The 57,671-nt window shown below is 46.7% G+C and carries 53 protein-coding genes and 2 riboswitches (2 of these 55 running past the window's edge); of the genes, 45 read left to right on the top strand and 8 right to left on the bottom strand.

Annotation, left to right across the window (positions count from 1 at the left end):
- The 21 genes from dmpG to H9630_RS07355 all read left to right on the top strand — a co-directional run.
- A protein-coding gene (dmpG, locus tag H9630_RS07255; RefSeq protein ID WP_191714826.1) for a 4-hydroxy-2-oxovalerate aldolase crosses the window boundary here: on the top strand, window positions 1-346 show its 3' portion. It extends 668 nt beyond the left edge of the window; 346 of the gene's 1,014 nt are visible here — the last part of the coding sequence; the start codon falls outside the window, past its left edge; it ends in the stop codon at window positions 344-346.
- Between the two features lie 352 nt (window positions 347-698).
- On the top strand, window positions 699-1,706 hold the full coding sequence (locus tag H9630_RS07260; protein ID WP_191714827.1) for a TRAP transporter substrate-binding protein: 1,008 nt from the start codon (window positions 699-701) through the stop codon (window positions 1,704-1,706).
- 78 nt (window positions 1,707-1,784) lie between these two features.
- Window positions 1,785-2,270 carry a TRAP transporter small permease gene (locus H9630_RS07265; RefSeq protein ID WP_191714828.1) on the top strand — a complete coding sequence of 162 codons (486 nt, stop codon included), beginning with the start codon at window positions 1,785-1,787 and terminating at the stop codon, window positions 2,268-2,270.
- 4 nt (window positions 2,271-2,274) lie between these two features.
- Window positions 2,275-3,549 (top strand): TRAP transporter large permease, encoded by a 1,275-nt coding sequence (locus H9630_RS07270; RefSeq protein ID WP_191714829.1) that lies wholly within the window; start codon window positions 2,275-2,277, stop codon window positions 3,547-3,549.
- Between the two features lie 276 nt (window positions 3,550-3,825).
- Window positions 3,826-4,779 carry a VOC family protein gene (locus H9630_RS07275; RefSeq protein ID WP_191714830.1) on the top strand — a complete coding sequence of 318 codons (954 nt, stop codon included), beginning with the start codon at window positions 3,826-3,828 and terminating at the stop codon, window positions 4,777-4,779.
- A gap of 21 nt (window positions 4,780-4,800) precedes the next feature.
- The gene (locus tag H9630_RS07280) at window positions 4,801-5,598 is read left to right on the top strand and encodes an adenylyltransferase/cytidyltransferase family protein (RefSeq protein ID WP_191714831.1); all 798 of its coding nucleotides are present in this window, start codon (window positions 4,801-4,803) and stop codon (window positions 5,596-5,598) included.
- A gap of 25 nt (window positions 5,599-5,623) precedes the next feature.
- On the top strand, window positions 5,624-6,520 hold the full coding sequence (locus H9630_RS07285; protein WP_191714832.1) for an isocitrate lyase/PEP mutase family protein: 897 nt from the start codon (window positions 5,624-5,626) through the stop codon (window positions 6,518-6,520).
- Entirely contained in the window at window positions 6,517-7,938 is a 1,422-nt protein-coding gene (locus tag H9630_RS07290; protein WP_191714833.1) for an FAD-binding protein, read from the top strand. The genes H9630_RS07285 and H9630_RS07290 overlap by 4 nt, the downstream gene beginning before the upstream one ends.
- Window positions 7,939-7,956: 18 nt before the next feature.
- Window positions 7,957-8,691, top strand: coding sequence for an SDR family NAD(P)-dependent oxidoreductase (locus H9630_RS07295; RefSeq protein ID WP_191714834.1), 735 nt, complete (start codon window positions 7,957-7,959; stop codon window positions 8,689-8,691).
- Window positions 8,692-8,713: 22 nt separating this feature from the next.
- A complete protein-coding gene (locus H9630_RS07300) occupies window positions 8,714-9,163 on the top strand; it encodes a GlcG/HbpS family heme-binding protein (protein ID WP_191714835.1) in 450 nt (149 codons plus the stop codon).
- A gap of 5 nt (window positions 9,164-9,168) precedes the next feature.
- The gene (locus H9630_RS07305) at window positions 9,169-10,548 is read left to right on the top strand and encodes an FAD-dependent oxidoreductase (protein WP_191714836.1); all 1,380 of its coding nucleotides are present in this window, start codon (window positions 9,169-9,171) and stop codon (window positions 10,546-10,548) included.
- Window positions 10,549-10,613: 65 nt separating this feature from the next.
- On the top strand, window positions 10,614-11,471 hold the full coding sequence (locus tag H9630_RS07310) for an aspartate/glutamate racemase family protein (protein ID WP_318247989.1): 858 nt from the start codon (window positions 10,614-10,616) through the stop codon (window positions 11,469-11,471).
- A 178-nt stretch (window positions 11,472-11,649) separates the two neighbouring features.
- Window positions 11,650-13,482, top strand: coding sequence for a V4R domain-containing protein (locus H9630_RS07315; RefSeq protein WP_191714838.1), 1,833 nt, complete (start codon window positions 11,650-11,652; stop codon window positions 13,480-13,482).
- Window positions 13,483-13,738: 256 nt separating this feature from the next.
- The gene (locus H9630_RS07320) at window positions 13,739-14,941 is read left to right on the top strand and encodes an acyl-CoA dehydrogenase family protein (protein ID WP_191714839.1); all 1,203 of its coding nucleotides are present in this window, start codon (window positions 13,739-13,741) and stop codon (window positions 14,939-14,941) included.
- A 51-nt stretch (window positions 14,942-14,992) separates the two neighbouring features.
- Window positions 14,993-15,946: a VOC family protein gene (locus tag H9630_RS07325; protein ID WP_191714840.1), complete on the top strand. Its 954-nt coding sequence runs from the start codon at window positions 14,993-14,995 to the stop codon at window positions 15,944-15,946.
- Between the two features lie 18 nt (window positions 15,947-15,964).
- Window positions 15,965-16,816: an alpha/beta fold hydrolase gene (locus H9630_RS07330; protein ID WP_191714841.1), complete on the top strand. Its 852-nt coding sequence runs from the start codon at window positions 15,965-15,967 to the stop codon at window positions 16,814-16,816.
- Between the two features lie 18 nt (window positions 16,817-16,834).
- Window positions 16,835-18,340, top strand: a complete 1,506-nt coding sequence (tcuA, locus tag H9630_RS07335) for an FAD-dependent tricarballylate dehydrogenase TcuA (protein ID WP_318247990.1) — start codon at window positions 16,835-16,837, stop codon at window positions 18,338-18,340.
- A 455-nt stretch (window positions 18,341-18,795) separates the two neighbouring features.
- On the top strand, window positions 18,796-19,716 hold the full coding sequence (locus H9630_RS07340) for an SDR family NAD(P)-dependent oxidoreductase (protein ID WP_191714842.1): 921 nt from the start codon (window positions 18,796-18,798) through the stop codon (window positions 19,714-19,716).
- Between the two features lie 29 nt (window positions 19,717-19,745).
- Window positions 19,746-20,648 carry an SDR family NAD(P)-dependent oxidoreductase gene (locus H9630_RS07345; protein ID WP_191714843.1) on the top strand — a complete coding sequence of 301 codons (903 nt, stop codon included), beginning with the start codon at window positions 19,746-19,748 and terminating at the stop codon, window positions 20,646-20,648.
- A gap of 28 nt (window positions 20,649-20,676) precedes the next feature.
- On the top strand, window positions 20,677-21,576 hold the full coding sequence (locus tag H9630_RS07350) for an SDR family NAD(P)-dependent oxidoreductase (RefSeq protein ID WP_191714844.1): 900 nt from the start codon (window positions 20,677-20,679) through the stop codon (window positions 21,574-21,576).
- Between the two features lie 169 nt (window positions 21,577-21,745).
- Window positions 21,746-22,390: a Yip1 family protein gene (locus H9630_RS07355; protein WP_191714845.1), complete on the top strand. Its 645-nt coding sequence runs from the start codon at window positions 21,746-21,748 to the stop codon at window positions 22,388-22,390.
- Between the two features lie 58 nt (window positions 22,391-22,448).
- Here H9630_RS07355 and H9630_RS07360 read toward each other — a convergent pair whose 3' ends face one another.
- Both H9630_RS07360 and H9630_RS07365 read right to left on the bottom strand, forming a co-directional pair.
- Window positions 22,449-23,246 (bottom strand): YsnF/AvaK domain-containing protein, encoded by a 798-nt coding sequence (locus H9630_RS07360; RefSeq protein WP_191714846.1) that lies wholly within the window; start codon window positions 23,244-23,246, stop codon window positions 22,449-22,451.
- A 145-nt stretch (window positions 23,247-23,391) separates the two neighbouring features.
- Window positions 23,392-24,204 (bottom strand): YsnF/AvaK domain-containing protein, encoded by an 813-nt coding sequence (locus tag H9630_RS07365; protein ID WP_191714847.1) that lies wholly within the window; start codon window positions 24,202-24,204, stop codon window positions 23,392-23,394.
- Between the two features lie 445 nt (window positions 24,205-24,649).
- On the opposite strand from H9630_RS07365, the gene H9630_RS07370 reads away from it, so the two are divergent.
- The 3 genes from H9630_RS07370 to H9630_RS07380 all read left to right on the top strand — a co-directional run bounded on the left by H9630_RS07370 (window position 24,650) and on the right by H9630_RS07380 (window position 27,361).
- Window positions 24,650-25,450 carry an alpha/beta fold hydrolase gene (locus tag H9630_RS07370; RefSeq protein WP_191714848.1) on the top strand — a complete coding sequence of 267 codons (801 nt, stop codon included), beginning with the start codon at window positions 24,650-24,652 and terminating at the stop codon, window positions 25,448-25,450.
- Window positions 25,451-25,462: 12 nt separating this feature from the next.
- On the top strand, window positions 25,463-26,401 hold the full coding sequence (locus H9630_RS07375) for a GGDEF domain-containing protein (protein WP_191714849.1): 939 nt from the start codon (window positions 25,463-25,465) through the stop codon (window positions 26,399-26,401).
- Between the two features lie 120 nt (window positions 26,402-26,521).
- Complete coding sequence (locus H9630_RS07380; protein ID WP_191714850.1) at window positions 26,522-27,361, top strand: STAS domain-containing protein; 840 nt, start codon at window positions 26,522-26,524, stop codon at window positions 27,359-27,361.
- A gap of 45 nt (window positions 27,362-27,406) precedes the next feature.
- Here H9630_RS07380 and dapA read toward each other — a convergent pair whose 3' ends face one another.
- A complete protein-coding gene (dapA, locus tag H9630_RS07385; protein WP_191714851.1) occupies window positions 27,407-28,297 on the bottom strand; it encodes a 4-hydroxy-tetrahydrodipicolinate synthase in 891 nt (296 codons plus the stop codon).
- A gap of 127 nt (window positions 28,298-28,424) precedes the next feature.
- A riboswitch (Lysine riboswitch) is annotated at window positions 28,425-28,603 on the bottom strand.
- Between the two features lie 106 nt (window positions 28,604-28,709).
- Between dapA and H9630_RS07390 the strand changes: the two genes are divergently transcribed.
- From H9630_RS07390 to H9630_RS07420, 7 genes are all read left to right on the top strand, one after another.
- Entirely contained in the window at window positions 28,710-29,321 is a 612-nt protein-coding gene (locus H9630_RS07390) for an SAM-dependent methyltransferase (protein WP_191714852.1), read from the top strand.
- A 57-nt stretch (window positions 29,322-29,378) separates the two neighbouring features.
- Window positions 29,379-30,224 (top strand): KPN_02809 family neutral zinc metallopeptidase, encoded by an 846-nt coding sequence (ypfJ, locus tag H9630_RS07395; protein WP_191714853.1) that lies wholly within the window; start codon window positions 29,379-29,381, stop codon window positions 30,222-30,224.
- Between the two features lie 131 nt (window positions 30,225-30,355).
- Window positions 30,356-31,522, top strand: coding sequence for a TraB/GumN family protein (locus tag H9630_RS07400; RefSeq protein ID WP_191714854.1), 1,167 nt, complete (start codon window positions 30,356-30,358; stop codon window positions 31,520-31,522).
- Between the two features lie 92 nt (window positions 31,523-31,614).
- Entirely contained in the window at window positions 31,615-31,884 is a 270-nt protein-coding gene (locus H9630_RS07405; protein ID WP_225218426.1) for a hypothetical protein, read from the top strand.
- Between the two features lie 99 nt (window positions 31,885-31,983).
- Complete coding sequence (locus H9630_RS07410; protein ID WP_191714855.1) at window positions 31,984-35,031, top strand: efflux RND transporter permease subunit; 3,048 nt, start codon at window positions 31,984-31,986, stop codon at window positions 35,029-35,031.
- 98 nt (window positions 35,032-35,129) lie between these two features.
- Window positions 35,130-36,557 (top strand): DHA2 family efflux MFS transporter permease subunit, encoded by a 1,428-nt coding sequence (locus H9630_RS07415; protein WP_191714856.1) that lies wholly within the window; start codon window positions 35,130-35,132, stop codon window positions 36,555-36,557.
- A gap of 165 nt (window positions 36,558-36,722) precedes the next feature.
- The gene (locus tag H9630_RS07420) at window positions 36,723-37,934 is read left to right on the top strand and encodes a NupC/NupG family nucleoside CNT transporter (RefSeq protein WP_191714857.1); all 1,212 of its coding nucleotides are present in this window, start codon (window positions 36,723-36,725) and stop codon (window positions 37,932-37,934) included.
- A gap of 232 nt (window positions 37,935-38,166) precedes the next feature.
- Here the strand turns inward: H9630_RS07420 and H9630_RS07425 are convergent, their stop codons facing one another.
- Window positions 38,167-39,072, bottom strand: a complete 906-nt coding sequence (locus H9630_RS07425) for a nuclease-related domain-containing protein (protein WP_191715090.1) — start codon at window positions 39,070-39,072, stop codon at window positions 38,167-38,169.
- Between the two features lie 459 nt (window positions 39,073-39,531).
- On the opposite strand from H9630_RS07425, the gene H9630_RS07430 reads away from it, so the two are divergent.
- Together H9630_RS07430 and H9630_RS07435 are read left to right on the top strand one after the other, a co-directional pair.
- Entirely contained in the window at window positions 39,532-40,830 is a 1,299-nt protein-coding gene (locus tag H9630_RS07430) for an NCS2 family permease (RefSeq protein WP_191714858.1), read from the top strand.
- A gap of 95 nt (window positions 40,831-40,925) precedes the next feature.
- Window positions 40,926-41,111: a hypothetical protein gene (locus H9630_RS07435; RefSeq protein WP_142826756.1), complete on the top strand. Its 186-nt coding sequence runs from the start codon at window positions 40,926-40,928 to the stop codon at window positions 41,109-41,111.
- Window positions 41,112-41,173: 62 nt separating this feature from the next.
- Here the strand turns inward: H9630_RS07435 and H9630_RS07440 are convergent, their stop codons facing one another.
- Window positions 41,174-42,061 carry a MerR family transcriptional regulator gene (locus H9630_RS07440; protein ID WP_191714859.1) on the bottom strand — a complete coding sequence of 296 codons (888 nt, stop codon included), beginning with the start codon at window positions 42,059-42,061 and terminating at the stop codon, window positions 41,174-41,176.
- A 140-nt stretch (window positions 42,062-42,201) separates the two neighbouring features.
- Window positions 42,202-43,401 carry an MFS transporter gene (locus tag H9630_RS07445; RefSeq protein WP_191714860.1) on the bottom strand — a complete coding sequence of 400 codons (1,200 nt, stop codon included), beginning with the start codon at window positions 43,399-43,401 and terminating at the stop codon, window positions 42,202-42,204.
- Between the two features lie 341 nt (window positions 43,402-43,742).
- Here H9630_RS07445 and H9630_RS07450 point away from each other — a divergent pair, with 341 nt between their 5' ends.
- From H9630_RS07450 to H9630_RS07460, 3 genes are all read left to right on the top strand, one after another.
- The gene (locus tag H9630_RS07450; RefSeq protein ID WP_191714861.1) at window positions 43,743-45,245 is read left to right on the top strand and encodes an acetyl-CoA hydrolase/transferase family protein; all 1,503 of its coding nucleotides are present in this window, start codon (window positions 43,743-43,745) and stop codon (window positions 45,243-45,245) included.
- 98 nt (window positions 45,246-45,343) lie between these two features.
- Window positions 45,344-45,988 (top strand): LytTR family DNA-binding domain-containing protein, encoded by a 645-nt coding sequence (locus H9630_RS07455; protein WP_191714862.1) that lies wholly within the window; start codon window positions 45,344-45,346, stop codon window positions 45,986-45,988.
- A gap of 372 nt (window positions 45,989-46,360) precedes the next feature.
- Window positions 46,361-47,875, top strand: a complete 1,515-nt coding sequence (locus H9630_RS07460) for an acetyl-CoA hydrolase/transferase family protein (protein ID WP_191714863.1) — start codon at window positions 46,361-46,363, stop codon at window positions 47,873-47,875.
- A gap of 61 nt (window positions 47,876-47,936) precedes the next feature.
- Here the strand turns inward: H9630_RS07460 and H9630_RS07465 are convergent, their stop codons facing one another.
- Window positions 47,937-48,407, bottom strand: a complete 471-nt coding sequence (locus H9630_RS07465; RefSeq protein ID WP_191714864.1) for a VOC family protein — start codon at window positions 48,405-48,407, stop codon at window positions 47,937-47,939.
- 156 nt (window positions 48,408-48,563) lie between these two features.
- Between H9630_RS07465 and rlmN the strand changes: the two genes are divergently transcribed.
- The 8 genes from rlmN to H9630_RS07505 all read left to right on the top strand — a co-directional run bounded on the left by rlmN (window position 48,564) and on the right by H9630_RS07505 (window position 55,539).
- Window positions 48,564-49,637, top strand: coding sequence for a 23S rRNA (adenine(2503)-C(2))-methyltransferase RlmN (gene rlmN / locus H9630_RS07470; protein ID WP_191714865.1), 1,074 nt, complete (start codon window positions 48,564-48,566; stop codon window positions 49,635-49,637).
- A 184-nt stretch (window positions 49,638-49,821) separates the two neighbouring features.
- Window positions 49,822-50,946, top strand: a complete 1,125-nt coding sequence (locus H9630_RS07475) for an ABC transporter ATP-binding protein (protein ID WP_191714866.1) — start codon at window positions 49,822-49,824, stop codon at window positions 50,944-50,946.
- 21 nt (window positions 50,947-50,967) lie between these two features.
- Window positions 50,968-51,071, top strand: a riboswitch (TPP riboswitch).
- A 119-nt stretch (window positions 51,072-51,190) separates the two neighbouring features.
- On the top strand, window positions 51,191-51,874 hold the full coding sequence (gene tenA / locus H9630_RS07480) for a thiaminase II (RefSeq protein ID WP_191714867.1): 684 nt from the start codon (window positions 51,191-51,193) through the stop codon (window positions 51,872-51,874).
- A 1-nt stretch (window position 51,875) separates the two neighbouring features.
- Window positions 51,876-52,661: a hydroxyethylthiazole kinase gene (gene thiM, locus H9630_RS07485; RefSeq protein WP_191714868.1), complete on the top strand. Its 786-nt coding sequence runs from the start codon at window positions 51,876-51,878 to the stop codon at window positions 52,659-52,661.
- Window positions 52,658-53,503: a bifunctional hydroxymethylpyrimidine kinase/phosphomethylpyrimidine kinase gene (gene thiD, locus H9630_RS07490; RefSeq protein WP_191714869.1), complete on the top strand. Its 846-nt coding sequence runs from the start codon at window positions 52,658-52,660 to the stop codon at window positions 53,501-53,503. Before thiM ends, thiD begins: the two co-directional genes overlap by 4 nt.
- Entirely contained in the window at window positions 53,487-54,140 is a 654-nt protein-coding gene (gene thiE / locus H9630_RS07495) for a thiamine phosphate synthase (protein ID WP_191714870.1), read from the top strand. Before thiD ends, thiE begins: the two co-directional genes overlap by 17 nt.
- Window positions 54,137-54,622 (top strand): energy coupling factor transporter S component ThiW, encoded by a 486-nt coding sequence (gene thiW, locus H9630_RS07500; RefSeq protein ID WP_191714871.1) that lies wholly within the window; start codon window positions 54,137-54,139, stop codon window positions 54,620-54,622. The genes thiE and thiW overlap by 4 nt, the downstream gene beginning before the upstream one ends.
- A gap of 89 nt (window positions 54,623-54,711) precedes the next feature.
- Window positions 54,712-55,539: a YkuS family protein gene (locus tag H9630_RS07505; protein ID WP_191714872.1), complete on the top strand. Its 828-nt coding sequence runs from the start codon at window positions 54,712-54,714 to the stop codon at window positions 55,537-55,539.
- Between the two features lie 97 nt (window positions 55,540-55,636).
- Here H9630_RS07505 and H9630_RS07510 read toward each other — a convergent pair whose 3' ends face one another.
- Complete coding sequence (locus tag H9630_RS07510; RefSeq protein ID WP_191714873.1) at window positions 55,637-56,914, bottom strand: MFS transporter; 1,278 nt, start codon at window positions 56,912-56,914, stop codon at window positions 55,637-55,639.
- 433 nt (window positions 56,915-57,347) lie between these two features.
- On the opposite strand from H9630_RS07510, the gene H9630_RS07515 reads away from it, so the two are divergent.
- Window positions 57,348-57,671 carry the beginning of an exodeoxyribonuclease III gene (locus H9630_RS07515; protein ID WP_191714874.1) on the top strand. Its footprint extends 432 nt past the window's final position, so the window shows 324 of its 756 coding nt (coding positions 1-324); it begins with the start codon at window positions 57,348-57,350; its stop codon lies off the right edge, out of view.

The raw sequence follows: 57,671 nt of genomic DNA on the forward strand, positions 1-57,671 counted from the left end.
CGCTCTCGGAGCCGGCAGTGGCAATACCCAGACAGAAGTGATGGTGGCGGTTCTGGAACGCCTTGGCTATAATACCGGAATCGATCTGTACAACATCATGGATGTGGCGAATGAAGTCGTTGCGCCGTTCATGCAACGGCCGCAGGAAATTACCGGCTCCAGCCTGATCATGGGCTATTCGGGTGTTTATTCAAGCTTCTTGCTCCACACACAAACAGCGGCAGAAAAGTTCGGCGTCGATGAACGGGATATCCTGGTGGAGCTCGGCCGCATGAAGGCAGTTGGCGGCCAGGAAGATTTAATCTATGACGTGGCCCAGAGTTTCGCTGCGAAAAAAGCGCAATAACCAGTGACCCTCGATAGAAAAGTTAAATATAATTCATCAAAAAGCTGATTAATTTCTAATTAATCAGCTTTTTTTAGAAGAGTTTTTAAAGACTCTAAGCGGATCAAGGGTATTCGAACTAGCGCTATTTTATTGGTATCCGTTATAGATCAACATGTTAATTCGTGACAAACTAGTAAATACTAACTGAAAGTCTAAATAATTCCAATAGTTTTTCACCTAGTTCCATTTGATTGAATATTCTATATTTGGTGGAAAGGTTTTATCAGATTAAAGGAGGCTGGTAGGTTGAAAATGTAAGGGGTTACATTAAAGCCGGTTTTTAAAACTAAAAAAGGAGAGGTGTGTACATATGAAAAAACTAATGATTCTCGGTGTATTTATTTTGATGGCTTGCTTGATGGCGGCGTGTGGAAATTCAGAAGATGGAAGTGCTTCGGGAGCGGAGAAATCAACACTCCGGTACGGCCATTCTGCTCCACCGACAGATCCGGGCGGTGTTATTGCGGATAAAATTGCAGCTGATACTGCTGAAGCTACTGGCGGAGAAGTGGCTATTGAAGTGTTCCCATCAGGACAGCTGGGTGGAGAAGTAGAGATTGTAGAACAATTAAGATCAGGTTCTGTTGATATGGCATTTGTCACTGGAGGAGCTTTATCGAACTTTGTTCCTGATATCGCAGTATTGGATATGCCATTCCTTTTTGATGACTTGGACCATGCAAAAAAAGTTTTGAATGGCGAAGTCGGAAACCAAATTAAAGAAAAAGCGGCAGAAGAGGGCTTTCAGATTCTGGGGTTCTATGATTACGGAGAAGGACATCTAGCTAATACGAAGCAAGAAATTAAAGAACCTGGTGATTTAAAGGGTCTTCAGATGCGCACCTTAGAAAATGACATTTTTATGGATACGTTCAAAGCCTTGGGAGCAGACCCGGTACCGATGCCGTTCCCAGAAGTCTACTCGGCTATTCAACAAGGTGTAGTTGATGGGACAGATCCGGTTAATGTTGCCATGATCGGCGGCAAACTTTTCGAAGTGACAGATTACTATACTGAGATTTCTTTGAATTACCGTTCAGGTATTTTATTGATGAACAAAGATAAATTCGATGGCTTGGAAGAAGAGACCAAAACAGAGTTGGAGACTGTGGTGCAGGACAGCATTGACCATTATCACTCGGTTGTATATCCAGAGTATGAAGAAAGCGTGAAAGAAACGCTTACAGAAAATGATGTCAAGATAGTCCCTATCGAAGACGTTGATCGTGAAGCATTTGTAGAGGCAGTTCAACCGGTATATGAGCAACATGAAGCACGGTTCGGCGATTTAATTGAACGCATTCAAAACGAAAAATAATGTTACGGCAAAAAACATATTCGAACAAAAGAAAGCATTTCTGATAATGCTTTCTTTTGTCGATATGGGGGGCAGCTTATGTGGAGCAAAAGTATTCGCGCGTTAAATAAAGGAACAGAGAATTTTACGATGATTTTACTGGTAATTATGGTGCTGCTAGTATTCTTTCAAATCGTTTCGCGTGCTATGTTCAGCACTTCTTTTTCATGGACCAATGAGCTGGCCCGCTACATGATGGTTTGGCTTGCTTTTTTAGGTGGAGGCATTGCTTTTCAACATAATGCGCATATTGGAATTGAAGCCATAGTAGAGAGGTTTTCAGTACGATGGCAGAAGTTTATTCAACTGGCAGTCATGGTTATTTGCATATCGTTTTTTATTATTTTGATTGTTACAGGTTTAGAGTTTACAACTTCATCGATGACTCAATCTTCACCGGCATTGAATATTCCCATGGGGTTGGTTTATTTGGCTCTACCTATAAGCGGTATTCTTCAAATACTTAATGTAGTTGATCTAAACCTCAACTATTTCAAATCCAAAGAAACAGAGTCGGAGAGGTGATCTTTTGATAATCACGCTTATAGTCATATTAACTGTACTTCTGTTGATAAATGTGCCGATAGCCGTCGCGTTTGGCCTCGGTACATTTATCGTCGTATTCATGTCGGGTAGCTTTGAAGTTACGACTTTACCGAACAGAATGTTCAACTCGCTGGATTCATTTCCTTTACTGGCGGCGCCATTTTTCATTTTAGCCGGCAAAATTATGGAACATGGCGGGATATCCGAAAAACTGGTGACGTTCGCGAGCAGTTTGGTCGGCCATCTGAAGGGCGGGCTCGCGCACGTATCGATTATAGCTTGCATGTTCTTTGCAGCATTGTCTGGTTCAGCAGTAGCCACAACTGCAGCTGTTGGAGCCATCTTGATACCGGCGATGGTCAAAGCTGGCTACGACCGGAATTTTTCTGCGGCGGTCCAAGCGGCTGGGGGAACTACGGGAATCATCATTCCGCCAAGCGTTCCTATGGTATTGTTCGCTGTTACTGGAGGAGTTTCTGTAGGGGATTTATTCTTAGCGGGGATAGTTCCAGGTGTTCTAGTTGGCCTTTCCCTTATGGTTGTAGCATATGTCTACTCGTCCATGAAGGGGTATAAAACTACGGCTAGAGTAAACGTCTCAGGAATAGGAAGAAGTTTTATTGATTCTTTGCTGGCTTTGTTTATGCCCGTTATTATCCTTGGTGGTATTTACGGTGGAATTTTCACACCGACGGAAGCCTCTGTAGTGGCTGTCGTGTATGGATTCCTGATTGGAAAATTTGTTTATAAAAAGATTGATTACGCAGTGATGAAAGAAATCTTATTGAGTACAGTAGTAATAGTTTCTTCTGTTTCGCTAATAATTGCTTCAGCTTCATTCTTCGGATTATGGCTTACTTTGGAAAGGATCCCTCACACTCTCGGGACGTTGGTGGGAGGCACAAGTTTAGCGCCATTCCTGGTAATGATGATGATTATTGTTTTATTGCTCATAGTTGGCACTTTCATGGAACCTATGTCTGCAATCATCATTCTCACGCCAATCTTATTGCCAATTGTCATATTGCTTGGATACGATCCAGTTCATTTCGGGATCATCATGATTGTGACTTTATCCATTGGCCTGATAACTCCGCCAGTTGGCCTGAATTTATTCATTGCAGCAAAAGTAGGGGATATCCGCTATGAATCAATAGTAAAGCCGATAATTCCTTTCATTTTAATTTTAATTATAGATGTCATTTTAATTGTGCTACTTCCGCAAATTAGTGTAGGGGTTGCAAATTTATCTAAATAAAAGTCAGACGAAAGAAAGCGGCTGTGGAGAATATGTGCCTCACAGTCGTTTTTTTATTCATTTACAAGCGGGTTCCCTTCAAATAAACAGTTTTTGGAAAGATAAATAGGTTGTCAAAGGTGAAAACTAATAAAAAATACCGGAAAACCATCTTCATTACGGATAATTTCTACTCTAGTATGCAAGAAATGATTTGTGTAATATTTCAGTATATTCTACAAATTTTATTAACCAAAGAGAAATTATTGTAAACGCATACAAAGGGGCGAAAAGAAAATGGCGAATCCGGAAATTGCAAAATTAGGCTATGTGTCGTTGGTGACACCAGATTTAGAGGCATCCCTGCACTTCTTTAAAGAAGTGATCGGCCTGGAGGAAACGGTTGAAATTGATGGCGTCCATTATTTGCGGGCATGGGGAGATTTTCAGCATCATACCTTGTCGATTGAAAAAGGCGACAGCGGCCATGTGAAATACATCGGCTGGCGGACGAAAAACCGCAAGGACGTCGGAGAATTCCGGGAACTGCTGGAAAACGATGGCGTGCAAGTGGACTATTACGCAGCTGGTGAAACGCCGGGCATCGGTGAAGCAATCCGCTTCCGTCTGCCAAGTGGTCATACATTTGAATTGTATTACGATATCGAGCGGCCGGCGCCAGAAGAACATCAGAAATCGGTATTGAAAAACCAGACATATAAGGCTTGGGCAAAAGGAATTTCACCGAGACGCCTGGACCACGTCAATATCCACACAACGACGGATGCGGGCATCACATACGAATTCCTGAAAGAACTGGGATTCAATATGCGCGAGTATTTACGGGATGACAATGGAGACATCATTGCCGGCTGGATGAGCGTTACGCAATTGGTGCACGATGTGGCGCTGGCGCAGAAGCCATCATTGCCGTCACCGGCCCGCATTCACCACATTTCTTATTGGTCAGACGATTCGCAGGATATCCTCCGGGCAGCGGATATTCTCAGCGAAAACAATATCAAATTTATCGGCCCAGGAAAACACGGCATTTCGCAGGCCCTCTACTTATACGTCATGGATCCGGGCAGCGGTTTCCGTGTAGAACTGTTCACCGGCGGCTATTTGATCTTCGAACCCGATTGGGAACCGGTGGAATGGACCATGAAAGAACGTGTCTTCGGCAACACGTATTGGGGAGATTCAGTGCAGGACAAGGAATTGAACAATATCACCATCGAGGCGAAATAAGGCGAAAAGAGGCGAACTCTCATGAAAACAATCGAAATCGATCACACAAACTTGCAGCAGCACCAGCTTGGACTATCACCGCATGTCATCGCCCTTGGATTTTTTGACGGATTGCACAAAGGCCACCGGACCGTTATCGAAGAAGCGAAGAAAAAAGCGGACTTGCTGGGATTGCCTTTGTCGGTCATGAGCTTTTTCCCGCATCCGAAAAGTGTTTTGTCGAAAGGCAAAGTACACGTCGATTATTTGATGCCGATGGAGAAAAAGCAGCAGCGGCTCGAGGAACTGGGTGTGGATTTGTTCTTGGTTGTTGAATTCAATTTAGATTTCGCCGCTTTGTCTCCTGAACAATTTGTACAGGATTACCTTGTCGGTTTGAACGCCAAGCATGTTGTTTGCGGATTTGATTATACGTACGGCTCTAAAGGAGCGGGAAACGTCACGACACTTGCCGATCATGGTGGCGGCCATTTCGGTGTAACGGAAGTAGCGAAAGTCGAGGTTTGTGGAGAAAAGATCAGTTCAACACGTATCCGCGAAACGTTGGCAACCGGAGACATTGAGTTTTTGCAGAACATGATGGGCGAAGCCTACACCATTGAATGGTGCCCGGAAAACGGCTTGCTGCCGCATTATACGCTGCCGGCAGCTGGGGAATACGTCGTTACCTTGAAGTGCCATGACCGGGAAATGACCGGCATTCTGCAAGTGACAAACGACCGGCAGATTAATTTTAACCGCATCGGCTTTATTTCGGATAAGCGTATGACCATCAAATGGCATAAGGAAATCGAAGAAAACGTGTTCAGTTTAGTTTGATCAATTAATGGCAGAGGATGATTGGATGTCGAAAAATAAACAGTTTAAGCAATTGCTTCAGCAACCGAACGCTTTTATGTTGCCGGGAGCTTATGACGGAATGACGGCACGGATGATTGAGGAATTCGGATTTCCTGCTATTTATGCAACAGGTGCCGGAATCTCCAATGCCCAGCTCGGCTGGGCGGATGTGGGACTGACGGCAGTCACGGAAATAGCCGATGTGGTCGCACGGATGTCAGATGTCACCAATGTCCCGATCGTTGTCGATGGGGACACGGGCTTCGGCAATGCATTGAATTTGATGCGCACCGTTAAACAATTGGAGCGGGCGGGTGCTTCAGCCATTCAGTTTGAAGATCAGGTAGCTCCTAAGAAATGCGGCCATTTTGGCGGCAAGCAAGTAATTTCAAAAGAAGAAATGGTCAATAAAATCAAAGCTGCAGTCGATACACGGCAAGCTGAAGACCTATCGATCATCGCGAGAACCGATGCCTTGGCGATTTATGGCATGGAGGAAGCGATTGATCGGGCAAACGCTTATAAAGAAGCAGGGGCGGACGTCATTTTTGTCGAAGCACCGACAACGGTTGAGCAGCTGACACAGATTACAGCACAGGTTCCGGACATCCCGCATATCATCAACATGGTCGAAGGCGGCAGCACACCGCTGGTCTCGCTGGAAGAAGCGGAAAAGATGGGCTTCCAAATCATGCTGTGTGCCAATACGGTATTGCGTTCCGCCATCAAGGGCATCCAGCAAAGCCTGGGCGTCCTGCAACGGGACAAATCGCAGGAGAATATCCATGAGTTCATCTGTACGTGGGAAGAACGGCAGGAACTGTTCAAGCTCAAACAAATCAAGCAATGGGAAAAGCAATACCTTGAATTTGATGTATTAGAGGAGGCGCGCAAACGATGACGAGAGAAATCGACTACGATATTGCCATTATCGGCTGTGGGGCTGCGGGTACTGCAGCGGCTCTGGCAGCTGCAGAAAAAGCGAAAGAACAAGACCATCAATTGAAAATCGCCATCATAGAACGGGCGGATTTTGATAACCGTGGCGGCAACTCGCGCTGGACAGCTGCTTATATGCGCATGGAAAACATCGACCAGCCGGCACCGAATTTCAAAGAAGACATGATGGCGTTCTCGGATAATTTTTCAGACCGCCAATACATTGAAACACTTTACGACCAGGCGGGGCCGACGTTGCGCTGGGTGGAGTCAAAAGGTGTCGGCTTCGACTATTTGCCGACCATGTTTTTGACTTCAGCCAAACCGCGGCTGTTGCCTGTCGGCGGCGGGCGTGCCTTAATCGATACGCTGTCGCTGCGCGCTCGGGCACTCGGTGTGGAAATCATCTATGAAGCGACTGCCTGGAATTTGAGCCTGGATGAAGAAGGGGCAGTCGATGGGCTGAAGATCCGCATCAAAGGCGGGAGTTCAATCGATTTGAGTGTCAGTACCGTTATTTTGGCATCTGGCGGTTTCCAGGGAAGCCAGGAAATGATGGCGCAGTACATCGGCCGGGATGCCCACAAAATTCCGCCGGTCGCGGAAGGCGGTCTTTTCAATAAAGGTGAAGGCATCCGCATGGCTATGCAGTTGGGCGCTAAAGGCTCAGGGCAGTGGGACGCTTTTCATGCCGAGCCGGTCGATCCGCGCAGCAAACGTGAAGAAGCGGGCGTCATGACTTATCCATACGCCATCCTTGTCGACCAGAACGGCAATCGTTTTGTCGACGAAGGTGCATCGACGATTGATGAGCAGTACGAAGCGGTGGCGCGGAAAATTTTCTATGAACTGCCGAACCACATCGCTTATATGATCACCGATCAAAAATTATACGATATTCCAAATTACGAAGAAGCCCTGCAGACAGAACAGCCGCCGGTAACTGGAGAAACCATCGAAGAACTGGCGGAGAAACTGGACATTCCAGCAGAAACTTTAGCGAAGACGGTCAGCGAGTTCAATGCGGCTGTCCAGCCTGGTGAATTTTTATGGAATAAAAAAGACGGCAAAAAAGCTGTCGGCATCGAACCGCCTAAATCCAATTGGTCAGTGCCGATCGATCAAGGGCCGTATATCGCGTATCCGATTATTTGCTGCAATGTCTTCACTAACGGCGGACTGGCAACAGACATCCATGGCCGTGTCCTTTCAAATGACAATGAAGCGATACCGGGCCTGTACGCAGCTGGTGAAATGACGGGGCTTTACTACGGGAAATACCCTGGCGGTACGTCAGTGTTAAGAGGCCTGGTATTCGGCAAACGTTCCGGTGAACATGCAGTCGAATATATTTCATCAAACGTCAAATCTTATTCTTAACGAAAAGGGGTGAAGCTTTTGTTAACTGGAAAAGTGGCGCTGGTCACAGGCGGCGGCCGGGGAATTGGCCGGGAAACCAGCATTCTGCTGGCTTCATACGGAGCGGATGTAGCAGTTTGTGCAAGAAGTGCGGATGAATGCCAGGAAGTGGTGAACGTGATCACCGAACAATACGGCGTCCGGGCCATCGCGGTCATTTGCGATGTGGGCGATGAAGAGGCAGTCAAACAAGCGGTTGAAACCGTGGAAAAAGAGTTAGGGAAAGTATCGATCCTGATTAATAATGCAGGCGTCATGAGCCTTAAGCCGTTTACGGAAACGACAACGGACGAATGGAAATGGGTGCAGGAGATCAATGTCAATGCGCCTTTCAACTTGAGTAAAGCCGTTGTTCCGGGAATGATTGAACAGAAAGACGGCGTCATCATCAACATCGGCTCGATTTGGGGAACAAAAGGAGGCCCGAACCGCAGTGCCTATATTACCTCAAAACACGCGATTATCGGCTTTTCAAAAGCGCTGGGCGAAGAACTGAAGCCGCACGGTGTTCGTGTGAATGTGGTAAATCCAGGTCCAGTCGATACCAGAATGATTGATGATCTGGGCATGGATGTCGATAAAAGCGGCTGGCTCAAGCCGATCGATATCGCTCATGTAGTGGTTGACTTATGTCTGCCGAAAATGGTCGCAGTTACAGCAGCATCCATTGAAGCGTTCGGTGCAGGACAGCCGATTGCCAGTTTACAAAAATAAAACTCGAAGGGGACGATATAAAATGACTGAATTCGTATCAGCAATCTCATCAAAAAACATCAGCCTTGAATTATCCACAAAACTATTGGAGGCAGCAGTAGAAAAAGGTAAAGAATTAGGCATGCCTTTCAGCATCTCAATTGTCGACAGAGTCGGCAACCTTAAAGCTTTCTCCGCTATGGACAATGCGCCGGTATTGAGCCTGGACATTGCGCAGAACAAAGCCTTTTCAGCAGCAACCTACAACCGTGCTACACATGAATGGTATGACCGTCTGAAAGATGATCCGCCATTATTGCATGGCTTGGTACATACAGAGCGCCTGGTTATTTTCGGCGGCGGCTATCCGATTAAGATCGACGGAGAATTGATTGGCGGCATTGGTGTCAGTGGAGGCCATTACACGCATGATATGCAGGTTTGTGAAGCTGCTTTGGAAGTTCTGGAGCAACTTACCACAAAGGCTGTGTAAAGCGTATGGAAAATTCCTATCATCTCATCATTGTCGGAGCGGGCATGGCCGGGTTATGTGCAGCGGCTGAAGCTGCTGCACAAGGTGCAAGTGTGCTGGTGCTTGAAAAGGAAGAGAAATTTGGCGGCAGCTCATTACTGAGCGGCCGCTACATGGCTTTTGCAGGAACGGACATCCAGCAGCGTGAGGGCATCGCCGACCAAACGGAATATCTGGTCGCGGACATGTTGGCGGTCGGTGAAGGAAAAAACGAAGTCGATTTGGTCGAGGCCTACGGGGAGCGCCAGTTTGAAACGTATCAATGGTTGGTTGCTCAAGGCGTCGAATTCCATAAAGTGCAGGCAGTCAGCGGCCATAGTGTGCCGCGAGGCCATACGATTACGCCGCTTCAAGCCATTACGGCTTTATATGAAGGAGCAAAATCTTCCGGAAACGTCGTTTTCAAAACCCAGGCCATTGTCCAGCGGCTTAGGAAAAATGCCGCAGGACGCGTCGCGGAAGTAATTTATGAGCATGAAGGTGAGATCCTTACCGCAACAGCGGAAAACGGTGTGCTGCTGACATCGGGTGGATTTTCCAAAAGCGAGGAACTTTTATCTGCTTTCGCTCCGCAATTGGACGGAGCTTTGCGGATCGGTGGTGCCGGCAATGTAGGAGATGGCATCCGGCTGGCCAGTGAACAAGGTGCCTGGCTTCGTGATTTCCCCTACCTGAAAGGTACTTTCGGTTTTCATCCGACAGCGGATGGCCCGTGGAAATCGCAGGCATTGGCCTTTTACAAAGGTGCCATCATCGTCAATAAACGGGCTGAACGCTTTGTAAATGAATCGATATCCTATAAGTTGATCGGAACGGAAGCGCTTCGGCAGCCGGATCAAATCACTTATCAGATTTGGGATCAAGCGATTATGGATCAAGGCGTCGCAGTCGATGCCCTCTATGATTTTGCTAAGCTGCAAGCACTTGGTTTGATTGAACAGGCGGAAACGCTTGAGGAACTTGCAGAAAAAATCGATTTGCCGATAGAAGCATTGAACAAAACCATATCTGTCTATAATGGCGATGTCAGCAACGGAAGTGATCGCCAGTTTGGGCGCACCAGCCTGACGCATCATTTCGGCAAGCCGCAGCCGATTCGGCAGGCGCCGTTTTATGCGATGCATACGACCGTGGCGATGCTTGCCACGTATGCGGGTGTCAGCGTCGATCGGTATGCGCAGGTTTTGAACCCTTATCATGAACCGATAGAAGGCTTATACGCAGCTGGCGAAATTGCCGGTGGCTTTCATGGAGCAGGCTACATGACGGGCAGTTCGTTAGGGAAAGCTGCGATCTTCGGCCGCGTGGCGGTCCAAAGCGCCTTAACGAAACATGCTGTTCTATAAAGATAAACTTCAATCAGCGGGGGTTCTTCATGCCTGCTGAACATTAAAGCGGGATAAAAGGAGAGGTGAGACCATTGAAAATTTGGCATCAAAGCCTGACTTCAATTGAACATGTTCCGGCTTATCGCGACGCCGTGATTGAACAGATCCAGAAAGTGGCAAGGCCGGATGTGGAAGTTGTACTGCATGGCATGTCGAACGAAACTTATCCATCCGAATACCCAGGCCATTTCATCACTTATGCTTATCTACAGAATCTGCACCGGGAACAATTCGTCAAAAATGCATTAATTGCTGAAAGTGCGGGCTATGATTGCATGTTCATCGGGACCATTCCGGATGTTGGATTGATGGAAGCCCGGACGTTGGTGGACATTCCGGTTATCGGCTATGGCCAGGCATCGTTCCATATCGCCTCCATGCTCGGTGACAACATCGGCATCGTCAATTTTCTTGAACCTTTGGCCGATCAATTGCGCCAAAATGCCAATCGCTATGGCTTAGGAGGAAAACTGGGGCCGATTGTCCAGACCTCTGTCGGGTTTTATGATGTATTGGCTGGTTTCAAGAATCCGCAGCCGGTCATCGACAGCTTTATCGAAAGTGCGGAAAAGGCCATTGCGCTGGGCGCAGATGTCATTGTTCCTGGAGAAGGACCGATGAATGTCTTTCTTGCGACACAAGGCATTTCGCGCATAGGGGATGTACCGATTGTCGATTCTTTTGCCGCCGGCATCAAAATGTGTGAAACCATGACGGATCTGAAAGTGAATTCAGGTGTCACGATGACGCGTAAAGGCTATTTCAACGCCAAACCGCCTGAAGAAGCAGTGAAAAAGTTGCGTGGTTTCTATAATAAAGAAAGCGATATCCATGCGGGTCTTGATTATGGATTGTCCGTTAAAGCTGGACTTCAAGTTTAGCGATCAAAAGCCTCCGTTGCAGCGGAGGTTTTTTGGCATATCGTTATATCACAATAAATTATCAGTTTAGCCTAAAATTTTGTATAATGAAGCTGGCTTATTAATAGTTCATAAGTCTATCCGTTTATTTCAATAAATTAGCTTTAGTCAAATAGAACTGTGATCAAGGGGGAAGTTGATGAGACAGTTGGAGGAATTCGAGCATTTGGAAGACAAAAAGATATCGACCACTTCTGCCACATTCGGTTTATTGCGTAAGGAACTAATAGAAAATCTGGGGATGAATCGCGCTAAGTCATTTTTGCTGCGCTACGGCTGGAATTTGGGCCAGGCACATGCCAAGGATGTTTTGAAAGCTGGCGGCACCATTAAGGAAATGCTCGAGAAAGCAGGCGAACTGCATTTTCAGACCGGCCAAATATCAAATTTAATCTCTGATCGTTCAGTTGAGATGGATGCTCATGGCAACCTGCTGTCCATTACAGCCACAGGGGAATGGGTCGACTCTTTCGAAGTGGAAGAGCATGTCAAGAATCATGGGCTTTCAGCTTGTCCGGTATGCCATACCTTAACAGGATTTGGAAGCGGTTTCACTTCAACGATTATTAAACGCCGCGTTTTTATAAAAGAAGTGGAATGCCGCGGCAAAGGCGACAGCACCTGTACGTTTGAAATGCGCTTGGAAGAAGATTGGGACGAACCAGGGATGCAGGAAGAAATAGGACTCTACGAAAAAAGCCGGTTTATTGATGAGTTGAACGGCACCTATGAACAGGTGGTGGAGCATAAAAATCATATCGAAAGAGCCGCGGCTTTTCACGATACATTGACTTCCAAATTGTCGGATGGCGACTCAATCGAAGAAATCATCGGCACCATCCACGATGCATTAAATGTACCGGTCTCGATTGAAGATTTGAATTTCGAACCAAGGGTCTATAGAGGATTGGATGAAATCGAGTATCAACATTTTAGTGACGATTTCCGGGCAGCGATCAATAAAACCAAGAGCGGCAAAATCCTTCCCTCAACTCATACGGGAACCTTCATCATCCGTGGAAAAGTGCATAACCGTCTGGTATCCCCGATCATCGTCCAGAAAAAAGCCATTGGCTATATCACATTTTTCTACTTGGACAAAGACGCGGAATTGGAAAACGAAACCATGTTTATCCGACGGGCAGCAGTTTCTGCAGCACTGCTGTTCCTGAATGAAAAAACAAGTCTGGAAGCTGTCGAGAACATCAAGGCTTATTTCTTTGAACAGCTGTTGCTGAAGCAATACACCTCTGTGCCGAGCATGATTTATCGCGGCTATTACATGGGTGTCGATTTGAAAGAGCCTTTTTACATTGCAACGTTGAAATGCTCTTCCGAACATCTTGATGTCTCCAAAGTGGAATTTTTGGAGCAGGTTATCCAGTCTGTCAGCCGCTATCTGGAGATGCAAAGCTATAAAATTCTCATCACCGAATACGAGGGCCATATCCTCATGTTACTGCCTAAAGTGGAGCGGTTGCGCTATATGATTGAAAATATCCTGAAACATCTGCATCAGGAACATCGCCATGCAGAATTCCAGGTCGCGTTAAGCAGCGAAAGCGATTCCATTGAAACAATCGAGGAAAGCCTGGAGGAATCACGTGTGGCTTTAAGGCTCAATTCGGAAGAACGAATTGCTTCTTTTGAAGATGTCAGCATCATCGGCTCATTGATCAATTCGAAGAATATGCTGTCCATCCGCCGCCTCGCCAGAAAAGAACTGGAGCCGATTTTCGAATTGAAGGACCATAAGCGGGATGAGCTGTTGAAGACTTTGTATGTTTTCCTGATGAACGGTGGAAACCTGCAACAATCCATCAGTGATTTGTCGCTTTCGATGAGCGGTTTGATGTACCGTATCACCCGGATCGAAAAATTGCTCGGCAAAGAGCTGCGCAATCCGGCTGTTGCCTACGAATTGCTGTTAATGCTGGATGCCTTGAAGATACTTGGCGACATCGACGTTTAAGTTTAGAAAAGCAGGACCAAGAAGCATTGCCGGAAGCTGAAAGACTCAGTTTTCGGCAATGCTTTTTTTTACGGTGTTGATGCAGTATGTGAAAAATAATCATTGGAAAAACTTGATTAATGCGCTTCCATTTTCTAAAAACTAACAAAATCTATTGGAAAACAACCGGAAATCGAATGCTTTTTCATCTTTAATTTATTCAGAACTTTCTTTAAATTAGAGACAGAAAGAAAAAGCTGAAGAGGAGTGGACAGATATGAATCCAGTTATCCAACAACAAAGTAGAGTGGATGTAATAGCGGCGGCAAAATCGCTGATTCCGGCTTTAAGAGAACGAGCTAAAGAAACTGAAGAAATCCGCCAAATTCCAGAGGCAACGATAAAGGAATTAAAGGAATTGAGCTTATTTAAGATGCTGCGGCCGAAGCGTTACGGCGGGCTTGAAACAACGATGCGTGAATACAGCGAAGCAGTTGTCGAAATCTCAAAAGGCTGCGGTTCGACAGGCTGGATCGTGGCCTTATGCGCCATCCGTGAATTGATGGTTGCAGAATCCTTCGGCGAAGAAACCCATGAAGAGATTTTTGGTGAAAATGAAGATGATGTCCTGTTTGCTGGTGTTTATGAGCCGCGCAAGTGTATCGCCAAAAAGGTAGAAGGCGGCTACATGATCGAAGAAGGATTTTGGATGTTCTGTTCGGGATCGCTGCATGCAACTTGGGGTTATTTTGGAATGCCGATTGTTGATGATGAAGGCAAAATGATCGATCAGGTATTGATGACATTGCCGTTTTCCGAAATGGAAATCATGGATGATTGGCATGTGATGGGCTTGAAAGGGACAGGCAGCAATAGCGTCAAGATGAACAATGTCTTTATTCCCGAGCGCCGCTGTACATCATTTGTCAAAGCTCTGGACGGAGATTTCGAATCTGCACATTTGCGCGATATTCCGCTCTACAATACAGCTTTATTTCCAGCTTTGATCTTGTCGTTGGGCTTGCCTGGCTTGGGCTTGCTGAAAGCGGCATATGAATTTTATGAACAGACTTTGCCGAATCGCCGCGCAGCGCATATGGGAGTGGAGTTTATCAAAGACGCTGCAAGCACCCATACCGCAATGGCTGATGTGGCATTGAAAATAGAGACAGCTGAAATGTTCTTCTACAAAGTGGCGGACGCTTTGGATGCCAGCGCAGCAGCAAAAGAGTACATGCCGCGCCATGAACGCGTAAAAACATTGGCGGATATCGGCTATGCCAATCAACTATTGAAAGAAGCAATGGATATCCTCTTGTCGGCGAGTGGTTCAGGCTTTGTCTATAACGGCCATCCGATGCAACGGATTTTGCTCGACTTCCTGACTTTGCATACACACCGCTCATTGTCGCCGACCATCACCAAAGAAAATTTCGGGCGTGTATTGGCCGGACTCGAGTCAAATGCCATCCGCTATTAAATGTACACGCTTACAGGTTGTTGAAGCTTATCAGTTAGGAGAGGGTCTATCGTGAAACCGGAAATTGCAAAATTGGGCTATATTTCGCTGGTATCGGCGGATTTGGAAAAGTCGCTGGTGTTTTTCAGAGACATCATCGGCTTGGAAGAAACGGAAGAAAAAGACGGTGTGCATTATTTGCGCGCCTGGGGTGATTTCCAGCATCATACTTTGTCAATCCAACAGGGAGACCGAGGCCATGTCAAACACATCGGCTGGCGGACGAAGACGAAGGAAGATGTCGCCGCTTTCGGAAAACTGCTTGAAGAGCAAGGGATTGCAGTCGATCAAGTCGATGCCTGGAAAACTCCTGGCATCGGGGAATCCATCAGCTTTCAAGTGCCGAGCGGGCATACCTTCAATTTGTATTTTGATGTGAAACGTCCTCCGGTGGATGAACATCGCCGATCGGTCCTGAAGAACCAGACCTATAAATCTTGGGCCAAAGGCATTTCTCCACGGCGCCTGGACCATGTCAACCTCCATACATCAGCCGAATCAAGTGCCACTTATTCATTTATGGAAGAAGTCTTGGGCTTTAAGATGCGGGAGTACTTGATCAGCGACGAAGGAAATGTGCTGGCCGGTTGGATGAGCGTTACGCAATTGGTCCATGACGTAGCGTTGGTGTCTCGTCCGGAAACACCGACGAAAGCCAGATTGCATCATATCTCGTATTGGTTGGATGACTCGCAGGATATTCTGCGGGCGGCGGATATTTTAAGGGAGCATCATTTCGAATTTGTCGGCCCAGGGAAGCATGCCATTTCCCAAGCTTTGTATTTATACGTTACAGATCCAGGCAGCGGTTGCCGTGTGGAATTGTTTACAGGAAGCTATTTGATCTTTGAACCGGACTGGCAGCCGGTTGAGTGGACAGAAAGTGAACGCTCTTTTGGCAATACCTATTGGGGCGACAGTATAAGCAAGAAGGAATTGGTCAAAGAAACAATAGAAGCATTATAGACTGGAAGGGGAATGGCTATGGCGATTATAACCAATGAAATCACACAGGAAATTATTCAAACAAAAAACTTTGCAACTTTCTTGAATCAATCAGGCGCCCAGAATACAGAAACGATTTTATTTCTTCACGGCTCGGGTCCCGGTGTTACGGCCGTGGTCAACTGGCATAAGGCGTTGGACGAAGTCAGTGAAAACTACCGGGTACTGGCGCCGGATCTATATGGATTCGGCAAAAGCAGCCATCCGGAACAGCCGTTGAAAAACCGGCAGCAATGGATGGACCAATGGGTCAACCAAGTCCTGGAAATGATGGACCACCTGAAGTTGGAAAAAGTCCACCTGGTCGGCAATTCGCTGGGCTGTTCGATCGCTTTGGAATTGCTGATCGAGTATCCGGAACGTTTCGATGAAGTGGTGCTGATGGGACCGGGCGGGACGCCGAACACCAAGCTGAGCTTTGAACTGGCACGCGCGAAAAGCTTTTACGACAATCCATCGAAAAAGAAATTAAAGCAAATCATGAGCTGGTTCGTTTACGATGCAGACAAAATGAGCCCGGTGATTGAAGGGTTGCTGGAAGAGCGCTTTGAAACGGCGATGCGTCCGGAAGTCCACCGCTCAAACGATTCGATTTTCGCTACAGCGGCAGTTCCAATTCCGACTGTTGCACTCAATCGCATCAAAAACCGGGTGATGTTAGTGCACGGGTTGAATGACAAGGTCTGTTCGGTTGAATCCAGCTATTATTTGGCGGAGCATCTGCACAATGCCCAGCTCCATGTGTTTGGACAATGCGGACATTGGGCGCAGCTTGAAATGAAGGACAGTTTCCACGAGCTTATCCAGTCATTCTTTAGCAAGAAAATTTAACAGCTGAGGGGTGTTACCGTGAAGACGCAACGATCGATTGATTATGAAACGGACGTGGTGGTCATCGGTGCCGGGAATGCAGCGATGTGTGCAGCGCTTGCTGCGCAGGAGCAGGGAGCCCGTGTCATCGTTCTTGAAAAATCACCTGAACAGCAAAAAGGCGGCAATACCACCTATACGCACGGTTCCATCCGTTTTGCGTATGAGGGTGTAGAGGATATCCGGGCGATCATTCCGGAACTGGATGAAGAAGAGTTGAAGACTGTGGATTTTGGCAGTTACAGCGAAGAACAGTATTACGAGGATATGTGCCGGATGACCAATTACAAAACAGATCCGGAACTGGCTTCCTTGTTGACAAGCGAGAGCTTCGAAACGATGAAATGGCTGACCAGCCATCAAATTAAATTCATTCCGATTTACGGGCGTCAGGCCTTTAAGGTAGACGGCATCTTCAAGTTCTGGGGCGGCATGATCCTGGAGTCAGTCGGCGGCGGGCATGGATTGGTGGAAGCTTTGCATAAACGTGCCAGTGATCTAGGCGTACAAATCCTCTACCGGACGATGGCTATTAACCTATTGCAGGATGATGACGGCGTGCAAGGGGTTATCGTCAAAGAACAGGGCAAGACGAAAGTCATCCGGGCGAAGTCGGTGATTATCGCATCCGGCGGCTTCCATGCCAATATCGAAATGCGCACCAAATACCTGGGCCCGAAATGGGATACGGTACATACGAGAGGCAGCCGCTACAATACCGGTGAAGGCATTCAGATGGCTTTGGATATCGGAGCGCTGTCTGCAGGGAACTGGTCGATGGCCCATGCCGTAACGGGCGACCGCTACCTGCCTGATTTCCAGGAAGGATTCCAGCGGTTGAGTTATCCGTTCGGCGTCATCGTCAATACCGATGGCCGGCGATTCCTGGATGAAGGAGCCGATTTCCGCAATTACACTTATGCTAAATATGGCCGGCGCATCCTTGAGCAAAAAGACGGCTGTGCGTGGCAGGTTTTTGACGGCAAGGTGGCTCATCTGCTGAGGGAAGAGTATAAAGGCAGGCAGGTGACGAAAGTCAAAGCCAATACGCTTGAAGAGCTGGCTGATAAAATGGAAGGCATCGATAAAGCAAAATTCCTTCAGGAGATCAGCGAATACAATAAAGCGATCAATGATGCGGTATCATTTAATCCGAACGAAAAAGATGGACGCGGCACCACTGGATTGGCTGTTGATAAGAGCAACTGGGCCAACACGATTGATACCGCACCATTTGAAGCGTATGCCGTCACTTGTGGCATCACCTTCACTTTCGGCGGCTTAAAAATCAACGAACAAGCTGAAGTGCAAAACACCATGTATGAAAAAATCAACGGATTATACGCAGCCGGCGAAGCAGCGGGTGGGCTGTTCTACGAAAATTATCCTGGAGGCGCTGGCCTGATGGCAGGTGCTGTATTCGGGAAAATAGCCGGGGAACAGGCTGGGAAATTCACTAGCCGGAACGTTGTGGAACAATTGTAGAATATGAATGGCAGCTTTATAGAGTGTTTTAGATCATATTTGATAAAAAAGTCCTTTGCCCAGTGTCGGCAAAGGGCTTTTGGCTGTCTTTAGAAGCGGATGCATTGGGTTTATGGGTGTTCAATTGAACTTACGCACGTTCAAGCGGATTTGCGCACGTTCAATTGAACTTACGCACGTTTAAGCCGATTTACGCACGTTCGATTGAATTTGCGCTCGTTCAAACGGATTTGCGATTGCTCAGCTCGAATCCCCCCAAAAAAACTAGTGGGGTGGACGAAAGATAAATCATCAAAATCAAGCCTTCCCTCAAGAGGACAATCCAACGCGGATTGTCTTTTCTTTTTAATCAAAAAGACTTTCTGAACCCCTCAGGAAATAAGTTTTCGTTGTGACGAAAGGGGTAGTTAGTAAGCAAACAAAGCGAATTTATTTTCCAGACAGGGGGAGAAGGAGTGGGCCGGAAAAAGGATCGGCACGGATTGACTGTAGTTGTCACTGGAGCTTCGAGCGGTTTTGGCCGGGGCATTGCCCAGCAGCTGGCAGCGGATGGCGCCAATGTGGTGCTGGCGGCCAGGCGGACCGGCTTGATTGAGGAACTTGCAGCAGAGCTCGGCGACCGCACATTGGCTGTAACGACGGATGTCAGCGAGCCAGAGGAAATGGCCAGGCTGATGGCTGCGGCGGAATCCCGTTTCGGCAAAGTGGATGTCTGGATCAATAATGCGGGGCTCGGCATCATGGGATCGTTCACGGACGTTCCGCTGGATGACATGTTGCGTTTAGTGGATATCAACTTGAAAGGCATGATTTATGGCAGCCACTGCGCCCTTCACCACTTTAAAGAGAACAGAGCTGGAACCCTGATTAATATGTCTTCTTTTATCAGCAGCGTGCCGCTGCCGTTCGGCGCTGTCTATTGTGCAACGAAATATGGCATTGCAGGACTGACTGCAGGCCTGCATCTGGAAATGGAGATGGAAGGGTGGAAAGATATCCATGTTTGTATGGTGCATCCGTGGGTTACCGACACACCCTGGCCTGAGCATTCCGGAAACTACAGCGGCCACGAAATTACGTTGGGGCCGGTCGATGATCCAGAAACTGTGATTGCCGCTGTTATTGACTTGATTGAACGGCCGCAGGAAAGTGTGGAAATCGGCATCAAATCAAAAGCCGCCATTGTCTCCAAGCAGATGATGCCCCACATTACGGAGAAATTGAATGGCGCTTTATTGCTGGAGATGCTGAAGGCAGCGCCGATCGCCAAAAACACTTCGGGCAGCATCCATTCACCTCGGCCGGAAGGGATAGCGGTCTCTGGAAATATGCGGAACCGATTGAAGCAACAGCTTCGAAAAGGAAAGCAACACTGAAGCCAGTTTTACGGATAGGAGGAATAGACATGGCAACTGAAGTAAAACGTGCAGGACTGACGGTCGTCATAACGGGCACCTCGAGTGGCATCGGCAAAGGCGTGGCACAGCAGCTGGCCGCGCAAGGAGCCAATGTTGTAGTAGCGGCACGCCGCACCAAGGAAATTGAAGCACTGGCGGACTCCTGTGGCCCGAATGCCATTGCAGTGACGGCGGATGTCAGCCGGGAAGAAGACGTCGCTAAGCTGTACGAAGCAGCGATGGAAGAGTTCAGTAAAATTGATGTCTGGATCAATAACGCAGGGATTGGAACATATGGTTCATTCACGGATACACCGCTAAGGGATTTGAACCGGACGGTGGAAATCAATTTTCTTGGCACTATTTATGGCAGCCACTATGCCTTGAAACAATTCAAGAAGCAAGAGTATGGAACGCTGATCAACGTTTCCTCTTTCGCCAGCAAAACGCCGCTGCCTTTTGGAGCCGCGTACACAGGCAGCAAATACGGTATTTCAGGCTTAAGCAACGGCTTGCATCAGGAGATGAGAATGGACGGCTTTGACGATATCCATATCTGTTCAGTGGATCCATGGGTAACCGATACCCCTTGGACAAAGCATGCGGGCAATTACAGCGGCCATGAAATTCTTGTCGGACCGGCAGATGATCCGCAAAAAGTGGTGGATACCATCATCGGGCTCATTGATAATCCGAAAAAATCAGTGGAAATTGGCGCTAAATCCAAAGGTATTGCGATTGCCGGTTCGTTGATGCCGAAAACGACTAAAGGATCGACCGGACGCACTCTATTTAATATGATCCAGGAAGCCCCACCTGCTCCGCCGACATCCGGCAGCCTGTATGAATCCAGTCCTGAAGGGACAAGCGTGTCAGGTGATTTGCGTGAGCGGCTGAAAACCAAAACGTGACTCAATGCAGAACTGAGGAGGAATGAAAATGGCAAAAAAGAAATCCCATGAAGGAGTGACGGTGGTCATCACTGGTGCTTCCAGTGGATTTGGAAAAGGTGTCGCAAGGGAACTGGCTGCACAAGGAGCCAATGTCGTGCTTGCCGCACGCCGTGTGGGCCTGCTTGAAAAGCTGGCAGAAGAACTGGGTCCGAATGCGGTTGCGGTGAGGACAGATGTCAGCCTGGAAGAGGAAGTGGCGCATCTCTTTGAAACGGCGTTGGCACGTTTCGGGAAAATTGATGTGTGGATTAACAATGCCGGAGTCGGCGCAATTGGTCCGTTTACTGAAATCCCGATCAAGCACTTGGCGCGGGTGGTCGATGTCAATGTCAAAGGCACCATCAATGGCAGCCATTTTGCCTTACGCCATTTCAAAGAAGTGAAACGGGGCATCCTCATTAATATCGGTTCCATCACAAGCGAAATCGCTTTTCCTTATTACACGGGATACAGTGCCAGCAAGCATGCTGTGCTGGGGCTCAGTGCTGCGTTGAATGAAGAAGTGAAACTGGAAGGTTTTGATGATATCCATGTCTGCACTGTGCTGCCATGGGCGACTGATACCCCCTGGTTTGAACATACGGGAAATTACACAGGGCATGCCGCTGAAATGAAGCCGATGGATGATCCGGAAATCGTCATTGAGGCAATCATTAGCTTGATCGATAAACCGCAGGAAACTGTGGCAGTCGGTGCGAAATCCAAAGCATCGGCCGTTTCCAGCCATATTCTGCCCGGTGCTACTGAAAAAATGAATGCGAAATTTGTTCAAAAAGTGATTGAAGATGCACCGCCGGCCGGTCCGACTAACGGCAGCCTCTATATTCCGATGGAAAAAGGAACGGAAGTGGAAGGCGGAATCCGGGAGCGGATGAAACGAGAATAAGTGATAGGCTCAAATGAAAGAAGATTCACTCCTCAGAGCGGATCTTCTTTTTATGTGTCAGTAAAAATATGGTTTTTTAATTATTAATGGAGATTTGTTCTATCATTTACATTATTCTTCCAGTATGTTTGAGTAAAGGAAGAACAATAAGACAAAGGTGGAGACAGAATTGAATGATGTTGAAAAATATGAAAAGCTAAACCCGTTTACGGCCATTTGGACCCGTCCTCGTGCTGCAGTGCGCCATGTGATTGAAGAAAAATCGTCCGGATTCATTTTTCTGTTGATTGTCCTTGCAGGATTTGCTGCCGGCCTGCTCAGCAGCCTGGATTCAGAACAATTCCTGCCGGTCGGGGGAATGATCCTGATTGCTCTTTTCTTCGGACCAATTGGCGTGGTGGTAAGCACGGTCATCGGCGCCGGTATCTATTTGCTGATTGGCAAGCTGTTTAAAGGGAAGGGCACCTACACGGAAATGTTCCGGGCAATTCTGACCGGGCTGATTCCACAGATCTGGCTTATTCCGATAATCCTTTTATGGATGCTGCTGTTGCCGGAAACCTATTTCCTGCAAGCAGATGACATGCTGTTCGCTGAACCTGATTTTCTTTCGCTTGTCTTCCTGATCATCCTTGGGGTCATCTCTGCTTGGACTTTCTTTGTCCAGTGCAAGGCGGTTGCAGAAGCACACAGGTTTTCTGCCTGGAAAGGCTTTTTCGTCATCATGATTCCGACAGTTCTGGTCATCGGTGTAATTATCGGGCTGATCGCATTATTCTTTACGATGCTTCTTCCTGCAGTGGGTGGCAACTAATCAAGCAGATATGGAAAATAAAAAGAACAAGGCTGCCCTTATGGCCGCCTTGTTCTTTTTATGGTTTTTCTGTTTTATGGACTGTGCCGTTTTCTTCAATGTCCGCCGTCTCCCGGCGCACGGTTTCATTGATGACCTGCACATCTTTGACTTTGCGCTTGCCGATGACGATTTCTTCGCGGACCACTTTCTTTTTGCCGATGTCCAGACGTTCTTCAGAAAGGGGGATGTAGATCGCATCTCCTTTTTCGTAAGCTTCTTTCGGAGACAGCACCTGACCGTCTTCTGCGGCTTCTGCACCTTCAGAAATTGGTCGCCGGTCAATGACGATTTCCTCACGCTCTACCGGTACTTGGATTTCTTTGTCTTCTTCCACCAATTGCTTTTGGACTTGGACTTCGCCAGTCTGCACGCGTTCTTTCTCGATATCCAGACGCTCTTCATGCAGAGCGAGTTTCTGCTCTTCTACAGGAAGGCCATCTTTTGAATCAACAGATATGGCCGTTTCCGGCTTAGCTGCTGGCAGGCTGTCCGTATATAAAAGCAGCTTTCCAGTTTCCACCTGCTGGAAATAGTAATCAGTTTCAGATTCATCCAAACCCATTCGGTTGAAAGCGTCTTTCGTGATGTCTTCCCCAGATAAAAAAGCGATGACTTTGCCTTTGAAATTATCGCGGTCTTCTGTATCGACATGGACAGCGGTGTGTTCAATGATCAAAGGAATCTGTTCATCGTGTTTGGCTACCAGGTATAAAGTTTCCTCTTCATGTCCTTTTGCTCGTAATTCACCGATCTGAATCAATACTTGCGCTTGTGCATCAAAAAGCCCGACAAGTTTGTTTCCTTTTTTCTCCATAGTTAATTCCCCCCATGTCAGTTGCACCAAAAAACTTGTTACCGCTAATTTACCCTTAGTCGCATGTTGGATAAACCTGCGGGAGTCCAGTCCCGAAAAAAAGGCATCTCCGGAGAAATCATCCGGAGACGCCTTTGCTGTTTTTTTATAGGGAAGTGCGTCCGTCTTTTTTCGCTTTTACGTTTTCGTCAATATCCGCTTCTTCACGGCGGACGGTTTCATTCACCACTTCGGTATCTTGGACTTTGCGTTTGCCGACGACAATTTCTTCGCTGACGACGTCTTTTTTGCTGACCTCCACGCGTTCCTCGGAAACCGGAACATGAATAGAATCTCCATCGTCATAGACGCCTTTATCCGCCAATCCGCCTGTGCCCGGTGAAACTTCCTCGTTGACCGCACGGCGTTCCACATATACTTCTTCGCGCTCAACCGGTACTTCGATGGTCTGCTGTTCTTCGACCACATGTTTGCCGACATTCACTTCGCCAGTCTGTACGCGTTCTTTGTCGACATTCAAACGCTCTTCGTGAAGGCGCAAATGTTCCTCTTCTTCATGGCTGCCGGCAGTTGCCGTTCCGGTTGCTGTCTGCGCGCCCGAGTATTGCTTATAAGAAGTGCCATAGTCGCTGTTCACGTAAAGAACCAGCTTGCCATTTTCGACTTGGCGGTAGTATTCATCCGCTTCGCCGCTGCCTAATCCCATTTGAGTGAATGCATCCCGTGTGGAATCTTCACCTGAAATGAACGATTTGAATTTGCCCATGAAGTTATCGTCTTCTTGTGTGTTTAAGTGCACGTCCGTCTGGCCTTGGACCATGGACAGTTGATCGTCATGTTTCGCGATTACATACATGTCTTCTTCGTTATAGCCTTGTGCTTTTAATTCGCTTATTTTATGCAGAACTTCTGCTTGTACGTCATATGCTTGGATAAATGTGTTTTTATTGTTTGTCATTGTCAATTCCTCCTAATAGTGATAAATCACCTGTGAAGTAAGGTACTGTCTGTCTACCCCGTAGTTTTTTGAAATAAACCATGGAAGAGTAGGAGAGGGATTGAAACATCTTCTTTTCTGTGCGGATGACTATGCTTGGAAACTGCATGGTGCCAGGCACCGGAACAATTCCGGAGACACAACTATTTTATAAAATAAAAATCTTATCAAATGAATAGAAAGAGACTATAAAGCACTCTCGGTTTCATTTGAAAAGCAGATATTTATCTGCTTTCTTTTAATTGTATAAGATGGCGGTACAAAAGAATGGAATCGATAAAATTAAGGGAATCCTTACTTTATAAACAGTAAGATTGAACTATTAATGCTATGATTAAGGCGTATTTTACTTTTATATATTCGAATTTAGCCTTAGGGCGGCAAGTTCACAAGGGATGGGATGACAATGGGGATTGATGTTTTGCAACGCAATAACGTCCGAGTGACTGGACAAGGGAAAAAAACAATAGTATTCGCACACGGCTTTGGCTGTGATCAACAAGTGTGGAATAATACGATTACCAATTTTGAACAGGATTACCGGGTCGTCACTTTTGATTATGTAGGAGCTGGAAACAGTGACAAGACAGCGTATTCCAAAGAGCGTTACAGCACTTTGGATGGCTACAAACAGGATCTTTTGGAGGTTTGTGCATCACTTGAGATGGAAGGATTCCTATTTGTCGGCCATTCTGTCAGTGCCATGATCGGTATGCTGGCGTCAATTGAGCAACCTGGATTGATGGAGAAAATGGTCATGATCGGACCCTCTCCTTACTATATGAATGAGCCTGGCTATAATGGCGGGTTTGAACGGGCAGACATTGACGAATTATTGGATATGATGGAAACCAATTATATGGAGTGGGCTAAATACTTGGCGCCGGTGGTCATGCAGAATGAGCAGCGTCCTGAGCTCGCCGAAGACTTTGAACATCTTTTATGCTCGAATGATCCGATGATTGCGCGGCAATTTGCTGAAGTGACGTTTACTACGGATCTTCGCGATCAATTGGATAGAGTGGCTGTACCCACGCTGATTCTTCAGACCAAGTTCGACGCTATTGCACCGGCGGAAGTCGGGCAGTATGTCCACGACCACATCCAGGGGAGCCGACTGATTGTGATGGAAGCAGTTGGCCATAATCCGCATTTAAGCGATTCTGATGAAACAGTGAAACACATCAAGGCCTATTTGGCGGAGTAGGGAGAGAAGACAGTGGAACAGCAGCTTGATCGAGCGCCATGTGGATATTTGATATTGGATCATGAATTGCGCATCGTGGAAATGAATAAAACCTTGCAGCTCATGACAGGTGCGCAACAACCAAAGCACATGCATGATTTATTGACAGTCGCTTCACGGGTTTACTTCCAGACCTACTTTACTCCTTCCATCAAAATGCATGGCACTGTAAACGAAATGTTTTTGACATTGAAAAGCGAGACGGGTTCCCTGCCTGTCTTGATGAATACGATAGAACGCGACGGCTCCTACGAATGTGCATTGATTCAAATGAGTGTCCGCGGGGAGTATGAAAAGGAATTGCTGCTGGCAAAGCGCAATGCTGAAAAGGTCAACCGTGAGACGGCCGAAGCATACGAAAAGCTGAAAACAGTAATGAATGAAGTGGAATGCAAACAGCAAGAATTGATGGACCTTAATTTCAAACTGCAGCAACTGGCTACAACAGATCCGTTGACGGGATTGAAAAATCGCCGTTATCTGACCGAACAATTGGAAGAACTCTTGCTTCAGGCTGAAACTGGCCGGGAAGTGGCCTTGTTGGTCATAGATATTGACCATTTCAAGAAGGTTAATGATTCACATGGCCATCAGATGGGCGACGCGGTTTTGCAGGAACTGGCTTGGCGTTTGGAAGCGGAAACCGGATCCGCTGATATCGTGGCTCGGCTCGGCGGTGAAGAATTCGTGGTGGTCATGCCAAACGCTGGACTGAAGGACGGGCTGGCCATGGGCAATGCATTATGCAAGCATATGGAAACAGCTGACTGGCTGCATGTCCCTATCACTGTCAGCATCGGTGCTGCGGTTTATGTGGCTGGAGAAGGAATGGATAGCTTGCTGTCACGGGCGGACGAATTTCTTTACAAAGCCAAAGCCAAGGGCAGAAATTGTGTGGTTGGAGACGAATGAAAAATTGCTTTGGCTCTCCAATTTCCATCCAGCTAAATCAATAAAATAAAACCCTTACATTCTTTGGAGCAAAGGCTATAATAGGCATATATAAATGTCTTCGTCTTTGGGGGGATTCCGATGGAAAAAGATATTCAATTGTTGGGTGGACGGGTAAGCGAGGATAAGGAATTAATTGCTCAATTGGTCCATGAAGAAGTGGTGAAAAATGTTCCGGCAGCACAGCTTGAAACGAACAAAGCCTTTATCGAAACTGTCACTAAGACCCGGATCCATTTTGTGGAACTGATCGGAGAGTCGATCAGCAATAGCTGCGACGTTCGAAAGGTCTATGCAGATATTCAAGAGTGGGGAGAAGAGACGGGAAACTTCTTTCTTGAAACCGGAAGATCGCTGGAAGATGCGTTGGCGGAAACGTCTCTTTACCGCAAACATATCGGAACCGTCATCAAGACAGAAGCGGTCCATAAAAAGATGGAGCTGCAGCTTCTCTTTGATGTCATGGAATTTTTCCATTCCTTGTTGGACCATGCGGCATACTCATATACACAAGCCTATACAGCATCGTACCAGCGGAAACTGAAATCAGCCAGGAAGGAATTTCTGGAGCTTTCAGCCCCCGTCGTGCCGGTCAGTGACCACATCGCAGTGTTGCCTTTAGTGGGGAATATTGAAATTGACCGCGCCCGTTATATTCTGGAGAAAACACTGTTGGCCGCGAATCAGTTGAAAATCAGCGTGCTGATTGTGGATTTATCAGGAGTGGTGCGCGTGGATGCGATGGTAGCTGAACAAATCATCAAAATCATCCAGTCGTTGAAATTGGTTGGTGTCCGCTCGATTTTAACCGGAATCCGTCCCGAAATCGCTACAACGTTAACTGAGATCGGAGTTGACTTGAAAGTGCTGGAGGTCGGCGGCAGCTTGAAGCGGGTTTTGGAACAAATGAAAGTCAATTGATGAAAAAACGCTGAAGCTCTGGGCTTCAGCGTTTTTTATCTTGTATCAGTTAGTGACGGCTTCGGAATGGACGTCAGGCAATGCCTTACGCAAGGTGATGGTTTCTTCTTCGGTCAATGGAATCATCGGCAAGCGCACGCCGCCGACTTGAACACCAGTCAGCGTAAGTGCCGCTTTGACCGGAGACGGGTTTGGCGCAGCGAACAATGCTTTCATTGTCGGCAATAATCTGCGGTGGATAGCCGCCGCGGTCTTTACATCTCCTGTTTTAAAGCTGGTAATCATGTCCTGCATATCGTTGCCGATGATATGCGCGGAAACTGAGACAATGCCGGTGCCGCCGATTGACAGCATTGGAATTGTTAAACTATCGTCTCCACTGTAAACAGAAAATGTATCCGCTGTTTTTTCGATGATTTCTGCAGCTGCGTCCAAGTCTCCACTCGCTTCTTTAACAGAAACGATATTGTCGATCTTGGACAGGCGAATGATCGTTTCCGGAGATAGATTGACCACGCTGCGTCCTGGAATATTGTAGAGCATGACCGGCAGGCTTGTAGACGCGGCAATCGCCTGGAAATGCTGGAACATGCCTTCCTGTGAAGGTTTGTTATAGTATGGTGTGACCAGCATGATGCCATCAACGCCCGTTTCTTCTGCTTGTTTTGTCAAGGAGATGGAAGCGCGTGTATTATTGGAACCTGTTCCTGCAATGACTGGAATCCGTCCGGCTACTGTATGGACGGTAAACTGGAACAATTCAACTTTTTCCTCTGCCGTTAAAGTCGGAGATTCTCCGGTTGTCCCTGCGACGACCAGGCCGTCTGAACCGTTTGCTATCAAATGCTCTATCAATTGTTGTGTTGCCGGAAAATCAATGTCTCCATGTTGATCGAATGGCGTCACCATTGCTGTAATTACTTGGCCAAAATTCATAAAGAACACACCCTTTTCTAATTTTTGTCGTAGCTTAGAGGTGAGGGGCCTAGTCAGGAATAAACAAAAAAGCAGCAACGAGGGACTCGTTGCTGCAGTAGAAACAATGTTTACCAATCGTTCCTGTGCATCAGATAGCCCTCCATATAGTTCCCTATATGACAGTCCTGCATTTATTGAATGCAGACCCAGCGCACGGAAACATGAGATTTCCGCCACTTCGGCAAATCCCCCTTTCGGCAAACGTCAACGGAGCTCATACTCCTCGTTTTGCGTACTGATGGTTTTTGCGCCTCTATCCTACTCCATAAAAGCTGGAGCAAGAAATATTGAATTAGCTGTACTATAACAAATTCCACTATTAATTGCAAGGTCATCAGAGTAAAATTTTATACCGAAGGAGTGATTTGGGATGAAAGAGCAGGAATACGACCGCCGGTTGAATATCACAACCAGTGGAAATCAGCGGGGCTTTACGGATTCCCTTCACCACAACCGTTATGAGCCGACTCCTTACAAATTGCTGGACAGGTTGTTCGAAAACTACAGCCTGTCTCCCGGTGGCCGTCTGGTGGATGTGGGCTGTGGCAAAGGGCGGTTGAATTTTTATGCTCACCATGTATTCGGTGCAGAAACCGCTGGAATCGAAATGAATCCCGTATTTTATGAAGAGGCCCTTGAAAATAAAAAACAGTATGTGAAAAAGCATAAAAACGCTGAGCAGAAGGTGACGTTCTATAACTGCCTTGCACAGGATTACCCAATAACGGCACGGGACACTGTATTTTATTTTTTTAATCCATTTTCTGTCCAGATATTCATTGCATTTATCAATGAAATCATACGGTCTGCCGAGATAAGTCCAAGGACAATCGAGGTGATCTTATTTTTTGCTTCACAGGATTACAGTGATTTTTTGGAGACACGTACCGTTTTTGAATTGGCAAAAGAAATTCAGCTGCCTGGTTTCGATAAAGATCTCCGGGAACGTTTTTTAATCTACCGTTTGCATGAAGTGGATTAGAACACGCGTTGCAACGGGTATGGGTAAACAAAAAGCATTTTGAAACGAGGGAGTCCTATGGAGTGGAAAGGCAGAAAAGCCAGTAGAAATGTAGAAGACCGAAGAGGCAAAGGCGGTGCAATGGTGGCAGGCGGCGGAATCGGCGGTATTCTGATTGTGCTGCTTGTAGCGTTTTTAGGTGGCGATCCGGGTGTCATCCTGGACCAATTGGGAGGCTCAGGTGGAACAACGTCAAACCAGCCTTATGAAGCAACACAGGAAGAAGAGGAATTGGCTGAATTCGTTTCAGTTGTCCTCGCGGATACCGAAGAAGTTTGGACAGAAGTTTTTGCCGAGGAAGGCATGGAATATGTGGAACCGACATTGGTGCTGTATACCGGAAGTGTTGAATCCGCTTGCGGGACGGCAGGTGCAGCAGTCGGACCGTTCTATTGCCCAGGCGACTACAAGCTCTACATTGATTTGAGTTTCTACAATGAATTGCAGACCCAGTTCCAGGCGCCGGGTGATTTTGCCATGGCTTATGTAGTGGCGCATGAAGTTGGGCACCATGTCCAGAATTTGCTAGGTGTTATGGAAGAAGTGCAGCCTCTGCGCAATCAATTGAGTGAAGAAGAATACAATAAATTACAGGTTCGCCTGGAGTTGCAGGCGGATTATCTGTCAGGTGTCTGGGCGCATCATGCGCAAGGCATGGGCTATTTGGAAGAAGGGGACTTGGAGGAAGCGCTGACAGCGGCGAGTGCGGTGGGGGATGATACTATTCAGCAGCGTTCACGCGGTTATGTAGTGCCGGAGAGCTTTACCCATGGGAGTTCAGAGCAACGGAAGCGCTGGTTCTACAAAGGCTTCCAAGCCGGCAACCTGAAAGAAGGCGACACTTTTAATGCCACTGATTTATGACCCGGACCTTCTTTTAGTAGAAATCCAAGGGTGCGGCATTGATATTTTCGCTATTGTAATCCATTATAAAGAATAGACAGTCTTTTCATTTGTATATGGAAAGAAATTCAGTTCTATAAAGGAAGTACAACATGACGCAAGATAATATTACTCGCATAGAATATGAAGGAAAAGAATTGATTTTGATTGGGACTGCACACGTATCGAAAGTGAGTGCAGAGCAAGTGAAAGAAGTTATTGAAACGGAGCAGCCTGATTCGGTGTGCATCGAATTGGATGCGCAGCGCTATGAATCGGTCATGCAAGGCAGCAAGTGGAAAGAGACCGATATCTTCAAAGTCATCAAAGACAAGAAAGCCAGTCTGCTCTTGATGAATTTGGCGATTTCCTCGTTTCAGAACCGCCTAGCAGATCAGTTCGGCATCAAGCCTGGCCAGGAAATGATCCAGGGGATCGCTTCCGCTAAAGAAGCCGGAGCGGAACTTGTGCTGGCAGACCGCAATATCCAAGTAACATTTTCACGCATCTGGGGGAATATCGGTTTCATGGGCAAGGCCCAGCTATTAACTTCGGTTTTCTTCAGCATTTTCAGCAAAGAAACCATCTCTGAAGAAGACTTGGAGAAGATGAAGTCACAAGATACCTTAAATGCAGTCATGAACGATTTCACCCAGTCTTTCCCTAAACTGAAAGAGCCATTGATCGATGAACGCGACCAGTATCTGGCGCAGAAGATCAAAGAAGCGCCGGGTAAAAAAATTGTGGCGGTTCTTGGTGCTGCCCATATTCCTGGGATTGTAAAAGAAGTCCACAATGAACACGATTTGGCGGAATTATCGAAAGTTCCTCCAAAATCAAAATGGCCAAAAGTCATCGGCTGGGCCATTCCGTTGGCGCTGGTGGCGATGATTGCCATCACCTTCATGAATAACCCGGCAGCAGGAATCGACCAGACCGTCAGTTGGATTTTGTGGACGGCATGCCTTGGGGCAATCGGCGCCGCTGCTGCATTTGGACACCCATTTGCCATCTTGACAGCGTTTGTGGGCGGCCCAATTGGCGCACTCCATCCACTACTGGCGGCCGGCTGGTTTTCGGGATTAGCTCAAGCTTATGTCCGCCGGCCGAATGTCGGCGATTTTCAAACCTTATCCAAAGATGTTTTCACTCTGAAAGGATTTTGGGATAATAAAGTCACGCGGGTTCTGCTGGTCGTTGTACTGACCAATTTGGGGACTGCAGCCGGCAATGTCATCGGTGGCCTTGATGTTATCCGCCTATTCTTCCAGAATCTATAACAGAAATTTTCAGGCAGCCTATATGGCTGTCTTTTTTTATGAAAAGGAGATGTTTATTCTGCAAAATGGGGTATAGATAAAGTGAGAGATTGATGACGACAGGGAGGCGTGTTGTGGTGGGCTTCTTTTTGGTTGGGATTGTATTGTGGTCTTTGGTCATTGCGTCGATTGTGCTGGTGATTATCGGTCTCTGGAAAAGGTCTTGGAAAGCCATCGCGTGGAGCGGAATTGCTTTGCTTCCACCCATGTTGCTCATCTTTATGGGCGGAGAAGGAATCTGGTTCCGTTTATGTATTTTGCTGCCGCTGGTCTTGTTGATCGCCGCTTTTTTGATGAAACAGCAAAAAATACAAAGCTTGTAGAACCGGATGGAAACTCATCCGGTTTTTCTATGCTTTTTACTGGTCTTTTCAAATACATAGTTATACAATAGTTATACAAAAAGCAGAGGAGCCTCGCCCATGAATTATATTTTAGAACGCAGCAAACTTTTTATTTTTCTGATTTTGATTTTCTCTATTATAGGGGCATACACGTTTCTGACTTTGCCGCAACGTGAAATTCCAGAAACACCCCCTAGCCTGGTTTTGGTCTCGACGATTCTGCCGGGTGCAGGACCGGAGGAAGTGGAAACATCGATAACCAATCCACTGGAGCGTGAAATTCAGAAAGTGGATGGCATTGCATCAATGCAGTCTGTTTCTTCGAATTCCGCTTCTATCATCACCTTGGAATTGGAGGATGGTGAGAATCCCGATGAGCTGATTAACAGCATTCAGCAGCAGGCGAGCAATGCAACAGCGGGATTCCCTGATACCGCTCAGGAGACATCGGTTGAGAAATTGGACCTGACTTTCCCGTTGGTGTCGTATATGTTCTACGGGGATGAAGAAGAGTTGGCTGATATGGACAATGCTTTATCCGATTTATCGGAAAGAGTGGAGGCTGTCTCTGGAGTTGCTGGAACCACAGTGAAAGGCCTGGACACGCAACAGGTTCTTGTTGAACTGAACAGCGAAGAACTGGCTGCCAACAATCTTCAGCCATTTGAAGTACTCGAATCGCTTCAGCAGGCGAACCAGCCGCTGTCGCTCGGTACACATGACAATGGCAACGAACAGGTCAGCTTGACTGTGCAGCGAAGCGAAGGCATCGAAAAGCTGGAGCAGCTGCAGGTGGGTGCCGCCGCCGTCCCTTTGGCTGATGTTGCGGCGATTGAAATGGTAGATCAGGAAACTACCGATATCGTTACATTTGAAGGGGAACAGGCCATTTCCTACACCGTTTTCCTGCAGACTGAGCAGGATGTTCCTTCTGTAGATGAAAATGTATCTGAAATCATTGAAGCTTTTGCAGAAGATCTGCCAGCTGGAGTTCAGGCTGAAAAATACGAATCCCAAGCGGATAATGTCAATACGATTTTTGACAGCTTGTATGTTTCTTTGGGGATTGCTGTATTGGCTGTTTTGATTGTCACAACGGCAGGCCTTACCTTGTACGGCGCATTAGCCGTTGCTTTGACAGTGCTTGCTTCCGTGCTGATCGGCATGATTCCAATTCCGTTCATGGGCGTCGATTTGAATCAGATCTCGGTCATCGGCCTAATTATCGCTATCGGTATTTTGGTGGATGACAGCATAGTGGTCAACGACAATATCCAGCGGCGCTATAAACTGGGTGATTCTGCACTGGATGGAGCCGTAACAGGTGTGCGGGAAGTATACCCATCGATCATTTCTTCCAGTTTGGCAATCGTTGTGACATTTTCGCCGTTGCTGCTGTTATCTGGTGGAAATGGTGCGTTCATCAAAGCGTTGCCGAGTATTCTGATTACGACAATTATCGCTTCGACGGTGCTGTCAATCACATTGGTGCCGATGATGCAATACTTGAAGACGAAACGAAAAGCGAAGAAAATTTCGGATACTCCCGGATTTTTAGGAAAGCCGCTTGAGAAAATTGCGTTGTTTTATTCGAATAAAGTTCTGCGTGGCGTATTAAAACGCCCGCTTCTGGTAGGCCTCGGCGGCTTGCTGGTTGCAACAGGCCTGTTGTCGCTTGCGCTCTTTACGCCGTTTGAATTTTTCCCGGCCGCAGACCGTGAAGAAGTGACGATGGATGTCCGCCTTGCAGAAGGCACGACCATTGAAGAAACCGATGCCTTCCTTGCGGATTTGACGGAACAGGTCATTGCCGAAGATGAGCATGTTGCTGAAACAGCTGTCTTTGCCGGTGAAGGCTTGCCGAACTTGTTCTCGGCCTCAATGGACAATACAGGCAGCAACACAGGCCAAGTGGCGTTCCGCATCGACCGGGAAAATACGACAGCTGCTGATTTCATCAATAAATGGCAGCCGGAGCTGCGTGAACGTTTCCCGGAAGCTGAAATCTTCCTGGATACGATTGTACAGGGTCCGCCAGTCGGCGCTCCTGTCACTGTAGATATTAAAGGTGAAGACATTGAAGAATTAGAGTCGCTTCGTGACAGGCTGGAAGGACAGCTACTTGAAAACGGCGCGGACATCGTTACCGATAACCTTGGGGAACCGGTGCCGGCTATAGAATACGTGCCGAACCAGGATGCGCTGCAGACCAACAACATAGCTCTCAGCACAGTGACGAATCAGCTGCAGCTTTTGACGCAGGGTGTACCGCTCTACACGATTTATGATGGCCAAGTGCCATACGAAGTTTTCCTGAAACAGTCAGGCATTGAAGATGGAGAGCCAATCGATTTGTCTCAGTTCGATGTCCCTTCACTTAGTGAACAGGGACCGCCGCAATTGATTCCGATGGATCAATTGTTGACGGCTGAAGAAACCGAAACATTAGCACAGATTCCGCATCAACAGGCGGATCGTTCGATTACGCTTCGTGCATTCGGCGAAGTCGACGACTTTGAAAACAAAATGCTGGATGTCGTGGATGCAGAACGTAAATCCTTGCCGGAGGGTTATGAACTGTCTACCGGCGGAGAAAACTCGGATCAGGAAGCTTTCTTTGCTGAAATCGGCGTGTTGTTCCTGGTTGTGCTCCTGCTGGTTTACCTGGTCATTGCGTTCCAGTTCAAATCGTTCAGTTTGCCATTCCTTGTTTTGATCGCGGTGTATCTAGGGATTTCGGGTGCGATCCTGGGCTTGTTCCTGACACAAACGCCGCTCAGCTTCCTGGGAGTTATGGGAATCGTTTCCCTGACGGGGATTGTTGTGCGTAACGCGGTTGTTCTGATCGACTTTGTAGAAGCGCGCCGCTTGTCGGGCGACTTCGACATCAAAGAAGCCATTATCGAATCAGGATATGCCCGCATCAAGCCGATTCTTCTGACATCGATTACGTCGATTATTGCACTCGTGCCGGTCGCGTTGTCGGGAGATCCTCTATTTGAACCGTTGGCCGTCACGATTATTGCCGGATTGGCATTCTCAAGCTTGTTCACTTTAGTGATGATTCCATCGCTTTACTTGGTGTTCTATCGCGTGAACCGCAGAAGAAATGGTGTAACCGAATAATTAAGGACTGCGTGGCCTTCGGGCTGCGCAGTTTTATTTTTATTCGGGAATAATTGAAAAGCGAGCGGGTAAGCAAAGGAGTAAAGGGGGAGCGGGAGATGGCCGAAATCCAAGAAAAGAAAACCGGAGCAGGTATGGCAAAAGGGCCTTTCCTGGCAGTGCTGATGGCTGGTGTCTTTGTGGCCATACTGAATCAAACTTTGCTGGCGACCGCTTTGCCGCATATCATGGACGATTTGAGCATTTCCGCCAACACGGCGCAGTGGCTGACCACTGTTTTTATGCTGGTCAACGGCGTCATGATTCCAATCACCGCTTTTCTGATCGGAAAATTCTCCACACGCAATCTGTTTTTTGTCGCAATGGGTCTATTTGCGGCGGGTACGATTATTTGTGCATTTGCGCCCGGCTTTGCGCTTCTGATGGTCGGGCGGATTGTTCAGGCAGCTGGCGCAGGCATCATGATGCCGCTGACACAGACCGTGCTGTTCATTGTTTTTCCTGTGGAAAAGCGGGGGCAGGCGATGGGCTTGTTCGGATTGATCATCTCTTTTGCCCCGGCGATTGGACCGACGCTGTCTGGGTGGATTGTGGGGCAATATCCATGGCGTGCCTTGTTTTACATCGTCATCCCGATTGCGTTGCTGGACTTGGTGTTGGCGTATTTTTTTCTTAAAAATGTCACTAAGCAAACCTACCCGACGCTGGATCTTCTGTCGATTGTCTTGTCGACAATGGGATTTGGCGGAATTCTGTACGGTTTCTCCAGTGCGGGTTCGCTTGGATGGGGAAGTCCTGCAGTAGGCGCCTCCATTGTTGTGGGTATTGTTTCGCTGCTGTTCTTTATCCGCCGCCAGTTCCGGCTGGATCAGCCAATTCTGGAATTCCGGGTATTTTCCTACAGCATTTTCACATTATCCACTATTTTAAGTGTCATCGTTTTTATTTCGATGATCGGAAGCGCCACGATCCTGCCAATCTATATGCAGAACATGCATGGCTTTACAGCGCTTGAATCGGGGCTGATGCTGTTGCCGGGGGCTATCATCATGGGATTGATGAATCCCATCACCGGCAGAGTCTTTGATAAAGTCGGTGGAAAGTGGTTGGCGATAGTCGGCTTATCGATTGTCACTGTTTCAACTTTCCAGTTCACGGTGCTGACGGCGACCACTTCTTTCTTGTACTTGACCGTTATGCACGCGATCCGCATGTTCGGCGTTTCCATGGTGATGATGCCGGTGACGACGGCAGGCCTAAACCAATTGCCGGAGCGGCTGATTCCGCATGGCACGGCCATGAGCAATACCATGAGGCAAGTGTCCGGATCCATCGGGACGGCGCTTTTAGTGACCATCATGACCGGCACTGCCTTGGATCCTGAAGAATATGGCGTGCAAGGATTGATACGCGGTGTCAATATTTCGTTTATCGTTGTTGGTATTTTAAGTGCTATTGGTGTGTTTTTAGCGTTTTTTCTACGGAAAACCGGGGCTGGAACAGAAGAAGAAAAACTGCAGGAATGATGGGGAGGCGCATGGCGATAAAGCCGCCTATGAATGCGTTATCATTTTGTCACACGATAGCCATTTACTTCTCTCTTTAGATTTGGTAAGATGTCTGACGACAGTGGAGTTAAACAAATAATTTGCTTAATTTTCTGATAAAAAATATACCGATGAGGTGAAGTTGTGAATTTATTGTGGGGCATCTTTGGCGTATTCATTGTTCTCGGAATCGCCTTCCTATTATCAAGCGGCAAGAAGTCTATCAAGCCACGGACAATTCTCGGCGGATTAGCCATCCAAATCACATTTGCATTTATGGTGCTGGAATGGGATTTCGGAAGAAAAATGTTATTGGGTCTTTCGAATCTAGTCCAGAACGTCATCAACTATGCAGGTGAAGGGATCGCCTTCGTGTTCGGCCCAGCAGCTGACACCGAAGGATTTGGTTTCGTTTTTGCTTTCCAAGTATTGACGATCATTATTTTCTTCTCTTCTTTAATTTCAGTCCTTTATTACCTTGGTATTATGCAAATCATCATCAAACTTCTGGGAGGCGCGTTATCGAAGCTTCTTGGAACGAGTAAAGCGGAATCGATTTCAGCTGCGGCCAACATTTTCGTCGGCCAGACGGAAGCGCCGCTTGTTGTACGTCCGTTCATCGCGGGAATGACTAAATCTGAGTTGTTCGCAGTGATGACCGGTGGACTGGCATCTGTTGCCGGTTCAACCTTAGCGGGTTATGCGCTACTCGGCGTACCGCTTGAATATTTATTGGCAGCAAGCTTCATGGCTGCACCAGCCGGTTTGATCATGGCTAAAATGATGATGCCGGAAACAGAGGAAGTCGAAGAAAAAGACTTCGTTATGGAAAAAGACCAGACTTCGGTCAACGTGGTGGATGCTGCAGCACGTGGTGCATCTGACGGACTTCAATTGGCGTTGAATGTTGGTGCCATGCTTCTTGCATTCATCGCATTAATCGCTTTATTGAATGGAGTACTCGGCGGAATCAGTGGGATCTTCGGCTTTGAAGGCTTGACTATCCAAGCTATTTTGGGTGTCATCTTCGCGCCGCTTGCCTGGGCCATCGGTGTACCTTGGGCAGAAGCTGTCCAAGCTGGTAGCTTCATCGGACAAAAATTGGTGCTCAACGAATTCGTTGCGTACACGGCGTTTGCTCCTGAAATTGCTGACTTGTCACCAAAAACGGTTATCGTTGTCAGCTTTGCGCTTTGTGGGTTCGCTAACTTGAGTTCACTCGCAATTCTTCTTGGCGGACTTGGTGCAATGGCGCCAAGCCGCCGTCCGGATATCGCCCGCCTCGGCATTCGCGCCGTTGCGGCAGGTATGCTTGCATCATTATTGAGCGCAGCTATTGCCGGGATGTTCGTCTAAACTTCAAACTATAAGGGCCTGCAGCTATTGCAGGTCCTTTTTATGTGGTTTTCGTGCTTTTCGCTTGCGGAAAGCGGGCATTTTGGGTGTTTTAATGGTGGGACTGGCTGAAGAAGCTTTGAAACAAGGCGCATCCATCTTTATGCACGCTTAATCAAAAATACGCACGCATCGAATCATCAAAATAAAAACGCCAAAAGAGCCTCTCACATCAGTGAGAGGCTCTATCGCATTATTCCCGCAAATGGTACGAGCAGGCTTTTGATTCTCCAATTCTTTCTAAATTGAGCTGGCCCAGCAATCTTGTGGCTACTGCTCGAGACCCGAATCCACAAAAATCCCGAAGCTTTCGATTGGTGATCTCCAGCTCGACGAAAGTGAAGTATTCCTGGATCGCCAAATAGTGTGCGGAGGGATCGCGCAAACTGCATCTGCTGCAGATCCAGCTGCGCTTATCCCGCTGCATCGATAGGGATTTGCATTGCAGGCAATAAACGCCAGGCTGCAAATCTTTTGGGTCGATAAAATAGTAAGCGCATAAAGGGGATGATTTATAAGGGGTTTGATTAGCCAAAATCATTTTTTTGATCTTTGATAATTTAATACTTTCGGCTTCGTGGGGGAAAGCCTGCAGTATCTTCAGGAGATATTCGATCATTTGATAGGTTTTGCAGATAGAGGCGCGGTGCGGCTTGGACGCGAATTCGCAATCTTTGGCAGTAAAGACGATTAGCCCGGATACCGGCAGATTGATTTTTTTCATCTGGAAGAACTGTTTCAGAAAACGGATATGCTTATTCAACTGAACTCGAGGGTCTTCCATGATGGTTTTTTCTCCAGCCGGATTAATGCGGAAAAATTCGCCCGTCTTTTCATCAAAATAGAGCTGGCCATTGATGTTTTTGGACTCGATGATGATTGCGCAGCGCTCAGTGAGCAGCAGGCCATCCATCTGAACGGACCAGGTGCCGATTTTCAGGCTGACATCCCAAAGAATCTGGAATTCTTCATCCGAATAGAACTCGCAAAACTTTTTCTGCAGGCGGCTTTCTCCTCTCATTCCGGCAGTGGTCCAGTGGAGTTCCCGTTCAAGAAACGGTCGCTGTGGGTGTTGGTCTTTGAGTCTCGCGAGCAACATTTCCAATGCTTGTTCCCGTGGCAATAAATCAATTTGTTTTCTTATAGTAACTCCTCCTTTTCTAAATTAAAAAAAGTATAGCATTCCTGGGTATTGTCTCGCTATCTTATTCTCAAATCCGGTGAAAAAACCAGAATACCGGCTTTTCGCAGGCGAAAAGCGATTAACGTAAGCAGTTCTTCATCTTGTGCACGTTCAGTGAATAATACGCACGCTTAAAGAAATTTACGCACGTCCAAACAGAAATACGCACAGTCAGGCTATCTTACGCACGCTCACTCTAAAATACGCACGCTCATGCTTCAAGCCATGGCACAACAGCTCTAGTCTACAGCCGATCTTCATCAAGCACATCCCCTTGACAGCGCTATCTTTTTGGATTACACTCCTATCTTGGCTTACCTATTTCGATAGGCAGAGCGGGTAGGGAGAGGGCTAATTTAATAGAAGGTTAGAACTATGTTTAATTGGATGGACCGATATTTCGGTCTTCAGGAAAGTGGGACTACGGTCAAACGGGAAATGATGGCAGGACTGGTCGGCTTTTTTACGGTCGTGTACATTATTGCTGTCAATTCGCTGATCTTGTCTGAAGCGGGCATGCCGATTGAAGCAGCAATTGTCGCGACGATTGCGGCGTCAGTCTTCGGCTGTTTGATCATGGGCTTTTGGGGAAACGCGCCGATTTTGCTGGTGCCTGGTATGGGAATCAACGCGTTATTCTCCTATACGATGGTTCAGTCGATGGGCTTGTCATGGCAGGAAGCGCTGGCTGTCGTATTTGTTTCTGGTGTAATCTTTGTGGCAGTGGCATTCACTCGTTTTGCCAAAATGTTGAGTGCAGCAGTGCCTCATTCGCTGAAAGAAGCGATTACGGTCGGACTGGGTTTATTCCTTATGCTGATTGGCCTTGAAAAAGGAGGAATCGTGGAGCGCGGGACGAGTTCAATTCTGGCACTCGGTTCGCTTGCAGAAGCACAGGTGCTGGCGACAGTGCTGACGTTCCTCATTGCGATTGTGCTGTTCATCCGCAATGTACCGGGAAATTTCCTGATTACAATTGTGGCAGGGACGGCGATTGCATCGTTTTTCGGCCTCATCGACTTCAGCGGCCTGAACGAGTCCTCAATCACTGCAGCAGAAGCTTTCGAGGTGTTTGGTGCATTGTCTTTCGGCAATATCCTGTCGATGACGTTTTGGGTGGCGGTGTTCTCGCTGACGATGGTGCTGGTGTTTGAAAACATCGGGCTTGTCCATGGGCAAGTGGCATTCATCGAGCGTCCGGAGAAATTCGGCCGTGCATTTCAAGCGACTTCGGTGTCTGCAATGACTTCCGGTATTTTTGGCACAAGCCCGACCGTGGCAACGGTTGAAAGTGCAGCCGGTATGACTGCAGGTGGCCGGACAGGCTTGACGACGATTACAGCCGGTTTGTTGTTTCTGGTCGCGTCGTTCTTCATTCCGGTCATTAAATTGATCCCGGACAGCGCCATTGCACCGATTCTGATCATTATTGGCGGACTGATGCTGCAAAACATCAAGAACCTGGATCTGGCGGATATGACCGAGAGTTTCCCGGCGTTGCTGATTGTGGCATTGATTCCGTTTACGTACAGCATTGCAGACGGCATCGCTTTCGGATTCATCTTGTATCCGATTTTGAAAATTGCAACCGGCAGATGGCGTGAAGTTTCACCGACCCTGTTTGTCATTGCCGGCTTATTCCTGGCGAATTTCGTGTTTCATTATGTAAGCTGAGGCTATTAAACAAGTAACGCACTTGCAGAGGCAAGTGCGTTTTTTCTTGCGGCGGTGTACAATAAAGAGAAGAAGATCCAAAAGGAGCGGATAAAATGAAATACACCAAATCCAAAATGGAACAGTTGGTCAGCGATCATCCGGAATTAAAAAAGCGGTTGAAAGTGTTGATGAAGGAAATGGAATTGGAGAAAGGCTTTGCGTTAAAGGCTCTTTACCATTCAGAAGTGACGGACAACGGACCTTATCAGAAGGATTATCAGGACCTGGACTGGGAATAAAGTTATAAAAAAACTATACAAAAACGCCCTCAATTCAATAATTGAGGGCGTTTTTGACTGCCTTAAAAATTTTGTTCATCCAGCCATTGCTGCCATACTTTCAAATCGCTGCCCAAATACCAGCGGTTGCCTTCAACTTGTTCGCAATCGACCCCTTGCCCTCCAAGAATGAAATGGAGTTCAGGTTTGGCGATGGCCAACGCATCAATGTATTCATTGGCTGTTTTCAACAACTTAGGCGAAGCGATGGACATACAAACCATTTTAAAGTTTTGTTTAGCGACCATTTCTTCCAAACCGTCAAGCGGTGTATCCGGTCCGATATAGATGACAGGATAGCCATTTTCCCGCAGGAATAACGTGAATAACAACAGCCCGAGCTGATGCTGCTCGCCGCTTGGGCTGAGTGCCATCACCTTCGGCAAATTCGGTGAAATCGGGAAAATCCGGAAAAACTGGTTAAAACGCTGGTGGACAATATGGGTGATCATGTGCTCGTGGGCGACGCTGATGACACCGTCTTCCCAAGCCTCTCCGATGCGCACCATCAACGGGGCAATAATATAAAAAAAGACTGTTTGGTGATGGAATAAGGAAAAATGCAAATCCAATAAATAATTGAAGCGTTCGGTATCCATCTCGGCCGCAGCCTGGAAAAGTTGTTCTATTTGTTCATCGTATTCCAAAGCTTCCCGTTTCGGAAGTTCTTTATTGGGGACGATGAATTTTTTGCGTGAAGCATGAAGCTGTTTGACGGCTTCGCTGATTTTCATGCCGTTTTCCTGCACTTGTATTTTGAGCCATTTCAAATCTTCCAGATTTTGATCCGAGTACAAGCGATGACCGGATTCTGTTCGTGCAGGAGTGATCGCTTCGTAGCGCGTTTCCCAGGAACGAATCGTCACTTTCGGCATATCTAAGATTTTGGCAGCTGCTTTAATGTTATACATAGCATTACCTTCATTCTATAGATTTTGTGGTTGGTGTTGTACAAATATTATACAACGTATAAACAGATGCGTAAAGTTCTAGCCGTTATCCTACAAAAAGAAAAAACGGGCTCTCCTAAGAGAACCCGCAGCATTATTCATTAAAGAGCTTCAGAAGCTTTAACGGCACGTGAACGTTGCCACGCCACAGTGATGAACATGGTGATGATCAGCATAATTAATCCTAGAATGAAAGGATAGATGATGTTGATGTCATAAAGGACGCCGGCCAACAACGGCCCGATCACATTCCCGATGCTCATATACGCATTGTTCATGCCCATGGCAAAGCCGACTTCACCGTCAGCCATTTTCGAAATCAAGGTGTTGAGGACAGGGCGCAGGATGGACGTAGCCATAAAGATGATCAATGAAACGGCGAAGAACATAACGTAACTTCCCGCAAACAAGGACATCAGGAAACCGAAGGCTGCGACACCGAGAAAAGAAACCAGAATGGCAACTTCACCGTAACGGCGGACAATGCGGTCAACGATAAACAATTGCACAATAACGCTGACGACTCCCGTTGCAGTAATCATAAAGGCGATGTCTTTAGCAGTTGAATTGAATTGGTTATCCAAGTACAGGCCAACTACTGACTCGTAAGCCAGCAAGCCAAAGCTCATGACGAGCGTAATGATCAATGGGATAAAGTACGGCATCTTGGTAGAGCGGCCGATTTTTGTGAACATGGATTCTTCATCCGTTAAAGTAGCGGCCAGTACAGGATTAGCGTCTGTCGCATCCTGTTCTTTCAGCCAGATGACAGAAAAGAGAACCGCGCCTAAAGAGACCAATGCTGAAACAAGGAAAGGCAATTTCAGGCCATAATCCGCAAGGAAGCCGCCGATTCCGGGACCTACCACAATTCCCAGTGACATTGCAGCAGAAACGAGGCTTGTGCCTTTAGCACGCTGGTCAAAAGTCGTAATATCAGCGATATAAGCAAAAATTGCAGGAATCAGCATAGCTGCTCCCACGCCGCCGATGACGCGTGACAAATACAATACCCAAATGGCATCAGAAGCATAAAAAACGAACATGGAGATGGTTAAACCAAGAAGCCCATAAATGATCATTTTCCGGCGTCCGTATTGGTCGGCCCATTTTCCGGCAATTGGCGAGAAGACGAATTGGGCAGCCGCAAAAATGGCGATCATCAAGCCTGCAGCCATGCCGCCTTGATTAATCGATTCCAGATAAGAAGGCAGGATTGGAATGACAATCCCAAAGCTCGCGATGGCGATGAACATATTGATCATCAAGATAAAAATTTTCTTTTTTTGGTCTGGAGACATGACAAGTACCCTCTTTTCTTCTATATATTGTTACGAAGTTTTTTTCTTCAGCTTTTTTATATTATTTGAGCTTCCACTTCTTGTCAAAGGAACAGACTTGAATTTTTTACCGCTTTATAACCTTGTAAGTAAACAGAATCTCTAGACTGGAGCTTCAGCTTCAACAGCATGATTCATTGTCATTAAATAGAGCGTTTTCTATCCCGATGTATGATGGCTGTATCTTCTGAAGAATAGCTATTGAAGAAAGTGAAAGCAGGGGATTGGTTTATTTTCAGATAATAGGGAATAAGGGATACTAAAAGATTGATCAAAATTTGAGACTGCTGAAGGTGATAACTATGGATGAAAAACTTCAACGCATCAAAGCGATCGAATTACAGAATCGCATGGTCACAGCTGAAGAGGCGGCATCTTGGATAAAGGACGGGATGACGCTTGGACTGAGCGGATTTACACGAGCAGGCGACGCCAAGGCCATACCGTATGCATTAGTCCGCCGCGCAGAAACGGAGCAGTTTAAAGTAGATGTCCTCAGCGGAGCTTCACTTGGTTCGGGTGTCGATAAATTATTGGCGGAAGCAGGCATCGTCAATAAGCGGGCACCGTTTCAGGCTGAACCGGTCATGCGGAAAAAAATCAATGAAGGTGAAATGCTGTTTGTCGATCACCATTTGTCCCAGACTGCCGAATGGATCCGTGCGGGCGTCATTGGACCGATTGATTTTGCAGTAATTGAAGCTTTGTCTATAACAGAAGACGGCATGATCATTCCCACGACATCGGTCGGAAACTCATCAGTTTTTGTCGAGCACGCCAAAAACGTCATAATTGAAATCAACCTTTCACAACCGCAATTATTTGAAGGAATACATGATATTTATGAGCCGGGCATGCAAGGGCAGCGATCGCCGATTCCGTTGACAAAAGTCGATGACCGAATTGGCACAATCGGAATTCCAGTCGACCCTGAAAAGGTCCGCGGCATCGTCTTTACGGCGCAGGAAGATTCGCCTTCGACCATTCTGCAGCCGGATGCTGAATCTAAAGTGATGGCCGAGCATCTTTTGGATTTTCTCCGGAAGGAAGTGGCTTCGGGGCGGTTGAGCAACCGGCTTGCACCTTTGCAATCGGGAATTGGTTCAGTAGCGAACGCGGTTCTTCACGGCCTCATAGATTCCGAATTTGATAACCTGGAAGTCTATTCGGAAGTGCTCCAGGATGCAGTGTTCGATTTGATCGATGCTGGGAAAGTGAAGTTTGCTTCTGCATCGTCCATCACGTTGTCCGAAGAAAAGATGAAGAAGGTGTTTGGGGATTTCGGCACATACCGTGACAAGCTTATTTTGAGGCCGCAGGAAATTACCAATCACCCAGGCCTCATTCGCAGGCTTGGGTTGATTTCCATCAACACGGCACTGGAATTCGATATTTACGGCAATGTTAACTCAACACACGTATCCGGTACGAAAATGATGAACGGCATCGGCGGTTCGGGCGATTTTGCCCGCAATGCCCGCTTATCGATCTTTGTCACTAAGTCGACTGCCAAAGGCGGCAGCATCTCGAGTGTTGTGCCTTTCGTATCGCATGTGGACCACACGGAGCATGACGTCGATATCGTTGTGACTGAACAAGGGTACGCCGATTTGCGTGGGCTAGCTCCGCGTGAGCGGGTTCCTTTGATTATTGAGCGCTGCGTCCATCCAACGTATCGGGAGCAGATGCGTTCATATTACGAAGAAGCACTTCTTCGCGGTGGGCAGACGCCTCATGTATTGGAAAAAGCTTTTTCCTGGCATAATCACTTAGCCGCCAACGGCACAATGCATTTATCGGAATAAATAATACGAAACCAGTCCTCCTGCAGGACTGGTTTTTAAAATATTGGATAGACTTTTGATGTATAATCAAAATATTGAGTTGAAACAGGAGGGTTACTATGGAAAGCATTAAGTTGGACGCGCTGTTGGATGTCATTGGGGAATTGTTCTCTGATGAAATTTCAATAGCCGTCACGAACACAAAGGAATACATTTATTACAGGCCAAGCAAACGGGTCGATTTGAAAATAAAACCAGGCGATCCTGTAAAGCCAGGGACGATTGCCCATAAAGCATTGCAGGCAAACCAAAAAACCTCGGAATTTATCAACCGTGAGCTTTTCGGCGTCCCGTACCACGGCATGGCAGTGCCATTTGAGCATGAAGATGTCCTGCAGGGATGCGTCATGGCGATTTACCCAGCATTTACCGAGGGGAAATCAGTGGTTACCGTGAAAAGTCCAGATGGCTGGAAGCCGATTCCTTTTACAGAAGTCAAATACCTGGAAGTGAAAGACCGCAAAACCCATGTCCATGCTGAAGGTTATTCAGGAACCAATAAAAATTCTCTTCAGGAATTTGAATTTTTGCTGCCCCGCGAATCATTTATTCGATGCCACCGGTCATTTATCGTCAATGTCCATCATATAGAAGAAATTTATCCGGATACCCATTCGACATTCGTACTTGCGATGAATAACGGAGAGCGGATTCCCGTCAGCCAATCCTACTCCAGCTATTTCCGGAAGCTTCTTGGATTTTAATGAATAAAAGCAATGGCGTCCCTTAGCGGCGCTTTTTTTTATGCGTGCAGTAAAAGGCTTGAGAACACCAATGTTTAAATTACGGATAATTAAGAAAATATCGTTTTTTAAAGGTCCGATTTGAACCTTTTAATAAAATGCTGCTTCAGACATTCCTTTCTCTGCTTCACGTCATTAAACTCTTTTCCAATCTTCAAAGCTCAATAACCTGTCAAAACAAGTTAAAATTATCTAATAATTAAGTTGTTAATAGATAATGAAAAACTATACCCTTTTTGCAAGAATCGCGATTTTTAACTGAGCGACCGCTCATGAAAACGCTTTATCAATTAAATATTATTAAAAACTAAAAATTGAAAGAGAGTGATTAGAATGGAAAAGAAACTTTCACGCATTAAAGCGGAACAATTACAGGATCGAGTAGTTACAGCAGATGAGGCAGCTTCATGGATCCAGGATGGCATGACTCTTGGACTTAGTGGATTCACGCGCGCAGGAGACGTTAAAGCGATTCCTCAGGCATTGGTTAAGCGTTCAGAAACTGAAAGTTTTAAAGTAAATGTCTTTACAGGTGCTTCTTTAGGTTCAGACACTGACCATATCTTTGCAGAAGCAGGAATTGTCAACAAGCGTTTGCCATTCCAGGCAGAGCCTGCAATGCGCAAAAAAATAAACGAAGGCGAAATGCTATTCGTGGATCACCATCTTTCCCATACAGCGGAATGGATCCGTACGGGCGTTACAGAGGCAATCGATTTTGCAATCATCGAAGCATTGTCCATTACAGCAGACGGCATGATCATCCCGACGACTTCTGTAGGAAACAACGCAATCTTTGCAAAGCATGCTAAAAACATCATCGTTGAAATCAACATGGCACAGCCTGAACGATTTGAAGGCCTTCATGACATTTACGATACTGGCAAACAAGGCGAACGCTCACCGATTCCATTGACAGAGGCGGATCAGCGCATCGGCACTATCGGAATTCCGATTGATTTGGAAAAAGTGAGAGGCATTGTCTTCACTGACCAGTTGGATTCACCATCAAACATCGTGCCTCCGGACGAAGAAACGAAAATCATGGCCGATCATTTGCTTGAATTCCTGCGCTCAGAAATCCGTGCAGGCCGTTTAACAGAGAAATTAGCTCCTCTGCAATCCGGAGTTGGATCTGTAGCGAATGCTGTCTTGCACGGTATGATCGATTCTGAATTTGAAGACTTGGAAGTATACTCGGAAGTCCTTCAGGACGCTGTCTTTGATTTGATCGATGCAGGGAAAGTCAGATTTGCCTCTTGCTGTTCCATGACTTTGTCGGAACCGAAAATGAACCAGGTTTTTGCTGATTTTGAAAATTACCGTGACAAAATTGTGATGCGTCCTCAAGAGATCTCAAACCACCCTGAATTGATTCGCCGACTCGGCTTGATTTCAATCAACACGGCTTTGGAGTTTGATATGTACGGAAACGTCAACTCGACACATGTATCCGGTACGAAAATGATGAACGGCATCGGCGGTTCAGGTGATTTCGCACGGAATGCACGTCTGGCGATTTTTGTAACCAAATCAGTTGCTAAAGGCGGAAATATCTCAAGCGTAGTACCGTTTGTTTCTCACGTAGACCACACAGAACATGACGTAGATGTAGTCGTAACAGAGCAGGGCTATGCAGATCTTCGCGGCTTGGCACCACGTGAACGTGTGGAAGTCATCCTGGCAAATTGTGTACATCCATCATACCGCGCTCAACTTCGCGAGTACTATGACGAAGCATTAACACGTGGCGGACAAACACCGCATGTGTTGGAAAAAGCTTTCTCATGGCACGCTGACTTGGCGAAAAACGGCACAATGCTCCAGAAAAAAGAGCAATTGGTGTAAGAAAAGCGAAAGCTGCCACATCAATCAAAAAACCAGGACGCTTAAAAGCGCCTGGTTTTTATTATTGATTTCCATAAATTTCAGAAGTGCTGCGCGTGTATAATTCAATGATGTGGCCAAAAGGGTCTTCAGCGTAAACCAGGTAATGAGGTTTGCCTTTATTGACATTCCATATTTCGCTGCGTTGCTTGCCGCCATACTGGACAGCTTTTTCAATGGTCCCAACCAGATCATCGACAACCAGGCAAATGTGAAAAAATCCGGCATGAGGGGAATAAGATTCGTTGTAGTATGTAGGATCCTGAAATTCAAACAGCTCAATGCCAACGCCACCAGAAGACATCAAGTGGACATTTCGCATCTTTTTCAATTCCTCCCCCTGCAAATCCAATGTCATAGCACTCGGGTTTTCATCTGCTGCATTAAAGTTGAAGGGACCTGCCAGTATATAAAAATCAAATACTTTCCTGTACCAGTCGATGGCCTGATCCAAATCTGGAACCGCCAGCCCTACATGGGTAATCGCACTCATGAACCCCACTCCTTTCTATCTTTCTGTACCCAGAGAAAAGGGAAAGTAAGCAGTTATTTAAAACAGAGTTTTCTGTCTAAATAAAAATAGTTGTTGTCAAGCGTTATTTTTAGTATTATAATAAGCAATTGTGAAATTTGAAATGAGGGTTCTGAAATGAAAAATTCCATCTATGGATTAACGATAGAACAGTTAAAAGAATGGTTTTTAGAAAACGGCCAGAAAAAATACCGTGCTGAACAGGTATGGGACTGGTTGTATATTAAACGTGTCACCGAATTCGCAGAAATGAACAACCTTTCGAAGGATTGTATTCAATTGCTTGAAGATAATTTTACAATCCGTACATTGAAAGAGACAGTCAAACAGGAATCTGCGGATGGTACAATCAAGTTTCTTTTCCAGATGCAGGACGGCAACTTGATTGAAACGGTATTGATGCGCTTCAAATACGGAAATTCCGTTTGCGTAACGACGCAGGTCGGCTGTAACATCGGCTGCAGTTTCTGTGCCAGCGGACTTTTGAAAAAGAGCCGCGACTTAAACGCGGGCGAAATCGTTGAGCAGATCATGCAGGTACAAGCGCATTTTGATGCACAACAAAAAGATGAGCGTGTCAGCCATATCGTAGTAATGGGTATCGGAGAACCTTTCGATAACTACACAAATTTGATGGGCTTCCTGAATATCGTCAACTCGCAAAAAGGCTTGGCTATCGGTGCTCGCCATATTACCGTATCGACAAGCGGTATCGTGCCAAAAATCTACGATTATGCAGACGAAGGTTTGCAGGTTAACCTGGCGATCTCTATCCATGCGCCAACCAACGAATTGCGCACGCGCATCATGAAGATCAACAAAGCGTACCCAATCGAGAAATTGATGGCGGCAATCGATTACTACTTGGAGAAATCCAACCGCCGCATCACGTTCGAGTATATTTTATTGCGTGATGTCAATGACCATGTGGAAGAGGCGAATCAACTGGCGAAATTGCTTGAAGACAAACGCCATCTGTCATACGTCAACTTGATTCCGTATAACTCAGTTGATGAGCATGACCAATATCAGCAGAGCACACCGGAAGCCATTTCTGCTTTCTATGATGCATTGAAGAAAAAAGGCATCAATTGTGGCGTACGCCATGAGCAAGGCGCCGACATCGATGCAGCTTGTGGCCAATTGCGAAGCAAGCAAATCAAAAAAGAGAAAAAAGAAGTAACTGTATAATGCAATATAGAAAAGCGTTCCTGATGGATTTCAGGAACGCTTTTCTTATTGGTATGGAGGTGAAAATAGACTGAATGAAAGAGAATATATTAAAATAGTCCCTTTGCGTATCTTTATTTCTATTGGTAATTTAAAGATATTTAACTATAATCGAAGGAAAAGCGGTTAAAAAGGAGAATGCAAAGTGGCAGAGATCAAAATCGAAAAGCTCGGGAAAAGATACGATAATGGTGCTCTTGCTGTATCAGATTTTAACCTGAATATCCAGGATGAAGAGTTTATCGTCTTTGTCGGCCCGTCAGGATGCGGGAAATCCACGACTCTCCGGATGATTGCAGGCCTGGAAGAAATAACAGAAGGTGAGTTTTTTATAGACGGCAAACTCATGAATGAAGTCCAGCCGAAAGAACGTGACATTGCGATGGTTTTCCAGAATTATGCCCTTTATCCGCATATGACCGTGTATGAAAATATAGCTTTTGGATTGCAGCTGCGAAAGTTCAAGAAAGCGGAAATCAAGCGGCGTGTCAATGAAGCCGCCGCTATTCTGGGATTGGAAGATTATTTAGACAGAAAACCGAAAGCATTGTCAGGCGGACAGCGGCAGCGTGTAGCTCTTGGGCGTGCGATTGTCCGTGACGCCAAGGTCTTCCTGATGGATGAACCTTTATCCAACTTAGATGCCAAACTGCGCGTTCAGATGCGTGCCGAAATCGTTAAGTTGCACAGACGGTTGAAAACCACAACTATATATGTAACCCATGACCAGACAGAGGCCATGACGATGGCTTCTCGAATCGTGATTATGAAGGATGGGCTGATTCAGCAGGTCGGCTCTCCAAAAGAAGTCTACAATTTTCCTGAAAACCGGTTTGTGGGCAGTTTTATCGGTTCTCCTGCCATGAATTTTTTTGAAGGAAGAATTGATAAGGGACGTTACGTGATGGGGGACAAAATGCTGGACATCCCACCACAGATGATGGAAATGCTGAAAAATGAAGGCTATGAAGGAAAATCAGTTACGCTGGGAATCCGGCCGGAACATATTCATGTGAACAATGAAGATCTGTCGAATATTCCAACCAGTGAGTTTGAAGCAGTCATCACGGTTTCTGAACTGACAGGAGCAGAAACGATTCTTCATGCGGTTTATGCCGAACAGGAATTCATTGCTCGCGTAGAAGCTACCACGACTATCGAGCCGGGCCATACGGCAACGCTTGCATTCGATATGGCTCACGTCCACTTCTTTGATGATGAAACGGGAAATCGGATAAAAGCTGTAGAATTTTCTGAATCTATGCTATAGTGATTTCGAAAACACAAATAAAAACACCACTAGGGGAGCCGGATATCGGCTGAGACAGGCAAAAGCCTGGACCCTTCGAACCTGATCTGGATCATACCAGCGGAGGGAAGTGGCGACCGTCTGCTATTTTCTTTTACAATCGCAAACGCCGCTTCCCTTTGCCGGGAAGCGGCGTTTTTATTTTGTGAAAAAAGTTGCAGTGCTTAGCCGCTTGCAACTGGATATAGAAAAAGGAGATGGAGAAATGACATTTTGCAAAGAAGTAAGAAAAGAATGCGACAGCCTGTGGCAGGCAAGTTTCGATCATCCGTTTGTGAAAGGCATAGCAGATGGAACCTTGCCGATCGACAGATTCCGTTTCTATGTTATGCAGGATGCCTATTATTTATCGCACTTTGCGAAAGTGCAGGCGCTTGGTGCATCAAAGGCCAAGGATCTGGAAACGACACAACGTTTTGCATCCCATTCTGCACATACTTGCAGTGCTGAGCTGGCATTGCATGAATCGTTCATGGAAATTTTGGAAGTCACTAAAGAAGAGTGGGCTGCTTTTGAACCGTCTCCAACTGCATATGCCTATGTTTCGCATATGTATCGTTCGTCAGAAGGCGATCTGGCCGATGTGTTGGCCTCTATTTTGCCTTGCTACTGGCTTTACTTTGAAATCGGTGAACGTTTGAAACATGCCAAACCGGACCACCCTATTTATAATCGGTGGATTGAAACATACGGTTCCGATGAGTTTGCTTCACTTGTCAACGAACAGATTTCGCGCATGGACAAGCTGGCGGAAGGACTGCCGGAAATACGGAGGCAGGAACTGAAAAATCATTTCCGGAAAAGCAGCTACTATGAATGGAATTTCTGGGAACAGGCATGGAAAAAAGAATCCTGGGCATTAGAGTCTATTAAAGAAGTAGGTGTGTAACATGTTCAGCCAAATAAAACGTGAAAATCCGCTGATCCATTGCATCACCAATCATGTAGTTTCGAATTTTCAAGCCAATGGCCTATTGGCGATCGGTGCTTCTCCGATCATGGGAGAGGCGCCTGAAGAAGCAGCTGAACTTGCCCGTTTGGCGAAGGCCTTGTCATTGAATATCGGAACCTTGCATGCAGAATCGCTGAAAAGCATGCTGACAGCCGGAGAGGCGGCCAACCGGCTGGGTATTCCTGTCGTACTGGATCCTGTCGGGGCAGGAGCAAGCAATTTCCGGAAGAAGGCTGTAAAAGAAATTTTGGACCTGGTTGACGTTAGCGTCCTTCGGTGCAATGCAGGAGAGCTCGCAGCGGTAGCCGGGAAACAATGGCAGTCGAAAGGTGTGGATGCAGGAGAAGGGCTCCTGGACGTCCGGGAGCTTGCCGTCACCACTGCAAAAAGATTTAACTTTGTGGTAGCGGTCACTGGAAAAGCGGATATTGTCACTGATGGAAAACAAGTGATTGAAATTCCTTTTGGAGATCCGATCATGGCTTCGATTACCGGTGCGGGTTGTTTGCTTAGCAGCATTGTGGCTGCTGCGATGGCAGTCCGGCCAGAAGACCCTGTAAAGACCGTCAGCAACGCATTGCGTTTTTATGCAATCGCCGGTCAGCTGGCTGCGAAATCAACGAGTCTTCCGGGAGATTTTCAAGCGGCTTTCATTAATCGTTTGGCCAGCCTGACGGATAGCGGTGTGGAAGAACAGATCTATTTACAGGAGGGATTACGATGAGCAGAATTCCGCAGACTTTAACAATTGCCGGATCGGATTCCGGAGGAGGTGCGGGCATCCAGGCAGATTTGAAAACGTTTCAGGAACTGGGAGTTTACGGCACGTCTGTCGTCACGGCCGTGACTGCCCAAAATACGACAGGAGTCACCGCCATTTATCCCATGTCTGCCCAAGCCGTGCAAACGCAATTAGAAGCTGTCGGCAGCGATTTTGAAATAACCGCCTTAAAAACGGGCATGTTGTTCAATCCGGAAATCATCAAAGAAACTGCCGCCGCGATCCAGCGATTCAACTGGAGAAATGTGGTTGTGGACCCGGTGATGATCGCCAAAGGAGGAGCCAATTTACTGCAGCAGGAAGCAGTGGAAGCATTGAAACACCATTTGCTGCCTGTGGCTTTACTGGTCACGCCAAACATCCCGGAAGCAGAAGTGCTGACAGGCATCCCCATTACAGATGTCTCGAGCCGCCGCCTGGTTGCTGAAAAGATTCTGGCAATGGGAGCCAAGTCAGTTGTCATTAAAGGCGGACACGGAACAGATCCACAGTATGCTGAAGATTACTTGCTGCAGGCAAATGGGGAATCGCTGCTGTACCGCTCAGCGCGGATTGAGACTGGACAGACACATGGCACCGGCTGTACATTTGCGGCGGCAGTGACTGCGCAGCTGGCTAGAGGGCAAGAATTGCAGGATGCAATCCATACAGCCAAGCAATTTATTCACGCTGCACTCAGCGAGCCCTTGAATATCGGCTCAGGCCATGGGCCGACTAACCATGCTGCGTATAAAACGGTGTTAGCCGAAAGCAAGGAGGCTGCGAACATTGAAATTTTCCGATAAGCCCTCCATTTATTTTATTATGGGATCCAGGAATTCAGGAGACCGCAATCCTTTTGAGGTATTGAAAGCGGCGTTGGAAGGTGGAATCACACATTTTCAGCTGCGCGAAAAAGGTGAGGGTGCATTATCGGGCACTGAATTGCTGGCGTTTGCTTTGCATTGCCAACTATTATGCAACCATTACAAGGTCCCTTTCATTATTAATGATTCAGTCGAGCTGGCCTGCCAAATTGGAGCAGACGGTGTACACATCGGACAGGAAGATCTAAGTGCCTCCCAGGCACGCAAACTAATCGGCAAGGAGAAAATCTTGGGTGTCTCAGTCCATTCTTCAGAAGAAGCGAGAAAAGCTGTAAAGGATAGTGCAGATTATGTCGGGATGGGGCCGGTCTTTGGGACGACTTCGAAAGCTGATGCAAAAAAGCCGGCAGGTGTTGAAGGAATTCTGACGGTCAAAAAGGAATTTCCTGAATTGCCGGTAGTGGGCATCGGGGGCATTACTCCTGGAAATGCAAGTCTTGTATGGGCAGCAGGGGTTTCAGGAATTGCGGTCATCTCGGCGATAACTGAATCGAAGGACATTGCCGGTCAGGTTGCTGCCTTACAAGCTTCCAGCAAAGAAGGTGTTCGAAAATGAAAACTAGAAAACTGGTTCTGATGGCGATGTTTGTCGCTATTGGAGTGGCTGGTTCCGCTTTTGTTTATTTTCCCGCTGGAATTGCCCGTGCATATCCCATTCAGCATGCCATCAATGTCATCGCTGCAGTTCTTTTTGGTCCGGGTCCAGCGATCCTGATCGCTTTTTTGACAGGTGTCGTCCGAATCTTGACCGGTACCGGATCGTTGCTGGCTTTTCCAGGCGGGATGATTGGAGCGTTGTTGGCGGGGATGATGTATGCGAAGTTCGGGAAAATCTGGTTAGCAGGCTTAGGGGAAGTAGTGGGTACTGGAATCATCGCATCTTTGGTTGCGGTGCCCTATGCGCGGATTTTGCTGGGTACTGAATTTGGCGCTTTGTTTTTTGTGCCGCCCTTTTTCATTTCCAGTTTGACCGGTGCCATTTTAGGAGGCATATTGGCAATGCGCCTTGCGAAAGCTGATCCTTTAAAAGCATGGTGAAAATCTCGGAATTTTCTTGCAGGTGTTTATAAATTCTCAATTGAGGGGAAACAGTGCAATATAGACTTTTAAAAGGGAGTGGACAGATTATGGTGAAAATTGCAGTTGAACATCCATTTACATCAGTACGTGAAGCATTGGAGAAAAAAGGATATCAGGCAGAAATGCTTGAAGACAAATCAGATTCGACCGACTATGACGTCATTGTTGTGAGAGATCAGGAAGATTTAGCTGATTATCATATGAGTGTATCACTTGTTGAAGCTAAAGGACGGACCTTATATGAAATCGTGGAAGAAGTGGAAGAGCGCCTCGTACGTGGCGGCAAAATCCAATCTCCACAGCCTACTGAAGCTGAACGCAAGGAAAGCGGCGGAGGCGGTGGTTTCTTAGCCGGCGCAGCAACAGGCGCAGTTATCGGAGCGGCAGCTGGGCTATTGTTCGCACCGAAGAGCGGGAAAGAGCTTCAAGAAATCGTTAAAGAAAAAACAGCCAGCTCGAAAGATCCGAACGCTGAAAGTTCAGGCGGTAAATTAGATCAAGTGAAAGAAAAGGCCAACCAATTGAAAGATAAAACAAGTGGCCTTACCGATAAAGCAAAAGAAACAACATCTGGAATTACAGAAAAAGCTAAAGGTAAAGCCGATGAGCTGAAAGCGAAACGTGTAGAAAAGCAAGAAGAAAAAGAATTGAAGAAACAAGAAAAAGTGATTGAAAAAGAAGTGAAAGAACAGGAAAAAGCTCAAAAAGAACATGAAAAAGCTGAAAAAGCTGTAGAAAAAGAAATCAAAAAAGCTGACAAGGAAGCCGACAAAGAAAAAAGCGGCATCGAAGTCGTTGAATTAGGCGATGCATCTGTCGAAAAAGACAGCACTGGCAGCGTAACTGTAAAAGCTGAAGATAAAAACAAAAAATAACAATATAAAAGGTGTCCGCCAGATGGATTGGCGGGCACCTTTTTGCGTTCATTCGAATAATAGCTGTTTTATGTCAAAACTATGCGGCCATACAGCTTTACTCCGGGGCAACTTTGTCTATTGGTTCATGAGGCGTTGGTTCCGGTACGCGGGAAAGGACGACAAGGCCGACCACAAACAAGATGACCAGGCTGAACACACCCATGCTCGAGTTGCCGGTTACTTGTGAAGTGACCGCTACAAGCAAGGGGCCAGTGATTGCAGCAAACTTTCCAAAGATATTATAGAAACCGAAGAATTCATTGGAGTTCTCTTTAGGTACCAGTTTTCCGAAATATGAACGGCTGAGTGCCTGGATGCCGCCTTGGCTGGTGGCCACAAGCATTGCCAAAATCCAGAAATCCGTAATGGTTTCCAAGAAGAAGGCGTAAATGCAGACCACGATATACACGCAGATTCCTACGTACAGCATTTTTTTGCCGGTAAATCGATTTGCCAAACGGCCGTAGAGAATAGCAAAGGGAGCGGCCACCACTTGGGTGACAAACAAGACAATCAGGAGACTTGTTGCACTTAGCCCCAAGTCAGTGCCGTAGGCCGTTGATAATGAAATGATCGTCCCAACACCATCGATGTAAAAGAAGTAGGCGATCAGAAACAGGAACAACGCCCGGTACTGACGGATTTCCTTTATGGTTTTTCCAAGCCGTTTAAAGCTCTGATGAACAGGATTGGGTTCGCGTTCGATATAGTGAAGCTGTTTGACATGGCGGAACATCGGCAGTGAAAAACAAACCCACCAGATTGCTGTAATGAGAAAGGCGATACGGCTCGCGGCAGTGGCCGAAATTGGCAGCACTCCGTTTTGAGCCAGTAAAATGATGGCGATCGACAGGATAAATGGAATGGTGGATCCAATGTAACCGAGTCCATAGCCAAATGCTGAAACACTGTTCATCCGTTTTTCTGTCGTTACATCAACAATGAAAGCATCGTAGAACAAATTAGCGCCAGTGGCACCAAGAGCTGCAAAAACGTAACAGATCAGCATCAACAGCCAATTGTCGCTTGGTACGAACGCTAACAAGGCGGTGGAAATAGTGCCCAACAGGAAAAAGGCAGTGAAAAACTTTTTCTTCATGCCCTGGTAATCGGCGATAGTTCCGAGTATGGGTCCGATCATCGCCAAAATAAACGTAAAAATCGCAATGGTGTATCCTAAATAAGCCGTTGAATCAGATAAACTAACACCGGCTTCAGTGGCTGATGCTTTGTAGTAAATCGGAAAAACTGCTGTCGTGATGATGATGGAATAAGCAGAACTTCCCCAATCGTATAAAGCCCAACTTTTCTCTTCTTTTGAGAATTTTTTCATCGCCCTATCCCCTTTGTCCCGCTTTGGCAATCAATAGTCTAAAACCATGAACTCCACTTTCCTCTGTCAGATAACTTTATCCCGCTTTAACGGGCAGTAAGACTCCTCCCGCCTCTAAAAGCAGGAGCTCCACTGACCGTAAAAGTCCAATTGGATCGGGCCGACAGGATGTCGGTTACATAGGCGCTGCCGCAGGACGCGGCGCGTTTAGCCTATGTTCTGCTTTTTATCAGTAGGGGATTAAGACCCCCCACTGATTGAAGTTTCTCTTTATTGTACAAGAAGACAATAAAAAATGATGCAGAATATTTAAGAAAATACAGAAATTTTACATTTCGAACGGATTGTTTTGAAAACAGAAACCCTATCGCATTTGTTGAGTCCTACTTAAGCTTGCATTAAACTTATAGAGAAGAAGAAAGAGGGATATGTTTTGAAGTTAATTTCGTGGAACGTCAACGGCCTTCGTGCAGTCATGAAAAAAGGCTTTATGGATTTTTTCGCTGAATCAGATGCCGATGTTTTTTGCCTGCAGGAAATTAAACTGCAGGAAGGCCAGATTGAAATGGATTTGCCGGGATATTATACATATTGGAATTATGCACATAAAAAAGGCTATTCCGGAACCGCAATTTTTACAAAACAAAAGCCGTTATCGGTCCAATATGGCCTTGGGTCTGAAGAACATGATACGGAAGGCCGAATGATTGCGTTGGAATTCGAAGGCTATTATGTGGTGAATGTCTATACACCGAAT

Source organism: Planococcus wigleyi (assembly GCF_014836985.1).
GTDB classification, from domain to species: domain Bacteria; phylum Bacillota; class Bacilli; order Bacillales_A; family Planococcaceae; genus Planococcus; species Planococcus notacanthi.

Excerpts from the sequence above, each read along its gene's own strand:
- H9630_RS07260 (WP_191714827.1), top strand. The coding sequence starts at position 699 with ATGAAAAAACTAATGATTCTCGGTGTATTTATTTTGATGGCTTGCTTG.
- H9630_RS07285 (WP_191714832.1), top strand. The coding sequence starts at position 5,624 with ATGTCGAAAAATAAACAGTTTAAGCAATTGCTTCAGCAACCGAACGCT.
- H9630_RS07300 (WP_191714835.1), top strand. The coding sequence starts at position 8,714 with ATGACTGAATTCGTATCAGCAATCTCATCAAAAAACATCAGCCTTGAA.
- dapA (WP_191714851.1), bottom strand. The coding sequence starts at position 28,297 with ATGAATTTTGGCCAAGTAATTACAGCAATGGTGACGCCATTCGATCAA.
- H9630_RS07450 (WP_191714861.1), top strand. The coding sequence starts at position 43,743 with ATGGATGAAAAACTTCAACGCATCAAAGCGATCGAATTACAGAATCGC.
- H9630_RS07290 (WP_191714833.1), top strand. The coding sequence starts at position 6,517 with ATGACGAGAGAAATCGACTACGATATTGCCATTATCGGCTGTGGGGCT.
- H9630_RS07305 (WP_191714836.1), top strand. The coding sequence starts at position 9,169 with ATGGAAAATTCCTATCATCTCATCATTGTCGGAGCGGGCATGGCCGGG.
- H9630_RS07505 (WP_191714872.1), top strand. The coding sequence starts at position 54,712 with ATGGTGAAAATTGCAGTTGAACATCCATTTACATCAGTACGTGAAGCA.
- tenA (WP_191714867.1), top strand. The coding sequence starts at position 51,191 with ATGACATTTTGCAAAGAAGTAAGAAAAGAATGCGACAGCCTGTGGCAG.
- H9630_RS07510 (WP_191714873.1), bottom strand. The coding sequence starts at position 56,914 with ATGAAAAAATTCTCAAAAGAAGAGAAAAGTTGGGCTTTATACGATTGG.
- H9630_RS07315 (WP_191714838.1), top strand. The coding sequence starts at position 11,650 with ATGAGACAGTTGGAGGAATTCGAGCATTTGGAAGACAAAAAGATATCG.
- H9630_RS07280 (WP_191714831.1), top strand. The coding sequence starts at position 4,801 with ATGAAAACAATCGAAATCGATCACACAAACTTGCAGCAGCACCAGCTT.
- H9630_RS07425 (WP_191715090.1), bottom strand. The coding sequence starts at position 39,072 with ATGTTGCTCGCGAGACTCAAAGACCAACACCCACAGCGACCGTTTCTT.
- H9630_RS07320 (WP_191714839.1), top strand. The coding sequence starts at position 13,739 with ATGAATCCAGTTATCCAACAACAAAGTAGAGTGGATGTAATAGCGGCG.
- H9630_RS07365 (WP_191714847.1), bottom strand. The coding sequence starts at position 24,204 with ATGACAAACAATAAAAACACATTTATCCAAGCATATGACGTACAAGCA.
- H9630_RS07465 (WP_191714864.1), bottom strand. The coding sequence starts at position 48,407 with ATGAGTGCGATTACCCATGTAGGGCTGGCGGTTCCAGATTTGGATCAG.
- H9630_RS07350 (WP_191714844.1), top strand. The coding sequence starts at position 20,677 with ATGGCAAAAAAGAAATCCCATGAAGGAGTGACGGTGGTCATCACTGGT.
- H9630_RS07330 (WP_191714841.1), top strand. The coding sequence starts at position 15,965 with ATGGCGATTATAACCAATGAAATCACACAGGAAATTATTCAAACAAAA.
- ypfJ (WP_191714853.1), top strand. The coding sequence starts at position 29,379 with ATGGAGTGGAAAGGCAGAAAAGCCAGTAGAAATGTAGAAGACCGAAGA.
- H9630_RS07345 (WP_191714843.1), top strand. The coding sequence starts at position 19,746 with ATGGCAACTGAAGTAAAACGTGCAGGACTGACGGTCGTCATAACGGGC.
- H9630_RS07390 (WP_191714852.1), top strand. The coding sequence starts at position 28,710 with ATGAAAGAGCAGGAATACGACCGCCGGTTGAATATCACAACCAGTGGA.
- thiM (WP_191714868.1), top strand. The coding sequence starts at position 51,876 with ATGTTCAGCCAAATAAAACGTGAAAATCCGCTGATCCATTGCATCACC.
- H9630_RS07380 (WP_191714850.1), top strand. The coding sequence starts at position 26,522 with ATGGAAAAAGATATTCAATTGTTGGGTGGACGGGTAAGCGAGGATAAG.
- thiD (WP_191714869.1), top strand. The coding sequence starts at position 52,658 with ATGAGCAGAATTCCGCAGACTTTAACAATTGCCGGATCGGATTCCGGA.
- H9630_RS07370 (WP_191714848.1), top strand. The coding sequence starts at position 24,650 with ATGGGGATTGATGTTTTGCAACGCAATAACGTCCGAGTGACTGGACAA.
- H9630_RS07445 (WP_191714860.1), bottom strand. The coding sequence starts at position 43,401 with ATGTCTCCAGACCAAAAAAAGAAAATTTTTATCTTGATGATCAATATG.
- rlmN (WP_191714865.1), top strand. The coding sequence starts at position 48,564 with ATGAAAAATTCCATCTATGGATTAACGATAGAACAGTTAAAAGAATGG.
- H9630_RS07400 (WP_191714854.1), top strand. The coding sequence starts at position 30,356 with ATGACGCAAGATAATATTACTCGCATAGAATATGAAGGAAAAGAATTG.
- H9630_RS07415 (WP_191714856.1), top strand. The coding sequence starts at position 35,130 with ATGGCCGAAATCCAAGAAAAGAAAACCGGAGCAGGTATGGCAAAAGGG.
- thiW (WP_191714871.1), top strand. The coding sequence starts at position 54,137 with ATGAAAACTAGAAAACTGGTTCTGATGGCGATGTTTGTCGCTATTGGA.
- H9630_RS07455 (WP_191714862.1), top strand. The coding sequence starts at position 45,344 with ATGGAAAGCATTAAGTTGGACGCGCTGTTGGATGTCATTGGGGAATTG.
- H9630_RS07360 (WP_191714846.1), bottom strand. The coding sequence starts at position 23,246 with ATGGAGAAAAAAGGAAACAAACTTGTCGGGCTTTTTGATGCACAAGCG.
- H9630_RS07405 (WP_225218426.1), top strand. The coding sequence starts at position 31,615 with ATGACGACAGGGAGGCGTGTTGTGGTGGGCTTCTTTTTGGTTGGGATT.
- H9630_RS07440 (WP_191714859.1), bottom strand. The coding sequence starts at position 42,061 with ATGTATAACATTAAAGCAGCTGCCAAAATCTTAGATATGCCGAAAGTG.
- H9630_RS07435 (WP_142826756.1), top strand. The coding sequence starts at position 40,926 with ATGAAATACACCAAATCCAAAATGGAACAGTTGGTCAGCGATCATCCG.
- H9630_RS07265 (WP_191714828.1), top strand. The coding sequence starts at position 1,785 with ATGTGGAGCAAAAGTATTCGCGCGTTAAATAAAGGAACAGAGAATTTT.
- H9630_RS07430 (WP_191714858.1), top strand. The coding sequence starts at position 39,532 with ATGTTTAATTGGATGGACCGATATTTCGGTCTTCAGGAAAGTGGGACT.
- H9630_RS07275 (WP_191714830.1), top strand. The coding sequence starts at position 3,826 with ATGGCGAATCCGGAAATTGCAAAATTAGGCTATGTGTCGTTGGTGACA.
- H9630_RS07410 (WP_191714855.1), top strand. The coding sequence starts at position 31,984 with ATGAATTATATTTTAGAACGCAGCAAACTTTTTATTTTTCTGATTTTG.
- H9630_RS07460 (WP_191714863.1), top strand. The coding sequence starts at position 46,361 with ATGGAAAAGAAACTTTCACGCATTAAAGCGGAACAATTACAGGATCGA.